The organism is Ruminococcoides bili (assembly GCF_040093295.1).
Classification (GTDB): domain Bacteria; phylum Bacillota; class Clostridia; order Oscillospirales; family Acutalibacteraceae; genus Ruminococcoides; species Ruminococcoides intestinale_A.
In genome coordinates this window covers 1-48,259 of the sequence record NZ_JBBNJY010000015.1, presented here as the reverse complement: position 1 = coordinate 48,259, position 48,259 = coordinate 1, and the positions used below count along the sequence as shown (strand labels likewise).

The window sequence follows — 48,259 nt, the reverse complement described above, 5'->3', positions numbered from 1 at the left end:
GATAAATTGTTGTATCGGAAGATTTTATGGGCGCTGCCCAAACCCGCAATTTTTGAAAAAATTGAGTAAACTTTTTTGTTTTTTGGAGGATAATTTAGCGTTAGCTAAATTTCAATGTCCGACCGACACTCCGCTAAACCATAATTTCCCGAATTTTTATTATAAAACCGAATTTTAAACTTTAACGAATCAAAACACCCGATTACGGCAAAAGTGTAATCGGGTGTTTTATCATATAATCTTATTAAAAATTACTTTTTAAATCCGTCTTTAAGTGACACACTGCGGTTAAATACAAGGTGTTCGGGTGAAGAATCCTTATTGTCTACGCAGAAGTAGCCTATTCTCATAAACTGGAAGCTCTGCGGAGCAACAGCGGTTTCAAGGTTTTTCTCTGCCTTACAGCCTGTAAGAACTTCAAGTGACTTCGGATTAAGGTAGTCAAGGAAGTTTCTGTCGCCTGTATCGGGATCGGGTACTGTAAAGAGGTTATCGTAAAGTCTTACCTCTGCATCTGCGCAGTTGTTTGCGTCAACCCAATGGATTGTACCTCTTACTTTTCTGCCGTCAGGTGTGTTGCCGCCTCTGGTTTCGGGGTCATACTCGGCATAAACCTCTACCACATTGCCGTCCTCGTCCTTTTTACAGCCTGTGCACTTAACAATGTATGTCGATTTAAGTCTTACCTCGTTGCCGGGGTAAAGGCGCTGATACTTTTTGATTGGCTCTTCCATAAAGTCATCAGCTTCTATAAAGCACTCTCTTGAGAATGTTACGGTTCTTGTACCGTCCTCCGGTCGGTTCGGGTTGTTTTCAACCTCAAACTCCTCAACCTTACCCTCCGGATAGTTTGTGATAACGAGCTTTATAGGGTGGAGTACGCACATTGCACGCTTTGCGTTCTCATTTAAATCGTCACGAAGGCAATGCTCAAGAAAACCGTACTCAACGATAGAATTTACCTTTGATACGCCGATCTGCTCCGTAAACGAACGGATAGACTTAGGAGTATATCCTCTTCTTCTAAGTCCGCAGAGTGTAGGCATTCTTGGGTCATCCCAACCGCTTACATAATTCTTTTCAACAAGTTCACGGAGTTTACGCTTTGACATAACTGTGTTGTTAATGCCAAGACGGGCAAACTCAATCTGACGAGGCTTGTTAGGAACGGAAATATTGTTGATAACCCAATCGTAAAGCGGACGGTGAGCCTCAAACTCAAGTGAGCAAAGGCTGTGAGTGATACCCTCGATAGCATCTTCAATCGGGTGCGCAAAATCGTACATAGGGTAGATGCACCACTTGTCGCCTGTACGGTGGTGAGTTAGACGGTTAATTCTGTAAATAACAGGGTCACGCATATTAAAGTTGCCTGACGCAAGGTCAATTTTTGCACGGAGCGTCATTTTGCCGTCCTCAAATTCGCCTGCTTTCATTCTTGCAAAAAGGTCAAGGCTTTCTTCAATCGGTCTGTCACGATACGGGCTCTTTGCCGGTGTTTGTGTATCGCCTCTGTTTTCTCTCATCTGTTCGGGTGTGAGTTCGCATACATATGCAAGTCCCTTTTTGATAAGTTCAACAGCGTAATCGTACATTTGGTCAAAGTATTCCGATGCAAAGTAGAAACGGTCTTCCCAGTCAAAGCCGAGCCACTTGATGTCCTCTTTGATAGCGTCTACATACTCTACATCTTCCTTTGTAGGGTTTGTGTCGTCCATACGAAGATTGCAGATGCCGCCGAATTTCTCGGCTGTGCCAAAGTCAATGCAAATAGCCTTTGCGTGACCTATGTGGAGGTAGCCGTTTGGCTCGGGAGGAAAACGGGTGTGTACCTTTTTGCCCTCAAATCTGCCGCCCTCGGCAATATCTTCTTCTATGAATGTATAAATAAAGTTACCGCTTGGTGTTTCGGTAGCCTCTGTGTTTTTTATCTCGTCTGCCATATATATCCCTCTTTTGCCGATGTATTACTTATTCTGCAAGTATTGCCATACCTTTTTCAAGTCTTGCAAGTGACTCATCTCTGCCGAGAATGTCAAGAATTTCAACAGCACCGCCCGGTGTAACTGTTTTGCCTGCGGCCGCAATTCTTACAGGCCACATTACCGTGCCGTTTTTAAGCTCTTTTTCGACAGCCATATTAATAAGGCAATCGTGAATTGAAGTTTCGTTCCATTCAGGCATAGCCTTTAATCTGTCATAAGCCTCTTTCAAAACTACGGGTGAATTTTCAAGATTTGTCTTGCTCTTTTTATTTACGAAAAGTTCCTTTGTGTAACTCGGCAATTCTGCAAAGAAATCGAGCATTTCAGGAATCTGTGTAAGCTGTGTTGTACGCTTTTGGAGTATTGCCGCAAACTTTTCGTATGGCATCTGTTTGTCGCCAAATACCTTTTTATAGTAAGGCATTGCAACCTCGGTGAATTTTTCAGGGGTCATAGCCTTGATGTATTCGCCGTTAAACCAAGAGAGTTTATCGTAGTCAAATACAGCGGGTGACTTGCTGATGCCGCTTATGTCAAATGCCTTTTCAAGCTCCTTAAGAGTGAAAATTTCCTGATTGTCTTTCGGGCACCAACCGAGAAGTGCAATATAGTTAATGATAGCTTCCGGTAAGTAACCCTCGTCAATCAAATCATAAAAGCCTGTTGCACCGTGACGCTTTGAAAGTTTGGATACATTGCCGTCAGCATCCTTACCCATAATGAGCGGGAGGTGAATATAAGTAGGAATTTCCCAACCGAATGCCTCGTAAAGGAGATTGTACTTAGGTGTTGAGCTAAGGTACTCACAGCCACGGACAACATGAGTAATGCCCATTGTGTGGTCGTCGATAACATTTGCAAAGTTGTATGTCGGGTAGCCGTCTGTTTTAATAAGAATTTGATCCTGCAACTCTGTATTTTCAACAGTGATTTCACCGAATACTGCGTCAGTAAAGGTTGTACTGCCCTCAATCGGCATTTTTTGACGAATTACATAAGGAACGCCCTCGGCAAGGAGTCTGTCGATTTCTTCCTGCGGAAGATCACGGCAATGTCTGTCATAGCCGCCGCCGACTGTTTCGTTCTGGATTTTTTCAAGGCGCTCTTTTGAGCAGAAGCAACGGTAAGCCTTGCCCTCTTTTATAAGCTGTTCGGCGTAAGGAAGATACATATCCTTTCTCTCTGACTGAACATAAGGGCCAAAGTCGCCGCCGAGGTCAGGACCTTCGTCGTGTTGAAGTCCTGCAAGTTTTAAAGTATTATAAATAACATCAACCGCACCGTCAACAAGTCTTTCACGGTCGGTATCTTCGATTCTCAAAATAAATTTGCCGTTTTGGGATTTTGCAACAAGGTACTCGTAAAGAGCGGTACGCAGGTTGCCGACATGCATAAATCCTGTAGGACTTGGAGCATATCTTGTACGAACTGTAAGCTCAGGCATAGTTTTACCCTCTCTCTATAAAAATTAGCTTTATTCTTTATTATATCAATAATGGCGGTACTTTTCAATATTTTTAACCGCTTTTTTTGGTTGATGCATAAAAGTTATGTGTGTGGACAATGCACGCTGACAGTTAAAAATTATACAGCCTTACTTAATATCTCGCAAAAACTCAATATTCTCATACGAATGTTCAACTTCTTTTGAGTACAAGCCGATTATTCTGTGTCTGTCATCAGCAGTCAAGCTGCCCTTTTCGGCAAATTTATACATCTGTAAAATATATGCCGATTTAACCGCAAGTGCCGTTAAATCAAAACATTCCGTAACATCATAGCTGTCTATTGAGTTTAAAAAATATCTGAAAATATAGTAATAAATCAGGTTTTTATACTCGTATTCGTAATTGCGTATGTATTCTCTGAATTTCAGAATATCGTCTTTATTCGGCTTATATTTGCTTGCGCCCGTAAGCAGATGTTTCCATTCGGCGGTCATTATGTCAAGCTGTAACAGCAAATTTACAGTTTGACCGTACTCTTTTATAAAACTATCCTCTGTAATCACAGCGGATTTGTAACAGATTCCGTCAAATTCGGACTGAACCTTTAAGCAAATTTGATATATGCCGTTCAGACAATCGAATATATCGTTATCCGTATTTTTCAGTACCGCAAATATTTTTTGCCTTGCACCCAATAACAATTGCATTACCGAAAAATCATAATCGCACGGCTCGGCATCTTCTCTGTTGTCTGCGGTAATTATTTTATCCATTGCACCGTTTTTCAGCATTAATCTTAGTGCTTCGGGACAGGCAAGCGAGAGTATTTTTTCCTGAAATTGCGAATAATCGAGCGTTATCCTCGGAAATCTTTTGCAGGTTTCGCAAAGTGCGTTTTCGCCCATATTTATATAAATATCGCAGAGCATATCTTTATTCCAGAACGGGCAACGGTTGTTGTTAAGAGTAAAAATCCTGTCGCCGTCAGCGTCAATCGTCATTACACTTCTTAGTTTTTCTCCGAATGCCCCGTCTGCGTTTTTATATTTTATATAGCTGTCATCGTCAACCACAACATCCCATTCTTTGCAGCAGCTGTCGGGACATTTGTCGGCTATACATTTAAAATCTTTGTAAAATTCGTGGTAAGCGGTTTTCATAAATACAACCCCGTTGTAAATTGTCAATTTATTTATAGTTTGGCAGAGTGTTTTATCGGATAATTATAAAAGTTTGGTCAACCTTTTATTATTACTCCTTATAGCACAACTCCCGACTGTAACTTTCGTTAAAGTCGGGAGTAAAAATTACATCTCTGTGATTATCTCATTTACAGTTTTTCCCGGAGGAATCATAGGAAGTACATTCTGGTCCGGACTGATTCTGCAATCAACGAGTACAGGCTTATTAAGAGCAAATGCCTTTTCAAGTACAGGCTTAATATCTTCTTTTGTGTTAATTCTCATACCGTCAATACCAAAGGCATTGGCAAGTGCGACAAAGTCGGTTGCACGGTGCGGGTCGGTCTGTGAGAAACGGTTGCCGTAAAACAACTTCTGCCACTGACGAACCATACCGAGAACTGTGTTGTTCATAACAAGGATTACAACAGGCAAGTCGTATGATTTCATAGTAACAAGCTCGTTTAAGTTCATATGAAAACTTCCGTCGCCCGTAACAAGTACAACTCGCTTGTCGGGATAAGCTGTTTGTGCGCCGATTGCTGCGCCCATACCAAAGCCCATTGTGCCAAGTCCGCCCGAAGTAAGGAGTGTGCGTGGTGTCTGTGCTTTATTGAACTGCGCAACCCACATCTGATGCTGTCCTACATCGGTAGCAACAATGTCATCGTCACTCTTTATTTCATTGAGTGCGCCGAGAATTTCTTTCGGCTGCGGATACTTGTCGTCGGCAGGAATTTTATTATCAAGATAATGTTTCCATTCGCCGAGAGTTTCAAGCCATTCTGCGTGATTCTGCTGTTCCATACCGTCGCAGAGTGCCTCAAGTATATATTCAAGGTCACCGAGCACATACTCGCTTACCTTAACATTTTTATTGATTTCTTTTTCGTCAATTTCAAGCTGTACAATTTCAGCCTGTGCGCCGAATTTATCTCTGTCGCCCGCAACACGGTCAGAAAATCTTGCACCGCACGCAATAATAAGGTCGCACTTGTCGGTAGCCATACCTGTTTCATAGCCGCCGTGCATACCTATATTACCCATACAAAGCGGGTGGTCGGCAGGAATACAGCCAAGTCCCATAAGCGAACAGCAAACGGGAATATCTGTAAGCTCTGCAAATTTTTTGAAAATTTCCGTTGCGTTTGCGCTGATAATACCGCCGCCTGCATATATAATAGGCTGTTTGGCATTTCTTATCATATCCTGAACTTTTTTGATTTTTTCGGGATTTTTAATGCTTACTCTTTCAACTTCTTTAGGCTTTACAACCTCAAATTCGGTTTTGTTTGCGGTAACATCCTTTGGTACATCAACCAAAACAGGACCTTTTCTGCCTGATTGGGCAATTTCAAAAGCCTTACGGAGAGTAGGAGCAAGGTCTTCGACTTTTTCTACAAGGAAACTTGCTTTTGTGATTGGCTTTACAATGTTTACAATATCAACTTCCTGAAAACTGTCCCTGCCAAGTTGGTCGGTAGTAACATTACCTGTGATTGCAACAACAGGTATACTGTCGATATTTGCGGTAGCAATACCTGTAACAATATTAGTGGCACCCGGACCTGAAGTTGTAATTACAACACCTGTTTTGCCTGTAGCTCTTGCGTAACCGTCGGCAGCGTGTGACGCACCCTGCTCGTGAGCGGTAAGAACATGGTTGATTTTGTCGCTGTACTTATAAAGAGCGTCATATGTATTAAGAGCCGCACCGCCCGGATAACCGAATACGGTATCAACTCCTTGCTCTAACAAACACTCACAAATAATTTCTGCACCTGAAAGCTGCATTTAACCTCTCTCCAATCCTCTTTATATGGCTTACAAATCTATTATATCAAAATGCCATCAGATTTAAATTCTTTAAATATACGTTACCTTTTATTTTACATAATAACAGCAAAAAAGTCAATATTTTTATAATTATAAGATGTTTGTTGCAAAAAGTTATAAATGAATATTAATTTATAAAGACAAAAAGTTTGATGTTAAAATTCCGATAAAAATAATAGGCTTTAGGCTTTGCACGGGTTTATAAAATTCGATAATGGTATCAATCGTGTTTGTGTATCTGAGATTCTGTGGCACAGGTTTTTCAAGGTCAATCTTTTTGTCGCAGTCCCATATATTCATTTTCCGGTCATAATAGTCTGTTTCTTTAAACATAAAAGCTCTTTAAAAGTGATAATAAAAAAAGTGTATCATACAAAACAAAATAAAACAAATTAGTTTTTCACGAAAAAACGGGATAATTTGTTATTTTATGTAACAATCATATACTATAAATTGCTTAAAATTAGTAAAAACACCCACAAACAATTTTGTTTAATATTGACATAATGGTAAATATATGAGAAAATATTAATGCAAAATTTTACAAAGGAGTATTTAACAAATGAACAATAAGATGTTAAAAAAAGCAGTATCGGCATTGCTTGCGGTTGTTGCAGTTTCGTCTGTTGCAATCAGTGCGTCTGCGTATGACATAAATAAATACGATTTAAACAGTGACGGAATTCTTGATGTGCGAGATGTCACCTACCTGCAAAACGCCATTGCAAACGGCGATAATATTGACGGCAAAGCCGATTTTGATAAATCGGGCACTATAAATGTAAACGATGTTACCTATGCGCAGAATATTATAAACGGCAGTTTTTATGTAAAACCTGATTTTAAACTTCAGTCAAATTCAAAAAGCAAGCTGAATTTTAAGAGCGTATACAGCGGAGCAGACAGCAAGTATCCGAACAATGCTTACCATCCAAAGGTTGTGGATATGGGCAAAAAATGGAACGGATACCGCTATTGGCTGTCATACACACCGTATCCGAACGGAAACGATAAGTACGAAAATCCGACTGTTGTCGGTTCAAACGACCTTATAAATTATTCGGAAATCAAATTTTGCGAGGGTATTCGAGATGATTACAAGGCAGGGGTAAGGTTTAATTCCGACTCCGAGCTTGTGTATAATCCCGACAAAAACCGTTTGGAACTTTTTTGGCGATATACAGATTACGAAAAAAACTATATGGCTCTTTATATGCGTTACTCATATGACGGCAATAAATGGAGCGGCCGTACACCTGTGTATGAAACCGATAACCGCAAAAAATACGATATGGTAAGTCCTGCAATCGTTTACGAAAACGGGACTTACGAGCTGTGGTATGTAAACGGCTACAAGGTTTGGTACAAGGAGTATAAGGACGGTGTTTGGTCGGACAGTGCGGTGACTGCATTAACTTACCCGACAACGACATATACATGGCATATTGATGTTGAAAAAATTAACGGAAAATACGAACTTCTTGCTTGCTCGACCCAAAATAAATCAGACCGCAAGCATATGAGCCTTTACCACTCAACATCGTCAAACGGCTTTGATTGGAGCGAAGCGCAGGTTGTGCTCAAACCGTCGTCCGATCCGTCAAATTGGGACGGCGGCGGACTGTACCGTTCGGCTTTTATTTATACAAACGGTAACTATATAGTGCTGTACAGCGGAAGAAACGACAACGGCGATTTTGGCACGGGACTTGTATTCGGCGACAGTATGAATAAGTTGCAAGGTACAGACCTTGACTTTATCGGCAATCAGAAAACCTCGGCAGACAAGCTGTGGAAATATATAAATCAATAAAAGTGGGCGAATTTATGAAAAAATCAATTAAGGCGATGTCCGTCTTTATGTCGGCAGTGCTTACCTTAGGCTCACTCGGCGCAGTATCGCTGACAGCAGGCGCTCAAGAAAGCATTGGCACTGTCACAAAAATAACAAGCGGTGACTTTGTTTATACCGTAGAGGACAATGTCGCTACCATTGTGGATTACACAGGCTCGGCAAACGCACTTGTAATTCCGCAGACGATAGACGGCCGCAAAATCGTACGCATTGGCGACTATGCTTTATCTAAAAAAGCAAAATTAAACAGTGTTGTTGTGCCGGAGTCAGTCGAGAGTATCGGCTCAAGTGCTTTTGAGGATTCTGTTGACCTCAAAAAGGTTACTCTGCCCGACGGCGTAACCAAAATCGGACCTTCTGCATTTTACGGCTGTTCAAAATTAACAACGGTAAATATTCCTGCCAAATTAGAGGAAATTGATGATTACACATTCAGCGGCTGTACTCAGCTTACAGATATAAAACTCTCGGAGTCGGTTACTTATGTCGGTGAAAGCGCATTTGAAGGCTGTTCAAACCTAAATTCAGTAACGCTTTCCGAAAATACAGAAACAATCGGCGATTGTGCTTTTTGTGAGTGCGACTCACTTTACAGTATAAATCTTGAAAATGTAAGTCAGATTGGCGCAGGCGCCTTTGTGTATTGTTCAAATCTCGATGATATTGACCTTACGAACTGCTCGCTTATAGGCGAAAATGCGTTTTTCGTATGTCAAAGCCTTATTAATATAAAATTTCCCGACTCTATATACTCAATTCCGCAAACTGCCTTTGAATACACTCTTTGGGAGCAGAGTGCTCCTGACGGTGTGCTTTATGCAGGCGACTTTGCATACAAGATAATCGGTGATTTTACAGACAGCACATTGACATTTAAAGATGGTACATACGCAATTAATGACGATTTCCTTTCTTATAACGAATATGTTAAAAAAATCAATTTGCCCGACAGCCTTACAAGTATCGGTGTGTCCGCTTTTGAGGGGTGTTCCGCACTTAAAACAGTAACAATCCCGGATTCCTGCGGAGTGCAGGCAATGGCATTTTACGGTTGTTCAAGTCTTACAGACATAAATTATAATGAAACTGCGGTATGGACAGCGCCGACTGCATTTGTAGAAACAGCATGGTACAACAGCCAGCCCGACGGTATTGTATATCACGGCAAATCAGCTTGTGCATATAAGGGCGACTTTAAGGCAAACGAAACTATAAAAGACGGTACGGTTGTTGTGGCTGACGGTCTTTTCTACGGTGACGAGGAACTGACAAGCATTGATATAGCCGACAGTGTAGAGTACATAGGTAGTATGGCTTTTGAGGAATGTATAAATCTTAGAGAGGTAAAACTGCCGAAGAGTTTATATACAATTTGTGAAGAAACATTTTACGGCTGCGAAAGTCTTGAAAGTATCACTTTACCCGATGTTGTAAATATCGGTGAGTCGGCTTTTGCACATTGTATAAGCCTTAAGAATATCGTTATTCCGGAAAGCGTGGAATTCGGTATTGACGACAGTGCATTTTTAAACTGCACTTCACTTCAGAAAGTAACCGTTAACGGAAATATTCAACAGATTGGTTCTGCAGTATTTATGAACTGCGAAAATCTTAAATCAATTAACATTCCGAAAAGCGTTGAATCAATCGGCAATGATGTGTTTGAATTTTGCGATAATGTAACAATCAAATGTTACGAAAATTCATATGCTCACGAATACGCAAAAACAAACGGCATTAATTATTCGCTGATTTTTGATGAGAGAGAATTCGGCGACATCAACAATGACGGCAAAGTAGATGTAAACGATGTAACTCATTTGGAGAGATATATTGCAGGCTTTACCGATGAGAGCGGTGCACCGATTATTCCTGACAGCGACCTTGGCTATGCGGATATAACAGATGACGGCACAATTGATTCAAGAGATGTTACAGCTTTGCAGATGATACTTACAAATAAGTAATCGGATAATTTATCCCAGCATTTAACAGAAATCATAAAAATCCCCCGAAATCATTTATACGGATTTCGGGGGATTTGTTTTATTTGATTTTTTTAAGAGTGTTTTTTATGAAATACTTTAGCTTTGGCATACTGTGCAATTTTTTTACGCAGGCACTGTATCCTTTTGAAAGGTATATCTGCCAGAATAAATCGCTTTTTGACGGCTTGTCAAAAGGCTTTTTTAAAGGCGCTTGTGACATTGCAAGGTCAAGCGGAGTTTCTATATAATTGTAAAAATTTTTAATTTTTTCAAAAGTTTCTTTACCTTTTTCCGTATTTACAAGCGTCAGAGAAACACCCTTAAAGTCTTGAAATTGCGGGTACTTTTTTTCCAGTCCCCAAAAGTCGGCAAGTGAAATATCGCCTGTTCTGTCAGGGCAGGAAAATTTACACGAATAACAACACTCACGCAAATCAAAATTTTTGATAAAGAATGAATAATAACTGTCGAGCGGGGCAATGGAACTGTATATTTTTCCGTTTTCAAAGTGAATCAGCATATCCTGCACACGGTTCTTTATGGCTTTGCCTCTAAAATTGACCGAAACTACTTTGCTCTTGTATTTCTTTTCAAGATATGCAATGTAATCCTCAAATACTTTCGGGCTTGGTACGCCGTGACATACAATATCTATGCACAATAAATTTGAATACGGCTTTTTTAAATATTTTCTAAGACCTTCAACCTGACAGGATGTTCCGCTGAACAGTACCGCTTTGCCTGCCTCAAGGTCTTGCTTTACCGATTTAAAGACCGAATTAACATTACTTTGCAGATATTTGGAAGTTTTCAGCCTTTCAAGTTCCTGCATTGTTGTGGCTCTGATATGCTTTACCTTAAAGTTTTCGTCAAAAGCGGCTCCGTAAACCGAACCGCCGTTATTTACGGTCAACTTTGCTATTTCAATAAAAGCGCCGCCGGAAGAACTTGTTTTTCTTTCTTTTTCGTTTGTATGTTTTAACGCATATGCTTTTTGTTCAAACTTAACAGGTTCAAATTTATTTTGAATAGGGCATACGGTTTTGCACATTCCGCATTCTACACATATATTGCCGTCAATTTTAGGATATAAAAAACCTTTTTCGTCGGCAGCCATATTAATTGCATTTTTAGGGCATACGGCAGAACAGGCAGAACAACCGCAGCATTCGCTTTGTGTTTCAAAAAGAGTAATCATATAATCAGACCTTTCTTTTTACCATTCCTTTAATTCTTTTTATTACCGCCATAAATACTTTGCGTTCAAATATAAATCCTGTTATCGCAACTACCAGACAAGCATAAACAAAAACTATTAACGCCCACAAAGCCCATACAAAGAAGTTCGATGCCGACGGAGTAAAGAAGAAGAACGGCAGCATAATAATTCCGAGCTGAACAAACATTCTTATGTATCTTTTTAATGTAAGACTTACAGGAAGATGTGTGACATTCTTCGGAATAAATATCATAAGGTCAATTGTTCTGTAAATATCGGAAATACAAGCGGCAATTAAAATACCCGTAAGTCCCCAAAGATTACCGAGAATGATACCCGGAATAATTATAAGCAAAGCCTGAATAGTTGTCTGAATTCGGGTTTCTTTGTAAAGCCCCGCTGAAATAACAAGCATACCCTGCGGTGTTTTCATATTATAAAGCAATCCGTCAAGGGCAAATAAAAAGCCTATAATAGGAACATTGTAACTTATATCGGTTACGCCTTTTGTGTAGATAAGTACAAAAGGTACTATCATTACGGCGGTTACGGAGTAGGCAACTGTTATCAGCGAATAATACGCAAACGAAAATTCACTGTATGATTTTTGCAGAGTTTTTGTTTCTCCTCTTGCAATTACATCGCCGAAAGAAGCGGAAAGACCTGATATGAATATACTTAATACACCGTTAATTCCCGATATAACCATATTGTATATTGAATATACGGAAACGGATTTAAGAGAAGTAAGCATTGTGGCAAGTACAGTAGGAGCACCTTTTTGAATTGTTCCTAAAATTTGCAGATAAAGTGCGTACCAACGCTTATTGAGTGCGGTTTTGTCAGGTGTTTCCTTATAATTTATATATTTATAGTGATGCTTTACATAAATCTGTAAAATCAATGAGCGCACATACATTGCAAGAATAGCAAGGGCATAAACAAGAACTACATTTACTTTAAAAGTTGAAAGAACAACAATAATTACAGTGTTAAGTATGATATATACCGAAGACGCTATTGAAATAACATAGGTTCTCTGGTCAGCGGTAAGCAAAACTCTGTATTTGGATAAAGTGAAAAAATCAAGAAAGCCTTTTCCGCCCAACGAAAGTACAAGTAATCCAACCATTATAGGGGAAAGCGCCGTAGTCGATACCATAAGCGGATATACAATTGCCAATATGCCGACAAGGGCTACAAATAGATAACCTGCCTGAAAGTAAAACTTACGGGCAGCCGAAACAATGGAGTTTATTCTTTTGTGGTCATTTTCGGCAAGAGGCAAATATAACGAGAACACGGCAGCACCGGAAATACCTGCTTCAACAAGTGTAAAATAGTTGATGAACTGTTGAATTGATGAAACAAGACCGTTAATTTCACTGCCGTAACAGGTCAGCATTACTCGTGGCGTAATAAAACCTGCCACCATAATGATTACCTGATAAAAAGCAGTGGTCAGCGAGTTGTGCATAAATTTTTTGGTTCTGCTTTCTGATTTATTCAAAGTTTTCACATCCGTTTACAAGATTTCATTAAAGTATTTTTCCGAACGATTACGCTCAAGATTAAGTACATTTTCAACCGCATTAAAATCAATCGGCTTTTTGGACTCCTCAAAAACATCTTTACATTGTTCCATGGTTCTCTTCATAAGTCCGCAAGCCTTTAAAAGAGCCTCTGCTCTGTAATTGTAGCGGGATAATGTATTAACTTCCGCAAAGAAGTTCTTATGAAGGTTTACAGAGAAAGCTGTGCCGTGGAATGAATTTGTAAAAACATATTCGGCATTTGCAAGGTAGCTTACAAACTCCATAGGTCCTAAACCTCTTAGATGCTTAATGTCAAGATCTCCGTAAAAATCGCTTAAATACAAAAGCTTACAACCTGTTTTCTTGGCAAGTTCCCGTGCTTGTTTTATGAGATTTATCGGTTTTCCGAGTGTATAGATTGCAATGTACTTTTCTTTTATATTTACAGGCGGCAGCACGTTTTCCCAATCGGATTTTGTGAGCAGCAATGTTGGGTCGCAATGCTTTTCGCAGTCAACGCCAATCAGTTCTTTTACCGCTTTTACGCCTGCGTCTTCTCTTACGGAAATTCTGTTCATTCCGTTTAATCTTCTTACATATTCCTCTTTTGCGTGTTCGGGAATACACTCAAGGTTAAAACTTACCGCATAAGAACATCTTTTGCTTTTATCGGATACAAAGTCGAGAAAATAATATTTGTCAAAATGACCGCAGTGATAGTTCCAAAGCTGGTCACTGCCTGTAATGAACAAATCAAAGTCTTTTTCTGCGTCTGCAAGTTCATTGTATGTATAAGGCTTGGTCATATTATTCGCAAGATAGTCCTTTTTGAATTGTGCATACTTTTGCTTTTTAATTTTGTCGGTTCTGTAGTTAAGCACATTGGCTATCTGCTGTTTTATTCCGCCGGAGTAATTGGGATAATCCGGAACATAATCTATAATTTTAACTTCATTACCTGTTTTTTCAAGCATTTTACAAAGTGCGTACATCTGAAGAGAGGCGCCGTGATTAATTGCACGCTGAAATGTTGTTATTGCTATTTTCATAAATTGCTCCTTTGCTGTTCTTGCTCTCTGTCGAATATACTTTTTACAGGATAAAGAGTATATTTAAGGTAAAGGTACATTCCTATGCTCATAAAATAAATTATAAGGTCTTGTGTATAGTGTCCTACATTACCCGTAAGACCGTATATTAAAAACCAAGCCTGAAAATACAGCGAGAAATGATAAATAATTTTCTGTGCAGAGTCCATAACATCGGTTTTTGATTTCAACATTATTGTTTTGATAAATGAGTAACCGATAGTACCTATAACGAGTACAGTACCGAAAACACCGAGTTCTCCGTAAAATTGATAATAAATGCTGTGTGCCTGTGTAGTCCATATGTCAAATCCCTGCTGTGCGGCAAGGACCTGAATATCTGTCATTTTGTTGGCATAGTTTGTAAAAGTACCCAATCCGGTGCCGAACAGTGGGTTGTGGGTATTTATACTTTTGCAAGCGTTCCACAATACATCTCTGCCCGATAAAGCATCGCCTTTTGAATCAAACAATCTGTCAAAAATAATGCCTGCCTGCGGAATAATCATAATGAAGATATAAAACAAAAGTAACACTATACAGCCTGCAAATAAAATTTTAATGTATTTTCCTTTGATTTTATTTACAAGTACGAAAAGTATTGTAGTGAAAAACGGAATGACAAACAATGTACGCTTACCTGTAAGCATAAGCGAAACAATGCCTATAATGAGGAAAACAATGCTGAATTTATCGGCTTTTTTGCGGGAAAACATTTTGCAAAGTTCAATTGCAACAAGAATGTTCATCGCAAATGCAGCCTCGCCTATTTCACCGAGTAAGCCCGAATAATATCCGCGGCTTAATTCGGCCAAAATCATTTCAATTCTTCTTGCTCTTGTTTCGGCAGGGAAAATAAAGCTGAAATATTTTGTAAACAGAGGCTGTATTATAATTTCAAGCAAAATAGTGAAAGCCAAAACTATAGAAACGACTTCTGCTATTTTTATAAATAAAATATAATCTTCTTTGGTAAATCCGGAAATCATAGCCACAAAGCAGCATATATAAACCAACACATAGGGTATGGCGTCTTGCGAGTAATTGCTGAGGGTTGCTCCTATAAACATATAAGCTATAGAAATCAGCCATAAAAGGCTCACTGCATTAAGTGCTCGAAATTTAGTGTTTGCGGCTATAAAAGAAAGTCCGCAAAAGCAAGCACCCGTAATAAGCAGCGGCTTTCTGAATTGCGCCAAAACAGTTACTCCGCCAAATATTACCAACATAAACAGTATGATTGATATAGTGTTAAGTAACCTGCCGAGATTTATGGTTTTGTTAACTTGATGTGATAAAATTCTTTCGTTTTTTGTGTAGTCCATATTTTTTACCTTTTAAGCAGTTTTGCTGCAAATCCTTTACTTTTGATATATGCCTTGTAGAAAGGGAGTCCGAGCTTAACAAGTTTTAACTCAAGAACCTCTTTTTTGCTTGCGTATTGAGCGAAATAAGCCGGAGTTTTTGATTTCAGCAGCTTTTTCATATCACAGGCAAGCTGCCGCATCTCATTATCTCCGTTTTCAAGTTCAAAAAATCCTCTCATATTTGCAAGGTAAACTTTATACAGATTAACTATTGCGTATTCTTTATATTGAGTATATTTTTCATTTACTGTTTGTAAGGTCTTTTGCGCCAAAAGTATTGATGAAGTGTTTTTCTTTGTGTAAGTTGAGTGTATAGCCGAAGAATCCCACACAAGATAAATATATTCTTTTCCGCTGTCAAAGACAACTTTCTTGCTTTCAAGAAAAGCAAGAAACATAAAGAATTTATCTTCGGCAATAACCATACCTTCGGGAAAACGGATATTTTTTATAATTTCCGTCTTAAACAATGATGTCCATACAGCCGTACCGTGGCCGTCTTTATTTGTCAGTATCCATTTTACCGCCTCATCTTTTGTCAGCGAAGAAACGGTACCGAGCTGATGTTTTACGGTGAAGTCGGCATTTGAGCTGTGCTGTTTGATAAAATCCATATGAACAATATCTGCGTTATTGTCGCTCATTACATTGTACATATGTTCAATCATAGTCGGGCAGGCATAATCGTCGGCGTCAAGAAATGCTGTGTATTTACCTTTTGCGTTGTCAAGTCCGTAGTTTCTTGCCGACGAAACACCGCCGTTTGGCTTATCAATAATATTAATTCTTTTATCTTTATTTGCAAGTTCGTTGCAGAGTTTCAGACTGTTGTCTTTACTGCCGTCATTTACAAGAATAATCTCTATGTTGCCGTATGTCTGATTGGTGAGCGATTCTATTGAGCGCTCAAGGCAGTTTTCTGCATTATATATCGGAACAATTACGGATATAAGAGGTGAATTCATACTTTACTCCTGTGCATTTATTTTTTCAGCTTTTGTGCAAGTGACATAAGACCTGTTGCGTGTAAAAAGCCCTTTGTTTTGCCCATAAGCTTATTTTTTGCTTTAATCGGAATAACTCTCTTTGTTACTTCGTCAATCGGAAGCCCCTCGTTTACAAGGCGGAAGTATTCCTCTCTTTTTGGGGTGTAGTCAATTGATTTTACGGCATATTTTCCGTCGTATTTTATAAGAGTGTCAAGGTCTGCGTCAAAAACTTCAAGACAGGTTGACGCTTGTTTAAAGAATTTTGCACCTTTTTCACTGTGTGTTATAACTGCAGAATATCCTTTGTCATCGTCCTTTTTGTTAGGAACAAAGCGTGTTATGTTCCAGCAGTCAAACACGGTGATGTCACACATTCTGTCAACTGTTTTGAAGTGGCAGTCATAGCAGGACGGACGGCACGATACATTAAAGAAAAAACTTTTAAGAAACATATCGGTATTAAGTCCCATTTTCTGGGATTTGCCGTTTTCCATATCTATTTTTATCGAAGAACAATGGTAGCCGTAAACCTTACTTCTGAAATTTACGCTTTTAATATTTGATTTGTATTTTTTTGTAAGATAATCACGGTATAATTTCCATACTTTAGGCGACGGAACCGCATGACATACAAAATCCACAGTTACAAGATTATCATACGGCTTTCTGAGATAAGACACAAGTCCGGCACACTGACAGGGTGTACCCGAAAAAAGAACTTTGTCACCCTTGTCAAGCTGTTTTTTTATATTTTTAAATGTATCGCCCATATAGCTCTGAACATACTTTGAGCCTCTGAACTTTACTGCTTCTTCATTTGTTTTTGCGCTATCGTGAACAACATCAAAACATTCATTGTATGCGCCGCCGTAAACTGTGTAGCCGTTATTGATTGCAAAACGGCTTAACGCAGTAAAAGCACCGCCGGACGAACTGTTCATAAGAACTTCCTTGTCATTGATTCGTGAAACAAAGGCTTGCTGTATGCTGTCCTGCGATATTTCTTTTTTTACAGGGCAGACTTTTTCGCATAAGCCACAATTTATACAGCTGTTCCCATCTACAACAGGGTAGAAGAAGCCCTCGTTGTCCTCTGTCATTGTTATGCAGCTTTTCGGGCAGACACTGCTACAGGCGGTACAACCGCAACAGTCCTTTTTGCTGTTATTATCAATATTAATCATAATTTACTCCCAATAGAATGCAAGTGCTTTGTCAAGGTAAGCCTGGGATTCGCTGCGGATTTTTTCTATACGGCTGTCAACGCCGTCATAGTCGATTTCGTCTGTGATTGTGTTAAGATTACTGCCGTCAAACATTCTGTGTGTAACGCCGAGGTTCTCGCAGATGCTGTATATTCTTGAGTTCTTTGATGTCTTTGACGAATCGGCATAGCGCTTGAAAATCATAAGTTTTTTGTGATAAATCATAGAGAATACCGAGCCGTGGAAAGAGTCGGTACATACATACTCTGCGCCTCTTATAAGGTTGAGGAATTCTTCCGGACCAACCTCAAACGGAGCATAATCGCCAAATCCGACATCTGCCTTGTTGTAGGTATCCATATGGTGAACGGTAACGATTTTAAGACCTGTAAGCTCGGCAAGTTTTTTTGCCTGCTCTCTGTTTTCTTCGCTTTTGCCGAGAAAATATGCGAATATATACGGCTGATCGTACATTCTCTTAAACTTGATTTCTTCGTCCCACTGTTCTCTGGTGAGCAGCATTACGGGGTCGGCTACAACCTGTGCATCTCTGCCCGTAAGCTCTTTGACGATTTTTTGACCTGCATTTTCTCTTACGCTTATGTAGTTTAAGCGGCTTAAAAATGTTTTGTAAAGCTTTTGCTGTCCCTTTGGAATTTCAGAAACGCCGAAACTTGCGGCATATGAAAACTTTGGAACATTGTCAGGAACAAACATAAGGTTGTGAAAGTTGCCGTTGATTCCGCCCGGACTCCAAAGCTGGTCAGAACCTACAAAAACTCCGTCATATGACGCACCGAGTGCCTCAAGTTCGTCGTGACCTATGCAAGGTTTTGAAAGATTTGTAAAGCGTTCCTTTGAGAACTGCGCAAGTTTTGTGTTGCGCACATCGTTCTGATGCTTTACATCTTTGTGGAACATTAAAATAAAACGCTTTTTGTAGCGTAAAATTCTTTCACTGATAAGAATACGGTTGAAAAACAGCGTCCAGATTTTTGCTTCACGCATAAATTTAAGTGTGAATTTCTTTTTATACTGAATTACCTCGCAGTCAATTCCTCTGTTTTTCATTTCTACGGTAGTTGCATAGCTTTGCAGCTGACTGCCGTAGTTGCGCTGTTTGTAACAGCAGCAAAGTCCGATTTTCTTTTTCATATATATACTCCAAATTTCAATGTTGCTTATATTGCTTTTTCAGTTTTATTATGTTGGGTAACATTAATAAATTATGGTTTATCGCACAAGTTAAGCGAAATAATTAAAAAATTTAGGTCAACCAAACTTTTATTTTTTTAACATATGCTTGATTCTGCCTTTAAGCGAAACAGGAACAAGCGACTTTAATTTTCTTTTTAAACTCGGTTTTACATACAGCTTTTGCATTACATAGCTGTCAAAATCTCCGTCAAAGCCGTCGTAAATTGTATCTCTGCATTCGGGGCGGTGAGATGGAGAGGACAGGTTTTTGTTCATTTGTACTGCCTGCTCAACGGTGGAATCAACGCTTTCAATGCAGTTTTCAAGGGATTTCCAGAGTCTTTTGCCCTTGTCTGTATTTACAAGGACGAGTGAAACTCCGTTTTCCGAATAAAACGACGGATTTATGTATTCAATTCCCCAAAAGTCGGCAAGTGTTATATCACCCTGTCGGTCGCAGTTTGCAAAGCGACAGTTGTAGCAGCCCTCACGATAGGTTTTGCAGTTAAGAAAAGCGTTGTAGTATGGGTCGTCAAATCCGCTTCCGCCTTTGCCGATATTATCGGTTTCAACTTCATAAAACAAACCCCAGCCGTGGCGCTTTTTACTTCTGAAATTGTAGCTTTTTACAGGCTCGCCGAGTTTGTTGCCGAGGTAGCAAAGGTATTTTTCAAAAAGTTTTGGGCTTGGCACACCGTGGCACACAATGTCAACGGTTATGAGATTATCAAAATCCTTGCCGAGGAAAGAACGCAGACCTGCAACCTGACAGCCTGTACCGCTGAAAAGTACATTTCTGCCGCCTTTTAATTCACTTTTTACACGGCTGTAAATGCCGGAAAGGTCGCTCTGAACATATTTTGAACCTTGCAGCTTGTGCAAGTCAGCCTCTTTTTCAACGGCAATGTGTCTTGCAACAAGGTTTTCGTCATATGCACAGCCAAAAACAACTCCGCCCTTTTCAAGAGTGCTCTTTGCAAGCGGAATAAAAATACCGCCAGAAGTGCTTTCTTTGGCCTTTTGCGTGTCACAATATTTTGACGCATAAACATTTTGCACACCGTCAGAGTGGGGAGTGGTCATAACAGGGCAATGCTTAACGCACGCACCGCAGTTTACGCACACGCTCTCATCTACAACGGGATACATAAATCCCTCGTTGTTTTCCTTAAAGGTAATGCATTTTTTGGGGCAAATCTGTTCGCACGCAGTACAACCGCAACAGTCATTGCCGAGTATGCTTATATTGTTCATATTATTCCTCGATTATTTTCTTGAGAATTTCGGCAGAACGGGTGCGTTCCGCATTGATTTTTTGATTAACCGCAGTAAAGTCAATAGGAGTGTCGGCAATTTTAAAATCATCGTAGCTCATAAGTATTCTGTCCTCAAGTCCTGCGGTTGCAAGAATACTTCTGTTGCGTTCGCTGTAAACATTTGGCAGAACATCAACAAATTGAGTGTTCAGACCTATGGCAAACGAAGTGCCGTGGAATGAATCAGTAAGGAAATAGTCGGCATTTTTTATATACCACAAAAATTCTTCAACAGGCGGGCAAAATACAAACTTGCCCGGCTTGAATATATGGTGAAAATAAGGGTTTACCCTTATAAGTTTCATATTTTTTCGTTTTGCAAATTCCTTTGAATATGTCTGAAATTCTTTATTTGGGTGCAGTTGATACACAAGAACATAGCTTTCCTTTTTCTCTTTTTTTGGAAGAGTATCAAGCCAATTCTGCGGTGTCATTAAAAATGTTGGGTCAAGCACCTGCTCGGCATCCACACCGAGAGATTTTGCAAGTTCCACACCGCTTTTTTCACGAATTGTGATGTGGTCATAGCGTTTGAGCCACTTTATAATGTTATCTCTGTCCTCGTCACGCACGGTTTTTGTGCCGAAACAGCCTGCATAAGCAATTTTCTTTTTGTCATCGGGTACAAAAGAAAGAAAATATGCAGGGTCGATAACACCTGTACCCACGGTATTCCACACCTGGTCACTGCCTGTCATATAAATATCAGCCTTTGGCAAATTTTCGGCAAGCTGCTCGGGAGTGTTCCATACCTCGTCTGTGAGTTTCAGCATATTGCTTCTGTAAACATCAAAGCGTTTTGTTGCGGCGTCAAATACAGGCTTTTGCGTTACCTTGTACAAAAGCCTTGTAGCTGCATTTTTATTCCATCTTGAAACGGCAAGGTGGGTTTTAGCCTGATTTTCGGGAAGTTCGTCTGTTCTTATGTAATTTATACACACTGCCTCGTGACCGAGTGCCTCAATTGCCTTTTGTGTGGCAAATGTCTGCAGCACCGAGCCGTAGTTTGACGGTGTGTGTCTTGTAATAAAAGCAACTTTCATTGTTGTTTCCTCAATTATTTTTCTGCTTTGCGTGCCTGTAAGGTTCTTTCAATGTAAAAATTTTGCAGCCAATCGGCTGTTTCCTGAATGTCAAAGCCTGCTTTTACAACCTGACTTTGGCAGTCTGTTCTTTTATATGACGAAAGAATGTCGAGCGCTTTATCCGCCCACTGCTCCGCTGTATTTGCAAGTGAAAATGTAGTTACATTGTCGGTTACGATAGTTTCGGGAGTGATTACATCACTCATAAGTACAGGCAAGCCTGCTGTCTGCGCCTCAATTCCTGTAAGCGGAAGTCCCTCCCACAAAGACGGGAAGAGGAACATATCGTATGCCTGATAAACTCTGTTTGTGTCTTTGCGCACGCCAAGGAAGATTACGCTGTCGTCAATGTTCAGTTCCTTTGCCTTTTGACGGATTTCGTCCTCAAGTCTGCCCTCGCCGCAGAGAGCAAGTACGGTGTTAGGATTCTTTTTGTGAATAACACTAAATATTTCAAGCAGGAAAGTATGGTTCTTCTGCTGCATAAATCTGCCCACATGACCGATTACCGTCTTGTCGCCCACACCGAGTTCTTCACGAACTTCTCTTCTTGTCTTTTCGTCAAATTTAAAGCGGTCGGTTTCAATACCGTTCTTTATAAAACGAACCTTACCGTCTGCAACGGCCTTTTTGCCAAAGCTCCATTCTCCGGCGGGAGTTGAGCACATAAACATATCCGTACAATGCTTTTTAATGAAAAGTTTTTCGTAGCGGAAGAAGAAATATTTTAAATTTACAACCGTCTTAGCGTTGTGGCTGTGGGCAATTCTTGTGGGAATGCCTGCCTTGTGAGCGTATTCGAGCGGCCAGAGGTTCAATTCCTGATGAGCGTGAAGAACCTTGTATTCTGGATGATTTTCAAAAACTTCCATACATTCTCTTTTAAATCCTGCCGTTTTGAGCGGATTAAAAGGCTGTGTGCGGAAAATTTTGCCGCCGTAGCTTTTGATTTCAGGCTCGTAAAAGCCCTCTTGCGGACGGTGAACGAGAAAGTCAAATAAAAGCTGTTCTCTGTCAATGTGTCTGTATAAATTCATTACAAGCGTTTCGATTCCGCCTGTATCCATTAAAACTATGTTATGTAAAACTCTGATTGGCTCCATATTTTACCTCTGCTTTATTTTTGCGTTTGTTTTTCATAGGGATAAGAACTCCGTGCACAAGACCGATTGAGCTTGTCACAAAACTCTCCGGTAAAACCGTAAACATTTTATATGCGGTTTTCTTTACCTTGTTTCGTGGGTCTTTCCAAAGCGGCTCGTCCGCCCATGGCGACTCACTCTTGAAATTAAGGTATTTGTCAAGCATAGGGTGGAAGTTGTTTTCCATCCACGGACGGGTACCGTCCATAAAGCAGGTGGTAAAGTGAACAATACATGGATTTTTGATTGCATGGGCAACCTCGTTTTCGCTGTAGTATGAGGTTACTCTCTTTACCTTTTTAAGGTTTTTGTATTTAACATAATAAACCATTGAATATGCGTTGTATTCAAGGGGTACAATGAGTTTTTCACTGCTCGGAACGCAAGCGTTGAGCACTGCCTGGTCAACAAAAGAAAGTTGAGAATGTGCGGAAATGTATTTCTTAAATTCTTCTTCTGTGCCGTCCTCTCTGATTTTTTTGAGGTTGAGCATAATGTTGCCTGCGTTAATATAGGTGTCTTCGGGTTTAAGACCTATTTCTGTTTTGTAGTTGTCGCCTATGCACTCAAGCGCACCGGCAACAGTTTTGCCTGTCATATCGGTGTTCCACAACGGCTCAAGCGATGACATTATCATTGTATCGCAGTCAACATGGATAACCTTTTCTACCCATTCGGGGAGGAGACTTGCCTCAAAAAGTCTGCCGAAGGTGCTTATATTCCATCTGCCTATGTCAATACTTGTGCCTGTAAGTTTTTCAATGTCTGCAATCGGCACAAAGTACAGCGGTCTGTTAAATTCAGCGCAAAGCGTTGTGAATTTTTCTTTATTTTTTTCACTGATATTGTTGTCAATTATAAAAACACTAAGCTCTTTGCACTGCTTATTGTTTTTTAGCAGTGAGTAAAGCGATACGCCCGCAATCGGTGCATAGCTGTCAGAACTTGAATAAACTATGTTCATTTTACCCTCCGTAAAAATATTTTTAAGTCATTATTTAAGATACTTTTCTTCAAATTCCTTAAACGACTGGAGATTTTTGTCTTTATCGGCAAGAATAAGATTTTCAATACCGCCGATTTCGTCAAACGGCCACTCAACGCCAAAGTCTGGGTCGTTATACATAATGCCGTCATCATACTCGCCGTAGAACTTTTCGCCGCATTTGTAAGAAACAACAGACGGCTCAAGCACAAGGTAGCCATGAGCAAAATGTTCGGGAACATAAAGTTCGTTCATATTTTCTTCGGAAAGGTAGAAACCCTGCCACTTTTTAAAGGTAGGGGAGTCGGGACGAAGGTCAACGATAACATCAAAAACCTTGCCTTTAATGCATCTTACAAGCTTTGCCTGCTCGTGTACACGCTGAAAATGGAGAGCACGGATAACACCCTTGTGAGATACTGTGTAGAAAACCTCTGCAAGGTTGTGCTCAAGACCGTTAGCCTCGAAAACCTCTTTTGAGTAATCCTTAATAAATGCGCCTCTTACATCTGTTGCGCAAAACGGTTTAATAAGATATGCACCCTCAAAATCGGTATTACAAAAATCAAACTTCTGAATCATATAAATAATCTCCTTAAAATGTTTCTATTCTGAAAATTAACCCATAATTTTCAGAAAAACGCAGTTTGCATTACGAATATAAAGGGCGAAAGATAATTTTCGCCCTGATTTTTAGTCTACGGACTTAATCCACTCCATAGTAAGCCTTGTGCCCTCTGCAAAGGAAATCTCAGGTTTGAAGTGGCAGTCTGTTTCTATGTCGGTTGTATCAAATGCCTCAAGCGGCATATTTACACCTGTAAACGGCACATCACCGAAAATCGGTTTTGCTTCAGGTGCAAGCTCGTTCTGCATTTCAAGAATGAACTCCTTGAGTGGTCTTGCGTTGCCACTGCCTATTGTGTACTCTTTGTTTGCAATGCCGTATTCGCCGATTGCCTCAAAGGCTCTTGCAACATCGTCTATATAAATGAAATCGTAATTTTGTGTAGCGGCTGTAAACTGTAAAGGCTCGCCTGCAATAATTTTGCGAATTGTTGAATTAACAAATCTCGGCGAAAACTCGCCTGCGCCGTAAGCGTTGGTAATTACCGCCCAGCAAAGGTCTATGTCAAGGCTGTTTGCAATCGGCTTGCAGATAGAACGGGCAATGAGCTTGCCTGCACCGTAAATGTACGGCAAGCCGGGTTTGCTTTTCTGAGTGTAAACCGCTGTATAGGTTTCCTTTTCCATAATAGAACCTGCGTTTACAAACTTTTTGCACTGCATTTTGTCAGCTGTTCTGAGCGTACGGGCTGTCCAAAGCGCATTCTGCAACTGAATGTTCTCGTCGCATCTTAACGGGCCTGCCGAGCCTACCCACGCAAAGTGGTAGAAAACATCAACATCTCTGTCCGAAATCTTGTCAAAGAGAGTTTCAATTTTATCAAGCTCGCAATATACAATTTCAATACCGTCAAGTTTTTCTATGTTGTCGATTTTTTCGTTTTCGTCTTTTACAACGGCAAAAACTTTTACTCCGTCAGCGCAAAGTCTTTTGCATACATTTGAGCCGACAAAGCCGTTTGAGCCTGTTACAATCGCCTTTTTCATCACTAAACCTCTTTTGTTGATGATATATTTAAATTCTGCTTGCTAAAAAATCCTCAATCTGTTTGTCCATACATTTTCTAACATCGCCTTTTTCCATATAACAGCGTGACCATTCAACAGTTTTTTCAACGGCCTCTGTTACATGCCAATGCGGTTTCCAGTCAAATACAGCCTTGAGTTTTGAGCAGTCGAGTTTTAAGAAATTCGCTTCGTGTACGGCATTTTTCTCGCTTTTGTTTATCCAATTGATTTTGCCGTCGGCGTACTTTACAAACAAGTCAACAAGCTCGCCTGTAGTAACGCAGTCACATTCGTCGGGACCTACATTGTAGTAGTCCGCAAATTTAATATCTCCGTATTGTGCTTTTGCAATCATAAGGTATGCAAACAACGGCTCAAGCACATGCTGATACGGTCTTGTTGAATGAGGATTACGAACGATTATATCTTCGCCCTTTTCAAGTGCACGAACGCAGTCCGGAATAATTCTGTCGTTTGCAAAATCGCCGCCGCCGATTACATTGCCGGCTCTTGCAGTCGAAATCGCAACTCTGCCGTCGGCAAAGAATGAGTTTTTATAGCTGTGAGTTACAAGCTCCGAACAGCTTTTGCTGTTTGAATACGGGTCAAAGCCGTCGAGCGGCTCGTTTTCACGGTAGCCCCATTGCCACTCCTTATTTTCGTAAACCTTGTCTGTTGTTACATTGAGGAATGACTTTACGCAGTCCGACTGTCTTACGCACTCAAGAATATTTACAGTGCCCATAACATTTGTTTCGTATGTATAAGCAGGCATTTTGTAGCTGTCACGCACAATCGGCTGAGCCGCAAGGTGAAGTACAATTTCGGGCTGTGCCTCGTCAAATGCCTTTTTTAGCAAATCAAAATCACGAATATCGCCGATAACGGACTTAATGTCGCCCTCGATATTTGCAATTTCAAATAAATTCGGGTTTGTAGGTGGGTTAAGAGAGTAGCCGGTAACCTGTGCGCCCGCATTTGCAAGGATTTTGCAGAGCCAACTGCCCTTAAATCCTGTGTGACCTGTTACAAATACTCTTTTACCTTTATAAAAATTAAGCATTAATCTTTCCATACCTTCCACGGCGCTTTGTTTGTGCTCCAGAGTTTTTCGAGCTTTTCTTTGTCACGAAGAGTGTCCATACACTGCCAGAAACCATTGTGTTTCCAGCACACAATCTGACCTTCTTTTGCAAGCTGTTCCATAGGCTCACGCTCAAACATAATTGTATCGTCTTTTACATAGTCGAGCACCTTTGGTTCGAGCACCATAAAGCCTGCGTTTATCCAACCTGAGTCAATGTCGCTCTTTTCACGAAATGCCTTTACCTCGTTGTCGCTTGAAAGGTCAAGCACGCCGAAACGGCTCTCGGGTTTTACCGCCGACATAGTTGCAAGTCTGCCGTTCTTCTTGTGAAATTCATAAAGAGCATTAATATCGACATCAGACACACCGTCACCGTATGTCATAAAGAAAGGCTCGCTGCCTATAAAGTCACGCACTCTCTTAAGTCGACCGCCTGTCATTGTGTTAAGTCCCGTATCAACAACCGTGACCTTCCACTGTTCGGCCCTTTTGTTATGTACGATTATTTTATCGTCCTGTGTAAAATCAAATGTTATGTCCGAAGTATGCAGAAAATAATCCGCAAACCATTCTTTAATTACATGCTGTTTGTATCCTGCGCATATAATAAATTCGTTTACTCCGTAATATGAATAAAGTTTCATAATATGCCACAAAATCGGCATACCGCCTATTTCAACCATAGGCTTTGGCTTGAACTGCGATTCTTCGGAAATTCTTGTTCCAAAGCCACCTGCAAGTAATACAGCTTTCATTGCTTTTCCTCCTTAAACCGCACCTACACGCTTAAATACAGAAATAAATGTTTTGAAAATTATTTTTAAATCAAGTAATACGGAACGGTTCTTTACATAGTAAATTTCCATAGCTCTTCTGCGTGTGTATGTAGTGGCGCTTCTGCCGTTTGCCGCCCAAAAGCCTGTAAGACCCGGCTTTACGCTGAGCAGCATATTGCGGTAGTTACCGTATATCTGAGTTTCAACATCCATTACGGGGCGAGGGCCTACAACAGAAATATCGCCCTTAAGAATGTTAATAAGCTGTGGAAGTTCGTCAAGACTTGTTTTTCTCATAAATTTTCCTACTTTTGTAACTCGAGGGTCGTTTTCAAGCTTAAAGTTTTTTTCGTATTCGGCTTTTTGCTCGGGTGTGAACTGCTTTATAAGTTCTTCCGCATTTGTTACCATACTTCTGAACTTATAGATTTTTATTGTTTTGCCGCCTTTGCCGACACGCTTGTGCGCAAAGAAAGCAGGACCTTCGCTTGTGGTTTTTATAAGTATGGAAAGAATGATAAAAACAGGTGAAAGAACAATCAAACCGATGAGTGAACATACAATATCGAAAACACGCTTTACAAAATCGTAAATCGGCTTCGGTTTAACTGAATGTGTGTTTGATGCTGCCGCTTTCGATGTGTCGGTAATATTTGCTTTTCCCATAATTGCTTCCGTTTTCTCCTCCGTAAATTTTTATCATACCCAATTAATTACCTGTGTAATTAAATAAAATTGCTCTGAAGTATAAAGCTTAGTATTTGGTTGAATTGCTGTAATATCCGCCGTATCTTGAGTAGTAACCCTTGCTTTTTCTTGTTTCCTGCGGCTTAACTCTGTTAAGAATAACTCCGAGGATTTTTGCGTCTGTACGCTCAACTGTTTCTACGGTTTTTGCAAGCTCCGGATATGTTGTTGAGTTGCTTCTTGCAACAATTACAACACCGTCCGCTGCCTTAAGAATCGGAACTGCATCGATTACGATACCTACAGGAGGTGTGTCAAAAGTTATGTAATCGAACTGCTTTTCAACGGTTTTGATAAGTTCCGACATTGCCTCGCTCGCAAGAAGTTCCGAGGGGTTTGGCGGAATTGCGCCGTAAGTGATAGCCTTAAGATTTTCAATTTTTGTATCTTTTATAATGTCTTCAAGCGCACATTCTTCGTTAAGATAGTTTGTAAGTCCCGGTGTAGGCTCAATTTTGAGAGCGGTATTTACTCTCGGACGACGTAGGTCGCATTCTATAACAAGTACCTTTGTGCCAACCTGCTGAGCAAGTGCGGAGGCTACATTTATTGAAGTTACGGTTTTGCCTTCGCTTTTTGTTGATGATGTAAAAGCTATTTTCTTACATCCTTTTTTAAATATAGAATATGCAATATTTGTTCTTGCGGCTTTATATGATTCACGAACCTGAAAGCCAAGAACATCGGTATCTATTGAACGCTCAATTGCTTTGTTTTTCTTCATCTTTTGTTACTCCTTTAAATTATTTGCCGTATCCGTAACTGTCTGCTTTGCTTGCTTTTTTCGGATTTGAAAAATATTCAAAATCAGGAATTGCGGCAAGTATAGGAAGTCCGAGAATTGTAGTCATTTCTTCGTTGTATTTGATTTTAACATCAAGGAAGTCACGAACAAACGAAATAATAAGTGAAATTATAAGACCTGCGGCAAATGCAATAAGAACATTTTTTATTACATTAGGTGATGTGGGCTCCTTCGGAACAGTTGCCTCATCAACAATTTTGAGTTTTGCATTGTCCTTAACATTTGCGATTGTATCAGGTGCGGTCTTAGCAATGGCATCGCCTATATTTTTCGCCTCATACGGACTTGAAGATGTAACAATTGCTTTGAATACCTCTGTGTTTTCAATGCTTTCAAATTTAATCATAGATTTAAGCTGAGAGGCTGTGTATTTTTCGTTGAGAGTTTTTGAAACTTCGCTGTAGAATGTATTGGAATCGAGAAGTTCGATATATGTAAGTACAAGGTTTTTAGCGTAGTTTATACTCTGATAGTCCTCTGCGGCGGTTGAGGTTTTGTAGTTTGTTTCAACATAAAGCTTAAGGTTTGATGTGTATGTTTTCGGAATAAAAAATGTTGTTATAAAAAACGATACAGTTGCGAACAAAAGAGATACAACTATGATGAAAACTATATTTTTCTTGATAATTCTTGTTATGTCCTTAAACGATATTTCCATTAAAATAATTCTCCTCCCAGCTTTTACGGCGAACGCAAATGCATTTTCGCAGTTGCAATAATCAATATAAAAGCCGATAATTCTTCAAAATATAACATTACTATTATATTTGAAAACAACTTAAAAATCAATACTGCTAAAAGCGGTAAATTTGACGATTTTATATGCGAATAAGAGGATTTTGTACAAATATAACAAAACCTTTGTTATATTTGTTAAATTGAAAAATGCAAAATTTTATTATTTGGTAATTATGTATATATTTTTGAAATAAAAAACAAATAACCGCCACACTAATAAATAAAATTATACAAAAACAAAAATGTTTATCAGCAAAATTTCTACACATACAAAATTGTATGTGTTTAACGAGTTTGCTTTTTTAGTAAAAATGATGTGAACATCATATACAAATTTATAAAAGGAATAATAAAAACACCCTTTTGATGCAATAATTCAAAAGGGTGCACAAACAGATATGCAGTTTAAAACAAAATTGTATATTATTGAAAATCGAATAATTACAGATTCTTTTCGTATATAAGTCTTAATCCCTCGAGTACAAGGTCGTCGTTTACGGTAATGTCTTTTTTGCAGAACTTTACAATGTGCGGTGCAAATCCGCCTGTTGCAACAAGAGTGCATTTCTGACCCGTTTCCGCTTCAAAGCGGTCGATTACGCCGTCAATCATTGCGGCATTGCCGTAAATTATGCCGCTGCGTATACAGTCGGCAGTATTTGTTCCGATTGCCTTTTGCGGCGCAGAAAAACTGACCGACGGCAAAAGTGCGCATTTTGCGGTAAGTGCGTCAAGTGAAATCTGCACACCCGGCAAAATAACTCCGCCGCAATAAGCCTTGTGCTCGTTCATATAAAGAATGGTTGTGGCAGTGCCCATTCCGATTACGATTACCGGGCAGGGGTACTGTTCTTTTAAAGCAACGCACATACATACAATGTCCGAGCCTACGGCGCCGGGGTTGTCAAGGCGAATGTCAAGACCTGTTTTAATGCCTGGTCCGACAACCAAACTTTCTACATTTGCCACAGTAAAAATAGCTTTTCCGAGCAGATCGGTTACTATGGGCACTACGCTTGAGATTATTGAGCCGTTAATTTCGTTTACATCAACATTGTTTATTCTGAATATAGTATAAAGGTCAACTGCGTAATCGTCGGCGGTTTTACTGCGATTAGTGGAAAATCTTAACTTCATAAGCAGTTTTTCACCTTTGTAAAGTGCAAATTTTATATTTGTATTGCCCACATCCGTGCAAAGCAACATAAATATCACCTCATTGTAATTGCTTGGAAAAAAACATCCTGCAACTCTAAATTATATCGTATTTTTCCTTTTGTTTCAACTCTATTTTTAAATCTGTTTTGCTTATGGATGTAAATATTTGCCGCATTTGCGGATTTACTCGAAAAATGAAAAATTGTATTGTTTTTAGACTAAAGATGTTGTATAATAAAATATGCTTTAATTAATATAATGATATAATGAGGAAACAGCGTTTAATTATCTGTTGCTTTTTTAAGACGGGAGAGTGTATATATGGCAGATAAATACAACTTAGACTATTTTGATGACGACAGAGTTGCGGCTCAACGCAGTCAATACAGGAGAGAATACCGTCAGCCGATGAACAGACCACCGCAAAACGGCAGAGGGCCTGTACCTAATAATCGAAATAATGTGCATCGCAAGCCGCCTAAAAGAAAAAGATTCAGCAGAAGACTTAGAAACCGCATTATTATTGTAAGTGTTGGAATACTTATATTAATACTTATAATCACAATGATTTCTTCAATGTTCAGAGCCTGTACCGGTTCGGACAAAAAAGTTGACAATAATTCCGATAAAACAATACCTCCTACACAGGCAGCAACCACTCAACCCGCAACACAAGCAGCAAACGCAGCGGCACTTAATTTTGTTACGCCTAATATTCAGGACAATAACACAACAGGATATATGGGTACAAACGCTTACATCTGGAATGGCGCCGCATATGAGCTTTTCGGCGGCGATGAATACAGAGCACAGCTTTATGCCGATTCAATCAACAGCTATCAGCAGAAGTTAAGCGGAATTAAGGTTTACAATATGGTTGTTCCCAACCATACGGAAATGGGACTTCCGCAAAGACTTAAAAACAGCTCCGCTCCGTCGGATTCACAGGCAGAGAACATCAAGCAGATTTATTCAAAGCTAAACAGCTCTGTAACACCGATAAATGCTTACAACAAAATTGCCGAGCACTGCAACGAATATGTTTATTACAATTCCGACCACCACTGGACAGGACTTGGCGCATATTACGCATATACAGCGTTTGCGGAGGCAACAAATCAGGCTGTTCTTGATTTAAGCACTTGCACGGAAAATAAAATTGAGGGCTTTACGGGTTCGTTTGCAAACACAAATGACGGACTTTCAACTGATACTGTAAGCTATTGGACATTCCCTTATAATGTTACAATGGATATTACGGATTCAAACGGCACTGTATCAAACTACGATTCGCCTTATTATCAGTATGCGGAGGCGGGTTCAAATACATACAGTTTATTTATTATGGGCGACAATCCGCTCACGGTTTTACATTCCGATTCCGAAAACGGTACGGGCAAGAAGATTGCCGTTGTCAAAGAAAGCTACGGCAACGCATTCTCACCGTATCTTACAAATAACTATTCCGAAGTTCATATTATAGATTTCAGATATTTCGGACAGAATCTTGCAGACTACTGCAAGCAGAACGGCATTACAGAGGTTCTTTACCTCAACGGCATTATGAGTGCAAATACTCAGGTACAGCTCGACAGTATGGACGGCTTACTGAATTAATTGTTGATTTTTATTTGAATTAAGAAAGGAGGCAGCGGCAATGCTTGCGGAAAATGTAAGAGTAAATGTGTTTGGCAAGGTCGGAAAAGGTTTTTTCTCCGCCTATGTTTCGGGCAATTCCTTTTCAAACAAAAGCGCTTATCTTGTTACACGCAAGGACAGAGTTGAAGAATACTTTGACGGTGTGGTTATTGCCGTTGCCAAATTTGAGGGACTCAAGGGCGATAAATTCATAGTCGCTCCGTACGGAGAGATTTATTACGAGCCGGAGCTTAAAAAAATACTTGCCCGCTTGCGTAATGTAAAAGTGGAGAGTATAAGCTGTCTTTACGAAAAATCCTGCGGTGCGGTGATTTTTTACCGCAACAAGCAGAATACAAAGGTATTGCTTGTGAAGAACAGCAACGGCAGATATTGGAGTTTTCCGAAAGGTCATATAGAAAACGACGAAAACGAGCAGGAAACCGCTTTGAGAGAAATCAAAGAGGAAACAGGGCTTGATGTTACCCTTGCAAAGGGATTTAGAGAAATCAGCGAGTATTGCCCGTTCGGCAAAATTCGCAAGCGGGTAGTGTTCTTCCTTGCACAGGCGTTTACCGACAGCGTAAAAATTCAGGAGGAAGAAATCGACAGTTACATCTGGGTTGACCTCCAGCAGGCACGAAAACTTTGCACATATGACAACGATTTAAGAATTATAGAAAAAGCCGAAACCGCAATACATTTAATGAGAAATTAATTTGAAATCCGTTTCATATATATAATCGGGTGATTATATATGAAACGGATTATTTTATTGCTTATTTCTGCTTTTGTGCTTGCCTGTTCGGTTATGACGATTGTCGGCGGAAAGGAAACCGATAATTTTATAAAGTATGCGGAATTTAATGTTACGGCAGACGCTCTGCAAAAAGCCGTCAGTTACGATGTTTCTTCACAGTCGGAAGATACCAAACTGAATTATATAGAAATTTTATCGTACCTCGGCGCAAAATACGGCGGAGATTTTGCAAAATACAAGCAAAGCGATATGGATAACCTCTGCGAAAAGCTGAAAGACGGCAAAACAATAGCCGAGCTTACCAAGGATATGAAATACTATACATATTATTATAATGTGTACACGGCAGTGCTGAACGGTATGGTTGGAAATTTTGAGGAAGAACAGTCTGACGGCAGTATAAAGCAGGACTACGGAGTGCGGTGGTTTTCGCCGATTGCAAAGACTTTTCCGTATTCGCATTACGATGACTTCGGTGCAAAGCGGACATTCGGCTACACAAGACCGCATCTGGGGCACGACCTGATGTCGGCAGTCGGTACTCCTGTTATAGCCGTTGAATCGGGCAAGGTCGAGTGCCTCGGCTGGAACAGATACGGCGGTTGGCGAATCGGCATACGCTCGCTTGACAATAAAAGGTATTGGTATTATGCGCATTTGCGGCAAAACCGCCCGTATGCCGAGAACCTCAAGGAGGGCGATAAGGTTACGGCAGGCGATGTTATAGGCTATGTGGGCAGAACAGGATACAGTGATACCGAAAACATAAACGGAATTACCGAAAGCCATCTTCATATAGGGCTTGAGCTTGTTTTTGACGAAAGCCAAAAGGAAAGCGACAACGAAATATGGGTGGATATGTACGCACTCATAAGTACCCTTGAACAGCATAAAAGCTCAACCGTCAGAAACAGTGAAACAAAAGAGTTTAAAAGAGAGTTTTCTTTTAAAGAAATTAGTTGATAATGCCAAAAATTCCGAAAAGCAATTATATTTGCGCTGTTTTCATTGACTGTATTCTCAAAATAATGTAAAATAAACTGTAATCGCCCTCACCAAAAGCGGTGAGGGTATTTTATGGTGTGCAAATCCCGACAATTATTATATTGCGTTCAGAGCAATGAATTGTCAGGTTAAAAAGGATATATAACGCTTGATTTTGCACTTATTTTATAGAATATTTGGGGGTATACAGATTGGTTTTTTCAAGCCTTGTATTTATGTTTGCGTACCTGCCGCTTACTCTGCTTATATATTATATAGTGCCGAGAAAGGGCAGAAACATCTTTCTATTCTTTATAAACCTTTTGTTTTACGGCTGGGGCGAGCCAAAGCTCATTGTGCTTATGCTCATAAACATTGCCGTAAACTACATAGGCGGTTACCTTGTCGATAAATTTAAAGATGATCAAAAAAAGCGTAAACTTGTGCTTATACTCACCTGTGTTATCGACATCGGCACACTCGCTGTGTTTAAATATACGGGAATGATTGTAGAAACCGTAAATATGCTGCCGTTCTTAAATCTGCCTACTCCGCAGATTTCTTTGCCGATCGGTATCAGCTTCTATACATTCCAGACAATGAGTTATGTAATTGATGTTTACAGAGGCGATGCGCCCGTATCCAAAAATCCGATTAACTTCGGTACATATGTAGCGCTTTTTCCGCAGTTGATTGCAGGCCCTATCGTTCGTTACCGTGATGTTGCCGAACAGCTCACAAACAGAAAAGAAACCTTGGACGAGTTTACAAAGGGTGTAAATCTGTTTATAATCGGTCTTGGCAAGAAAGTTTTGATTGCAAATCAGATGGGTAATCTTAGCACGGCAATGTTTGCCACAACCGATGAAAACGGCGTTGTCGGCACTTGGGTAGGAATTATAGCCTACAGCTTTCAGCTTTATTTTGACTTTTCGGGCTATTCCGATATGGCTTGCGGTCTTGGCAATATGCTCGGCTTTGAGTTTCTTAAGAACTTTAACTACCCGTACATTTCTAAATCCGTTACGGAATTTTGGAGAAGATGGCATATTTCACTTTCAACATGGTTTAAGGAATATGTTTATATTCCGCTCGGCGGCAACAGAAAAGGTGCGAAAAGACAGATACTTAACCTTATTATCGTATGGGGACTTACGGGTATTTGGCACGGTGCGTCATGGAACTTTGTGTTGTGGGGACTTTACTACGGCGTTTTGCTTATTTTTGAAAAGTTTGTTTTCAAAAAGGTTCTCGACAAACTGCCGTCGGCAATTCAGCATATATACACAATGTTTATTGTAGTTATCGGCTGGGGACTTTTCTACTTTACAGATATGAGCAAGCTCGGTACATTCCTCGGAGATTTGTTTAACTTCGGCAACGGTATCTGCGGCGAGCAGGCTTTAAATCTTATACTTTCGTACCTGCCGCTTATCATTGCAGCGGCTGTTGCAAGCACACCGCTTGCGGCAAAGCTTTATGCAAAGGTACAGAATACAAAGTATATCGGTTTTGCGCAGACTGCGTTTGTGGCAGCAGTGCTTGTACTTTGCACAGCCTCACTTGTAAATCAGAGCTATAACCCATTCCTATATTTCAGATTTTAACGGTAGGAAAGGAGAGTCTTTATGAAATATGCAGCGAAACATTCAGCAAAACATATGGAATCCTCAAAGCCTGTCTGCCGACATTTGCCGAGCTTTGTGTTTATACTTTTTATATTCGGCTTTGCAATTTGGTTTTTGATAAATCCAAAAGCGGATTACAGCTCAAGCGAAAAGAGATATTTGCAGAAATTTCCGACAGTGTCGGTAAATTCTGTGCTTGACGGCAAATTCGGCACTGATTTTGAAAAATACTTTGCCGACCATTTTCCGTTGCGTACGCAGTGGGTAGGCGCAAACGCTTACTTTAATCTCTCTGTCGGCAACAACGGCGCAGATGGTGTTTACAATTGCAAGAACGGCTACCTTATAAATAAGCCGATACTTGATACCGACACACTTGAGAGCAATGTGCAGACAATCGCAGATTTTGCGAAATCAGTCGATGTTCCCGTAACGGTAACACTTGTGCCGTCAACAGGCTACATCGCAAATGATGTTCTTCCTGCGGTTCACGATACATATACAGATGACGAAAAAATCGAGAACGCACAGAAAGTGCTTATCGAAAGCGGTGCGGATTTTGTGGATTTGCGTTCCGCATTCAAAAATGCCTATGCAAACGGCACGCAGCTTTACTACGAAACCGACCATCATTGGACAACGGCAGGTGCATATACGGGTTATACGGAAATATGCAAGTCGCTCGGAATAACCCCTGCCGACAAGAGCCTGTTTACGGTCGAAAAGTACAACGATTTCTACGGCACAACCTACTCAACAAGCGGTTTTTGGCTCACACAGCCGGATACCATTGAAATTTGGAACAATAAAAATAACACCGAAAAGAATATCAGCGTAGAGATTATTGAGGGCGACGAAAAACAGGATTACCACTCAATGTATTTCTACAATCATCTTGAAGAGGACGATAAATACCCTGTATTCATAGACGGAAACCATGCAATGACAAGAATTAAGAATACAAATGCCGCAGGAGGAAAAATTCTCCTTGTAAAGGACAGCTTTTCGCACTGCCTTGCGCCGTTCCTTGCAGAAAATTACAGTGAGGTAATACTCGTCGATATGCGTTATTACAAAAACAGCATTTCAGAACTTGCACAGCAGGAAAAACCCGATAATATCCTGGTGCTCTACGGCATAGATAACCTTGCAACCGATACCGACATTGCGTGGCTGTCGTAAAATGATTAATAGCGATAAAATTGACACTCGGCTTTTTAGTCGGGTGTTTATTTTTTGCGTGGATAAATTTTAATATTTTCAGTATAAATTTGTTGTTTTATGAAATATTTATGCTATAATGATTTCAGTGAAATATAAGAACTAAAGGCGGTGAGGGTAATTAACAGCATAGGAAGAAATATATTTAAAGCTATTCATGAGGGCAAGTGGCTTTATATAGAGTATAAAAACAAAAGTGATACAATAAGTAACGAGATTTTGCTAAGCTATCATTATCGCTGTAATAAAGCTATAATAGATTTCAGCAATAAAAAATATTATAATAATAAACTGAAAATTAAAACAGTATCTCAAAGCACACAGCCCCTGACATTTGTTGATATTCAACCAGAAAATCCAGCGAACCCAGAAAATCCTGATTCGGGAAAAGATAATAATACAGGTAACAATTCTGGTTCGGAAACAAATGAAAATGGAGGAGAAAAGATAGAATCTGTTTCAACAGGAGACGAATCTGCAGTTGGATTTTGGAGCCTAATGGCTGTAATCATGGTAAGTATAGTGATGTGTATGGCATTTACAAAAATAAGACGTAAAAAGCAGAGAAATTAAGGAGCCACATAAGTGTTCAGAAAAAAGTATAAAGTAGTATTAAAAGTAGTAGTATTAGCAATTGTTCTTGGAGTTCTATTAAATGCTTGTAGTAAAAGACAAACAGTAACCGAGGAATATAATACAATAAGTGATTTGGCGTATTCTGAAAAATGTAAAATTGAACCAATCATATATATTGAAGAAAAAACAGGATTTGTTCCATATATTGTATTAACTAATGATTATAATGGTAAAACACTTTTGTTAAGAAAAGAAATTCTTCCAGAGAATAGAAGAGTTAGTGATTATTCGGCTTACTATGAAGAAAGCGAAATTGATAATTACTTAATGGGAGAGTTTTTTGATAATTTACCTATTCAAACTCGTTGCTTAATTCAAGATTCGGAAATAGAGATTTTAGATGAACGATGCTTGAATCAAATAGATGATAGCGTGATAACTATTGTAAGAAAAGTGTTTTTGTTGTCTTTTACTGAACTTGGATATAAAAAAAATGGGCATGTCGGAGTTGAAAGGGTGCCATTGTTGTATTTTAAAGATAATAAGAATCGTTTTGCTACTACGAATAATGGAAAGTTTACTGTAAGTTGGTGGTTAAGAAGTGCGGATTCTACATATGATTCTTGTGTATATGCAGTAGGACCGGAAGGTGAAATTGGAAGCACGAATGCATGCGATATGAATGGTATCAGGCCAGCATTTTGTGTTGACGGTAAGCAAGAAATATATAAAGAAGAGGGCAGATATATTTTAAAATAACATAACTTATTTATATTAAAGTGATTATGTTATTTTGAAAGAATTATTGAAATTCATTTACCTGTGCTTATCTAAACGTTAATTGGCTACATTTTATTACTTAGTTTGATAAGTCATAATTTATAAATATTACCAATAATTAGGATGCAACAAAAAATCCGACAATAGTTTTTACTACTGTCGGATTTTTGATTGTTAAACTTATTCTTCTGTAATATCTTCGGATTTTTTCGGGATAAAGTTATTTAGGAAACTTGCTTTTTTGCCTCTGTTTTTAAGGTAGATAAATCCCAAACCGTTAAACACAACTGCGCCGACAAAGTTTACCATCAAATCTTTCATTGTATCAATAAGACCGATGTCGAGGTAGCCGTTGATGCCGAGGTCTTTGCCGCTTACGGTTGTAGATGTTATTCCGCTTATATGGGTAACGGCATTTGTATCGTTGCCCGAAAGCAGGGTAGAGTTGATTGTTGTGACGATTGTGTCTTTCTGCATATCTTTGCCGAGAAAAGTGTCAACGCCAAACTCGAAAAATTCCCAAACTGTACCTGCCGTCATTGAAAAGCAGAACGAGAACAGGCATACAAAGATAGGGGAAAGGTTAAATTTAACCTTTTTACTGCGGTTCAAAATATCGGTAAGTCCGAATCCCACGCCTGCGCAGATAAAACCGTTCAGCGTATGAAGAATTGTGTCGAGAAAAGGTATTTTTTCATAGAATGAACCGATTTCACCGAGAATATTTGCCGAGAATACAAACAGTATCATAAAGGTTTCAAGCACGCTCGGCAATTCTATGTGAAGACTGCGGTCAATGAACGACGGAATCAACATAAGTATAAATGTAAGTCCGCAAGTCATTGCGCTTTCGTACTTGCCACGGATGATGTTGAGAACAAATATAAATATAATTACAAGCCTTAGTATAAAGTAAAGTGCGGTAAGCTCCTTGTTTTGCTTAACACTGATAAGCAAAGTGTGCGGCTTTTTTGCCTTTTGTGCCTTGTTTTTATTTTTTTTCACTCGTTTCACCTCTTAAAATTTTGTCATACATTATTATATGTAAGTGTTGATGTTTATTTTCTAAAAAGATTCTGTTTTAAATTTTGGGTATTATTCAGCAAACTGTTTTGCCAAGCAATTATAAAGGTTTGACCTAAATTTTTAAATCATTTCGCTTAACTCGTGCGCTAAATCAAATTTACTCCGACTTTTGATAAAGAACCTAAAAATAAGTCAGTCCGATTTATTTATTCTCGGACTGCTTTTTGTTAAGATTTTTGCTCTGCGTCCTGTTTTTCGGCAAGCTCTTTATTAAGCTCCTCTTTTGCTACAGCAAGCATAAGCTTGATTCTGTTTTCCTGGTTTACCTTTGGCGCACCCGGGTCGTAGTCTATTGTAACAATGTTTGCTTTCGGGTTTACTTCCTTGATTCTGCGGATAGCGCCCTTGCCGTTGATGTGGTTCGGCAGACAGCCGAAGGGCTGTGTGCAAACAATGTTTTCGTAGCCTGTTTCGGCAAGCTCAAGCATTTCTGCGGTAAGTAACCAACCCTCGCCCATTTTGCTGCCGTATCCGATAATGCCCTTTACAAGCTGTTTTGTATGAGCGTATTCGTGCGGCGGAACGAAGTTATATTTCTTTGCCGATTCAATCATAAGTGCTTCGAGTTTTGTGAGGTAGTCAAGCAGCATTTTACAAAATGTGGATTTAATCTTTGCACCGCCGTAAAGTTTGGCGTCCTCAATTCGGTTGTCAACCTTAAATGAAGCAAAGCCCATAAGACCCGGCACACAAACCTCGCAGTCCTGTGAAGCCAAAAAATCCTCAAGTCCGTTATTCGCCATTTTGGAATATTTTACATAAATTTCGCCTACGATGCCGACTTTAACCTTTGGCACTTTATTAAGCTTAATTTCCGAAAAAGATTTTGTGATTTTATCAAGATTTTCGTCAATTTCTTCAAGCGTATAGCCGTTGCCCTCGATAAGCATTTTAGAAATCTTATCGCTCCAATCGGCAACAAGCGCCATACTTTCGCCTTTATTTACCTCATAAGGCTTTGTCTGGTTAGAAAGGAGCATAAGCTGATCGCCGTAAACAAGACCGCCGACAAATCTTCTGATAAGCGGAAGTGTGAGCGAAAAACCGCTGTTCTTTTCCATACCGAAAGAAAGCGAGATTACGGGTACAAATTCAAAACCTGCTTTTTTAAGCGCTTTTCTTAACAGGAAGATATAGTTTGAGGCACGACAGCCGCCGCCTGTTTGGGTAATCATAAGCGCTGTTTTATGCACATCGTATTTGCCGCTCTGTAAAGCGTGTATAAACTGTCCGATTACAAGGAGCGCAGGGTAGCAGGTGTCGTTATGAACATATTTAAGACCTGTCTGTGCAATTTCAGGGCCGCAAGTGTCGAGAAGTTCCGACTTGTAGCCGTAGTAGTTAAAAACATTCTGAAGTATATTGAAATGAATAGGTGCCATATTCGGCATAAGGATTGTGTATTCCTTTTTCATTTCTTTTGTAAAAAGCAAACGACCTGTTTTGCTGTCATATTTAAGTTCAGCCATTTAAAGCACAACCTTTCAAACGGTGGTTAATCGTTGTCAATAGCAGCAAGCAAGCTGCGGATACGAATTTTAACTGCACCAAGATTTGTGATTTCGTCAATTTTAATCTGTGTGTAAATTTTGCCCTCTTTTTCAAGAATTTCTCTTACCTCGTCGGTAGTAATGGCATCTACGCCGCAGCCAAAGGAAACAAGCTGTATAAGCTCCATATCCTTTCTTGTTGTAACATACTTAGCGGCAGCGTACAGTCTTGAATGATATGTCCACTGGTTAAGTACATTGGTGTGGAATTTCTCAACCCTCGGAGATACAACATCTTCGCTGACGATTGCTACATTAAAACTCGAAATAAGTTTATCAATGCCGTGGTTGATTTCGGGGTCTACATGGTAAGGTCTGCCGGCAAGCACCATTATCTTTTTGCCCTCTTTTTCGGCTTTTTCAATAATCTCGTTGCCCTTTGCGATTACCTTTTTTCTGTACTTATCCTGTTCGTCATAAGCAAGTTTTGCGGCCTTTCTTACCTCGTTAAGTGTAAGATCGGGGAAATATTTTGAAAGTGCCTCATATGCCTTTTGTGGGAAATGCTTTGGCATATGTACGCCGAAGTATTCCTTTATAAAGCAGATTTTCTGCACATCTTTCATATTGTTGTTGATAACTTCCGGATAATATGCAACAACAGGACAGTTGTAGTGGTTATCGCCGAGGTGTTCGTCAAAGTTGTATGACATACAAGGGTAGAAAATAGTTTCTGCTCCCTCGTCAATCAAAGTCTGAATGTGTCCGTGCACAAGTTTTGCAGGGAAACAAATTGTATCACTCGGAATTGTCTGCTGTCCGCGCTGATATATCTTTCTTGTCGAGAACGGTGAGTGGAATACTTCAAACTTAAGTTCTGTAAAGAATCTGTACCAGAACGGGTACATTTCAAACATATTGAGCGCCATAGGCATACCGAGCTTGCCACGAAGTCCCTCAACAGGCTTGTATTCCTCAAGCATTTTCAGCTTGACAGCGTACATATTAAGCTCGTTTGACTGCGATTTCTTTGTAATCGGACGCTCACAACGGTTGCCTGCAATAAATCTTCTGCCGCCGCCAAAGCTGTTGATTGTAAGTCGGCAGTTGTTGCTGCACATACCGCAGTTTGTTACCTTTATATCGTGAACAAAGTTTTTGAGAGTCTCTTTATTTGCAAGTTTACTCTTGCCGTTGCCTTTTGATTTATTTTTTGAATATAGCGCCGCACCGTATGCGCCCATAAGCCCCGCAATGTTAGGTCGAACAACCTCAACGCCCATTTCCTGCTCAAATGCACGGAGTACGGCGTCGTTAAGGAATGTGCCGCCCTGTACAACAACTCTTTTGCCGAGTTCGTCAGGACTTGACGCTCTGATAACTTTGTAGAGTGCATTCTTTACAACGCTTAAGGAAAGACCTGCGGAAATATCCTCGATTGTTGCGCCGTCCTTTTGAGCCTGTTTAACACTTGAGTTCATAAATACCGTACATCTCGAACCGAGGTCAACAGGGCGCTTTGCAAAAAGTCCGAGCTTTGCAAAGTCGGCAATTTCGTAACCGAGAGCGTTTGCGAATGTCTGCAAGAAACTGCCGCATCCGGAAGAACAAGCCTCGTTAAGGAATATGTTGTCGATTGCGCCGTTGTGAATTTTAAAGCATTTGATGTCCTGACCGCCGATGTCGATGATAAATTCAACATCGGGCATAAAATATTTTGCGGCAGTGAAATGCGCAATTGTTTCTACTATGCCGTAGTCAACATCAAAAGCGTTCTTTATAATCTCTTCGCCGTAACCTGTAACGGCAGAAGAAACTATGTTGATTTCGGGGTTGATTGCATAGACTTCCTCAAGAAAGCCTTTGATAATCTCTACGGGATTTCCTTTTGACGGAAGATATTTTGAATAAAGAAGTTCGCCGTCGTCGTTGAGAACAACGCCCTTAACGGTGGTAGAGCCTGCGTCCATACCCACATAAGCCTTGCCTTTGTAGCCTTTAAGTTCCTTTTGCAGAACGGTTGCTTTTGCGTGACGGTCAGAGAATTTTTTGTAATCTTCTTCGTCTTTGAAAAGCGGAGGGTTAAAGGCAAAGTTGCCGCTTCCACGGTAATTTTTTACTTCTTCGATTACCTTGTCAAAGTCAATTGTTTTTTCGGCGCAAAGTGCCGCACCGCAGGCAACAAAGTAAAGTGAATTTTCAGGGCATATACCCTTTGTGTTTAAAGTTCTGTCAAAGCAGTTTCTAAGCTCGCTCATAAAGGTGAGAGGACCGCCGAGGTACACAACCTGCCCCTCAATTTCTCGTCCCTGTGCAAGACCTGCGACAGTCTGGCTTACAACGGCGTTGAAGATACTTTCGGCTATATCGCTCTTTCTTGCGCCTTGGTTTAAAAGAGGCTGAATATCCGTCTTTGCAAATACGCCGCAGCGTGATGCGATAGTGTATGTTTTTTCGTACTGCTTTGCAAGTTCGTCAAGATCTTCAAGCGGAACATTGAGCAGTGTTGCCATCTGGTCGATGAATGCACCCGTACCGCCGGCACAGGTACCGTTCATACGCACTTCAAGACCGTTTGTGAGGAACAGAATTTTTGCGTCCTCACCGCCGAGTTCAATGACAACATCTGTGCCCGGAATAAATGTATTTGTAGCAACTCTTGTTGCGTAAACCTCCTGCACAAAGTCAATGTTGCTTGACTCCGCAACGCCCATACCGGCAGAACCGGAAAGCGCAACGGCTGCGTTTTCAACACCCTTTACCTTACTGCGTACAGTTGCGAGAATTTCTGCAATTTTCTCGGTTATCTGAGAATAATGTCGTTCGTAGGTGCTGTATATAATTTTATTTTCTTCGTCCAAAACAACGCATTTTATTGTAGTTGAGCCAATGTCAAGTCCTAATTTCAACATACTGCCTCCGTGCCTTATAAAGTTATATAAAGTCATATTATGTCAATTGATTATCCAAACTATTATACGCTTTTTTTATTTAATTTTAATTCTTTAATCGCAATATAATTTCTTTAATAAAAATGACTATTATTTACAAAAATATCAGCCGTTAAGTTGTATGTTTTCTTGCCAAAATAATACAATTTTCGCATAATGTATGTATAACAATTTTTTGCGTATAAAAATTATTGACGAATTTTACGGTTTTATGGCAATTAACAAACTTTTGTTTTGTCTAAAAATCACCTGAATCGGCGAAAAACTCGGTTTTATGCGGAAATTTAAAATATTTGGTAAAGTTTTAGAAAAATCGGGTGAAAACATATGAGTTATTGTTGAAAACCTCTTTACAAATTAACATTTAAGTGTTAAAATTTATTATGATACAGTATGTATCTTTAAAAATTGTATTAAATGCGGCAAACGGTGTTGTCGCTGACATACTTTAAGGAGGACAATTCCAATGGCAAGAAAAATGAAAACTATGGACGGTAACAGCGCTGTTGCTCATGTTTCTTATGCGTTTACAGATGTTGCTGCTATCTATCCTATCACACCTTCTTCCGTAATGGCTGACCTTACCGACAAGTTCTCGGCAATGGGCACTAAAAACCTTTTCGGCAGAGAAGTACAGGTTACGGAAATGCAGTCGGAAGGCGGTGCTTCCGGTGCGGTTCACGGTTCGCTTGCAGCCGGTGCTTTAACCACAACTTACACAGCTTCACAGGGCTTGCTTCTTATGATTCCGAATATGTACAAGATGGCAGGCGAGCTTTTACCGGGCGTAATTCATGTATCTGCCCGTGCTCTTACAAGCCACGCTCTTTCAATTTTCGGTGACCATTCAGATATTTATGCTTGCCGTCAGACAGGCTATGCAATGCTCTGTTCAAACAACCCACAGGAATGTATGGACCTTGCTGCCGTTGCACATCTTTCGGCTATCAAGGGCAGAGTTCCTTTCCTCCACTTCTTTGACGGTTTCAGAACCTCTCACGAGATTCAGAAGATTGAAGAGTGGGATTATGCGGATCTCGCAGATATGCTTGATTGGGACGCAGTAGAAGCGTTCCGCAGAAGAGCACTTAACCCTGAGCACCCTGTAACAAGAGGTACAGCTCAGAACGACGACATCTTCTTCCAGGCAAGAGAGGCCTGCAACAAGTACTACGATGCAGTACCCGAAGTTGTTGTTGAATATATGAACAAAGTAAACGAGAAGATCGGCACAAACTACAAGCCATTTAACTACTATGGCGCAGAGGACGCAGAGCACATTATCGTTGCTATGGGTTCTGTATGTGATTGTGCAGAAGAGGTTGTAGACTTCCTCAACGCAGCAGGCGAAAAGGTTGGCCTTTTAAAGGTTCACCTTTACAGACCGTTCGTTGCAGATTACCTTTTAAGCGAGCTTCCTAAGACAGTTAAGACTATCTCTGTTCTCGACAGAACAAAAGAGCCCGGTTCAATCGGTGAGCCTCTTTATCTTGATGTTCTTGCTGCTATCAACGGTTCTGACTTTGCCGGCGTAAAGGTTTACACAGGCAGATACGGTCTTGGTTCTAAGGATACAACTCCTGCCGACATCATTGCCGTTTACAGAAACGCAGAGAGCGACGCTCCTAAGAGAAGATTTACAATCGGCATCGTTGATGATGTTACAAATCTTTCACTCCCGATTGTTGAAAACCCTGACACAACTCCAAAGGGTACACATTCATGTAAATTCTGGGGTCTTGGTGCTGACGGTACTGTTGGTGCAAACAAGAACTCAATTAAGATTATCGGCGATAACACCGATATGTACGCTCAGGGCTACTTTGCTTATGACTCAAAGAAGTCGGGCGGTCTTACAGTTTCTCACCTCCGTTTCGGTAATCAGCCTATCAAATCAACTTATTACATTTCTAAGGCTGACTTCGTTGCTTGTCATAACCCATCATATGTTGACAAGTATGACATCGTAGACGACCTCAAGGAAGGCGGTTCATTCCTCCTCAACTGTCCTTGGGATGTTGACGAGCTTTCAGAAAGACTCCCAGGCAAGATGAAGAGAATTCTTGCTACAAGAAATATCAATTTCTACACAATCGACGGTATCAAGATCGGTAAAGAAATCGGACTTGGCGGCAGAATCAACACTGTTCTTCAGTCAGCATTCTTTAAGATTGCTGACATTATCCCGGCTGAAAAGGCTAAGGAGCTTATGAAGGCAGCCGCTAAGAAGTCATATATGAAGAAAGGTCAGGCTATCGTAGATATGAACTACGCTGCCATTGACCGTGGTATGGAAGACCTCAAGAAGGTTGAAATCCCTGCCGATTGGGCAAACGCTACAGACGATAAGGCTGCCGATGTTGTCCCGGGCGAGGGCGCACTCGTTGAGTATGTAAACGGTATCCTCAAGCCTGTAAATGAGTACAAGGGCAACAAGCTCCCTGTATCTGCATTTATGGATCATGTTGACGGTACTGCTCCTAACGGTTCAGCCGCTTATGAAAAGCGTGGTATCGCAGTTGATGTTCCTGAGTGGAATTCAGACAACTGTATTCAGTGTAACAAGTGTGCTATCGTATGTCCTCACGCTGTAATCCGTCCTGTTGCTATGACAGAGGACGAGCTTGCAGCCGCTCCGCAGGGCACAAAGAGCATTCCAATGATCGGTCTTAAGGAACTTAAGTTTGTTATGACTGTATCTACACTTGACTGTACAGGCTGCGGCGCTTGCGCTAATGTATGTCCGGGCAAGAAGGGCGAAAAGGCTCTTACAATGAAGTCAATCGACAGCCAGCGTGCAGAGCAAGCTGTATTTGATTATGCGGTAACTCTTGACGAAAAGCCTGAAGTAGCCGCTAAGTTTAAGTTCTCTACAGTTAAGGGCAGCCAGTTTAAGCAGCCGCTCCTTGAGTTCTCAGGCGCTTGCGCAGGTTGTGGTGAAACACCTTATGCTAAGCTCGTTACACAGCTCTTCGGTGACAGAATGTTCATTGCCAATGCAACAGGCTGTTCATCAATTTGGGGTGCATCTGCTCCGGCAACACCTTACACAAAGAACAAGAAAGGCTTTGGCCCTGCTTGGCAGAACTCACTCTTTGAGGATAACGCCGAGTTTGGTCTTGGTATGGCTCTCGGTCAGAAAGCTATCCGTAACAGACTTGTAGAGTATGTTCAGAATATTCAGAAAGACACAGACAGCGACGAGTTAAAGACAGCTTGTCAGAACTACCTTGACACAGTTTGCGATTCAACCGCAAGCCGTCCTGCAACAGACGCTCTTATTGCAGAGCTTGAAAAGAATGTTGATGACGCTAAGGTTGGCGAGCTTGCCAAGAAGACACTTATCGACAAAGACGAACTTGCTAAGAAGTCAATGTGGATCTTCGGCGGTGACGGTTGGGCTTACGATATCGGTTTCGGCGGTCTTGACCATGTTATCGCATCAGGCGAAAATGTAAATATCCTCGTATTCGATACAGAGGTTTACTCAAATACAGGCGGACAGGCTTCTAAGGCTACTCCTGTAGGTTCTGTTGCACAGTTTGCCGCTGCAGGTAAGTCTGTTAAGAAGAAAGACCTTGCCGCTATCGCTATGAGCTACGGCTATGTATATGTAGCACAGTGTGCAATGGGTGCTGACAATAATCAGGTTCTCAAGGCTATGGTAGAGGCAGAAAGCTACAACGGCCCGTCACTTGTTATCTGCTACGCTCCATGTATCAACCACGGTATTAAGGGCGGTATGAGCATTGCTCAGCAGGAAGAGAAGAAGGCTGTTGAGGCAGGTTATTGGAATATCTTCCGTTATGACCCACGCCGTGCCGATGAGGGCAAGAATCCGTTTATGCTCGATTGCAAGGCTCCAAGCGCTTCTTATCGTGACTTTATTATGGGTGAGGTTCGTTATAATTCACTTACCCGTTCATTCCCTGAAAGAGCAGAACAGCTCTTTGCTAAGGCTGAAAAGGTTGCAGAAGAGAAGTACGCTCACCTTGAAAAACTTGCAAGTCTTCCTGATGCAGAGTAATTTTATAAAGTAATAAATAAAATTTAATAAATTTGCGTTGCTCCCTGCTTTAAAAGTAGGGGGCAACCGCACTGATTTTATTTTTAAGAATAAAAATTATTTATCGGCTAACAATAAAAACAGCGTAAAGATATGTATTAAAACGACAGCAACCGTTGCTTTCTGTGTTTTTCTTCACGAAAAAAGCAGTAAAATACAGATGCTTTTAAGTTTTTTGAAAAAAATTAAAAAAATTCAAAAAACTTTTAAAAAACCCTTGACAAATCTGGACTGTTATATTATAATCTATCTTGCTGATTTGATGTTGGCGAACAGATGGCGGAATAGCTCAGCTGGCTAGAGCACTCGGTTCATACCCGAGGTGTCGTAGGTTCAAGTCCTATTTCCGCTACCATACGGCCCGGTGGTCAAGCGGTTAAGACACCGCCCTTTCACGGCGGTAACACGAGTTCGATTCTCGTCCGGGTCACCAAACAATTAGCCGGTGTGGTGGAATAGGCAGACACAAGGGACTTAAAATCCCTCGGTCATTGCGACCGTACCGGTTCAAGTCCGGTCACCGGCACCATGAAAAGGTCTATTGTCGTAAGACAATAGACCTTTTCGCTTTTATAAAAATTAAGTTAAGATACGGCTTGTTAAAGTGGCTTTATTTGTTCTGTCTTAAATGTTGAGATAACATTAATAAATTAAGGCTTAGCAAATTTATTTGCCAATCAATTATAAAAGTTTGGTCAACCTTTTTAAATCG

General features: G+C 40.3%; 37 protein-coding genes and 3 tRNA genes. 13 read left to right on the top strand and 27 right to left on the bottom strand.

Annotation, left to right across the window (positions count from 1 at the left end):
- Positions 1–251: 251 nt before the first annotated feature.
- The 5 genes from AAAY30_RS06535 to AAAY30_RS06515 all read right to left on the bottom strand — a co-directional run bounded on the left by AAAY30_RS06535 (position 252) and on the right by AAAY30_RS06515 (position 6,783).
- Complete coding sequence (locus AAAY30_RS06535) at positions 252–1,943, bottom strand: glutamine--tRNA ligase/YqeY domain fusion protein (RefSeq protein WP_484307856.1); 1,692 nt, start codon at positions 1,941–1,943, stop codon at positions 252–254.
- A gap of 28 nt (positions 1,944–1,971) precedes the next feature.
- Positions 1,972–3,429, bottom strand: a complete 1,458-nt coding sequence (gene gltX, locus AAAY30_RS06530; protein ID WP_022234303.1) for a glutamate--tRNA ligase — start codon at positions 3,427–3,429, stop codon at positions 1,972–1,974.
- 150 nt (positions 3,430–3,579) lie between these two features.
- A complete protein-coding gene (gene fliB, locus AAAY30_RS06525) occupies positions 3,580–4,593 on the bottom strand; it encodes a flagellin lysine-N-methylase (RefSeq protein ID WP_186935595.1) in 1,014 nt (337 codons plus the stop codon).
- Positions 4,594–4,740: 147 nt separating this feature from the next.
- Positions 4,741–6,408 carry a biosynthetic-type acetolactate synthase large subunit gene (gene ilvB / locus AAAY30_RS06520; protein WP_295057661.1) on the bottom strand — a complete coding sequence of 556 codons (1,668 nt, stop codon included), beginning with the start codon at positions 6,406–6,408 and terminating at the stop codon, positions 4,741–4,743.
- Between the two features lie 174 nt (positions 6,409–6,582).
- Positions 6,583–6,783: a hypothetical protein gene (locus AAAY30_RS06515; RefSeq protein WP_301954985.1), complete on the bottom strand. Its 201-nt coding sequence runs from the start codon at positions 6,781–6,783 to the stop codon at positions 6,583–6,585.
- Positions 6,784–7,012: 229 nt separating this feature from the next.
- Here AAAY30_RS06515 and AAAY30_RS06510 point away from each other — a divergent pair, with 229 nt between their 5' ends.
- Together AAAY30_RS06510 and AAAY30_RS06505 are read left to right on the top strand one after the other, a co-directional pair.
- The gene (locus AAAY30_RS06510; protein WP_302704159.1) at positions 7,013–8,263 is read left to right on the top strand and encodes a dockerin type I repeat-containing protein; all 1,251 of its coding nucleotides are present in this window, start codon (positions 7,013–7,015) and stop codon (positions 8,261–8,263) included.
- 14 nt (positions 8,264–8,277) lie between these two features.
- Positions 8,278–10,272, top strand: a complete 1,995-nt coding sequence (locus tag AAAY30_RS06505) for a leucine-rich repeat protein (protein ID WP_449074313.1) — start codon at positions 8,278–8,280, stop codon at positions 10,270–10,272.
- Positions 10,273–10,351: 79 nt separating this feature from the next.
- On the opposite strand, the gene AAAY30_RS06500 is transcribed toward AAAY30_RS06505, so the two are convergent.
- The 19 genes from AAAY30_RS06500 to AAAY30_RS06410 form a co-directional block, all read right to left on the bottom strand.
- Positions 10,352–11,491 (bottom strand): Coenzyme F420 hydrogenase/dehydrogenase, beta subunit C-terminal domain, encoded by a 1,140-nt coding sequence (locus tag AAAY30_RS06500; protein ID WP_337782100.1) that lies wholly within the window; start codon positions 11,489–11,491, stop codon positions 10,352–10,354.
- Between the two features lie 4 nt (positions 11,492–11,495).
- A complete protein-coding gene (locus tag AAAY30_RS06495) occupies positions 11,496–13,022 on the bottom strand; it encodes a lipopolysaccharide biosynthesis protein (RefSeq protein WP_337782099.1) in 1,527 nt (508 codons plus the stop codon).
- Positions 13,023–13,037: 15 nt separating this feature from the next.
- Positions 13,038–14,096 carry a polysaccharide pyruvyl transferase family protein gene (locus AAAY30_RS06490; RefSeq protein WP_295025792.1) on the bottom strand — a complete coding sequence of 353 codons (1,059 nt, stop codon included), beginning with the start codon at positions 14,094–14,096 and terminating at the stop codon, positions 13,038–13,040.
- Positions 14,093–15,460 carry an O-antigen ligase family protein gene (locus AAAY30_RS06485; protein WP_295025793.1) on the bottom strand — a complete coding sequence of 456 codons (1,368 nt, stop codon included), beginning with the start codon at positions 15,458–15,460 and terminating at the stop codon, positions 14,093–14,095. The genes AAAY30_RS06490 and AAAY30_RS06485 overlap by 4 nt, the downstream gene beginning before the upstream one ends.
- 5 nt (positions 15,461–15,465) lie before the next feature.
- Complete coding sequence (locus AAAY30_RS06480) at positions 15,466–16,467, bottom strand: glycosyltransferase family 2 protein (RefSeq protein WP_295025794.1); 1,002 nt, start codon at positions 16,465–16,467, stop codon at positions 15,466–15,468.
- Between the two features lie 17 nt (positions 16,468–16,484).
- On the bottom strand, positions 16,485–17,675 hold the full coding sequence (locus AAAY30_RS06475; protein WP_499215748.1) for a Coenzyme F420 hydrogenase/dehydrogenase, beta subunit C-terminal domain: 1,191 nt from the start codon (positions 17,673–17,675) through the stop codon (positions 16,485–16,487).
- Between the two features lie 3 nt (positions 17,676–17,678).
- Positions 17,679–18,851, bottom strand: coding sequence for a polysaccharide pyruvyl transferase family protein (locus AAAY30_RS06470; RefSeq protein ID WP_499215749.1), 1,173 nt, complete (start codon positions 18,849–18,851; stop codon positions 17,679–17,681).
- A gap of 129 nt (positions 18,852–18,980) precedes the next feature.
- Positions 18,981–20,147, bottom strand: coding sequence for a Coenzyme F420 hydrogenase/dehydrogenase, beta subunit C-terminal domain (locus AAAY30_RS06465; protein ID WP_186935579.1), 1,167 nt, complete (start codon positions 20,145–20,147; stop codon positions 18,981–18,983).
- A gap of 1 nt (position 20,148) precedes the next feature.
- Positions 20,149–21,252, bottom strand: coding sequence for a polysaccharide pyruvyl transferase family protein (locus AAAY30_RS06460; protein WP_186935578.1), 1,104 nt, complete (start codon positions 21,250–21,252; stop codon positions 20,149–20,151).
- Between the two features lie 14 nt (positions 21,253–21,266).
- Positions 21,267–22,397, bottom strand: a complete 1,131-nt coding sequence (locus AAAY30_RS06455) for a glycosyltransferase family 1 protein (RefSeq protein ID WP_186935576.1) — start codon at positions 22,395–22,397, stop codon at positions 21,267–21,269.
- On the bottom strand, positions 22,372–23,400 hold the full coding sequence (locus tag AAAY30_RS06450) for a glycosyltransferase family 8 protein (protein WP_337782097.1): 1,029 nt from the start codon (positions 23,398–23,400) through the stop codon (positions 22,372–22,374). Before AAAY30_RS06450 ends, AAAY30_RS06455 begins: the two co-directional genes overlap by 26 nt.
- Positions 23,401–23,430: 30 nt before the next feature.
- Positions 23,431–24,003 (bottom strand): dTDP-4-dehydrorhamnose 3,5-epimerase, encoded by a 573-nt coding sequence (gene rfbC, locus AAAY30_RS06445; protein ID WP_302196796.1) that lies wholly within the window; start codon positions 24,001–24,003, stop codon positions 23,431–23,433.
- Between the two features lie 111 nt (positions 24,004–24,114).
- Entirely contained in the window at positions 24,115–25,035 is a 921-nt protein-coding gene (locus AAAY30_RS06440) for an NAD-dependent epimerase/dehydratase family protein (protein ID WP_302196797.1), read from the bottom strand.
- Between the two features lie 28 nt (positions 25,036–25,063).
- Positions 25,064–26,131 carry a CDP-glucose 4,6-dehydratase gene (gene rfbG, locus AAAY30_RS06435; protein ID WP_302196798.1) on the bottom strand — a complete coding sequence of 356 codons (1,068 nt, stop codon included), beginning with the start codon at positions 26,129–26,131 and terminating at the stop codon, positions 25,064–25,066.
- Positions 26,119–26,898, bottom strand: coding sequence for a glucose-1-phosphate cytidylyltransferase (rfbF, locus tag AAAY30_RS06430; protein WP_302196799.1), 780 nt, complete (start codon positions 26,896–26,898; stop codon positions 26,119–26,121). The genes rfbG and rfbF overlap by 13 nt, the downstream gene beginning before the upstream one ends.
- A 12-nt stretch (positions 26,899–26,910) precedes the next feature.
- Positions 26,911–27,585 (bottom strand): sugar transferase, encoded by a 675-nt coding sequence (locus tag AAAY30_RS06425; RefSeq protein ID WP_302191038.1) that lies wholly within the window; start codon positions 27,583–27,585, stop codon positions 26,911–26,913.
- 88 nt (positions 27,586–27,673) lie between these two features.
- Complete coding sequence (locus tag AAAY30_RS06420; protein ID WP_499215750.1) at positions 27,674–28,390, bottom strand: CpsD/CapB family tyrosine-protein kinase; 717 nt, start codon at positions 28,388–28,390, stop codon at positions 27,674–27,676.
- 19 nt (positions 28,391–28,409) lie between these two features.
- Positions 28,410–29,129, bottom strand: coding sequence for a YveK family protein (locus tag AAAY30_RS06415; RefSeq protein ID WP_295025803.1), 720 nt, complete (start codon positions 29,127–29,129; stop codon positions 28,410–28,412).
- 521 nt (positions 29,130–29,650) lie between these two features.
- Positions 29,651–30,415, bottom strand: a complete 765-nt coding sequence (locus tag AAAY30_RS06410) for a type III pantothenate kinase (protein ID WP_249377050.1) — start codon at positions 30,413–30,415, stop codon at positions 29,651–29,653.
- Positions 30,416–30,688: 273 nt separating this feature from the next.
- Here AAAY30_RS06410 and AAAY30_RS06405 point away from each other — a divergent pair, with 273 nt between their 5' ends.
- The 7 genes from AAAY30_RS06405 to AAAY30_RS06375 all read left to right on the top strand — a co-directional run bounded on the left by AAAY30_RS06405 (position 30,689) and on the right by AAAY30_RS06375 (position 37,933).
- Complete coding sequence (locus tag AAAY30_RS06405) at positions 30,689–31,984, top strand: DHHW family protein (protein ID WP_449074309.1); 1,296 nt, start codon at positions 30,689–30,691, stop codon at positions 31,982–31,984.
- A gap of 40 nt (positions 31,985–32,024) precedes the next feature.
- Entirely contained in the window at positions 32,025–32,723 is a 699-nt protein-coding gene (locus AAAY30_RS06400; RefSeq protein ID WP_022234695.1) for a bis(5'-nucleosyl)-tetraphosphatase, read from the top strand.
- A gap of 39 nt (positions 32,724–32,762) precedes the next feature.
- Positions 32,763–33,728, top strand: a complete 966-nt coding sequence (locus AAAY30_RS06395; protein ID WP_449074308.1) for a M23 family metallopeptidase — start codon at positions 32,763–32,765, stop codon at positions 33,726–33,728.
- Between the two features lie 233 nt (positions 33,729–33,961).
- Entirely contained in the window at positions 33,962–35,356 is a 1,395-nt protein-coding gene (locus AAAY30_RS06390; RefSeq protein WP_301965421.1) for an MBOAT family O-acyltransferase, read from the top strand.
- Positions 35,357–35,377: 21 nt separating this feature from the next.
- The gene (locus AAAY30_RS06385; RefSeq protein ID WP_499215751.1) at positions 35,378–36,559 is read left to right on the top strand and encodes a DHHW family protein; all 1,182 of its coding nucleotides are present in this window, start codon (positions 35,378–35,380) and stop codon (positions 36,557–36,559) included.
- 150 nt (positions 36,560–36,709) lie between these two features.
- Positions 36,710–37,171, top strand: coding sequence for a hypothetical protein (locus AAAY30_RS06380; protein WP_337781789.1), 462 nt, complete (start codon positions 36,710–36,712; stop codon positions 37,169–37,171).
- A gap of 12 nt (positions 37,172–37,183) precedes the next feature.
- Complete coding sequence (locus AAAY30_RS06375) at positions 37,184–37,933, top strand: DUF6273 domain-containing protein (protein WP_499215752.1); 750 nt, start codon at positions 37,184–37,186, stop codon at positions 37,931–37,933.
- Between the two features lie 201 nt (positions 37,934–38,134).
- Here AAAY30_RS06375 and AAAY30_RS06370 read toward each other — a convergent pair whose 3' ends face one another.
- The 3 genes from AAAY30_RS06370 to AAAY30_RS06360 all read right to left on the bottom strand — a co-directional run bounded on the left by AAAY30_RS06370 (position 38,135) and on the right by AAAY30_RS06360 (position 43,442).
- Positions 38,135–38,959 carry a DUF2238 domain-containing protein gene (locus tag AAAY30_RS06370; RefSeq protein WP_337781790.1) on the bottom strand — a complete coding sequence of 275 codons (825 nt, stop codon included), beginning with the start codon at positions 38,957–38,959 and terminating at the stop codon, positions 38,135–38,137.
- Positions 38,960–39,207: 248 nt separating this feature from the next.
- Positions 39,208–40,509, bottom strand: a complete 1,302-nt coding sequence (locus AAAY30_RS06365) for a 2-hydroxyacyl-CoA dehydratase (protein WP_186935550.1) — start codon at positions 40,507–40,509, stop codon at positions 39,208–39,210.
- Between the two features lie 26 nt (positions 40,510–40,535).
- Complete coding sequence (locus tag AAAY30_RS06360; RefSeq protein ID WP_279310052.1) at positions 40,536–43,442, bottom strand: acyl-CoA dehydratase activase; 2,907 nt, start codon at positions 43,440–43,442, stop codon at positions 40,536–40,538.
- Between the two features lie 505 nt (positions 43,443–43,947).
- On the opposite strand from AAAY30_RS06360, the gene nifJ reads away from it, so the two are divergent.
- From nifJ to AAAY30_RS06340, 4 genes are all read left to right on the top strand, one after another.
- Positions 43,948–47,508: a pyruvate:ferredoxin (flavodoxin) oxidoreductase gene (gene nifJ / locus AAAY30_RS06355; protein WP_499215753.1), complete on the top strand. Its 3,561-nt coding sequence runs from the start codon at positions 43,948–43,950 to the stop codon at positions 47,506–47,508.
- Positions 47,509–47,825: 317 nt separating this feature from the next.
- Positions 47,826–47,902, top strand: a tRNA-Met gene (locus AAAY30_RS06350).
- A 3-nt stretch (positions 47,903–47,905) separates the two neighbouring features.
- Positions 47,906–47,980: transfer RNA gene (locus tag AAAY30_RS06345), tRNA-Glu, on the top strand.
- A gap of 8 nt (positions 47,981–47,988) precedes the next feature.
- Positions 47,989–48,076 (top strand) — tRNA-Leu (locus AAAY30_RS06340).
- The last annotated feature ends 183 nt before the right edge of the window (positions 48,077–48,259 follow it).

What these genes read in the sequence shown, in the direction of transcription:
- AAAY30_RS06535 (WP_484307856.1), bottom strand. Translation starts at nt 1,943, where the DNA reads ATGGCAGACGAGATAAAAAACACAGAGGCTACCGAAACACCAAGCGGT.
- gltX (WP_022234303.1), bottom strand. Translation starts at nt 3,429, where the DNA reads ATGCCTGAGCTTACAGTTCGTACAAGATATGCTCCAAGTCCTACAGGA.
- fliB (WP_186935595.1), bottom strand. Translation starts at nt 4,593, where the DNA reads ATGAAAACCGCTTACCACGAATTTTACAAAGATTTTAAATGTATAGCC.
- ilvB (WP_295057661.1), bottom strand. Translation starts at nt 6,408, where the DNA reads ATGCAGCTTTCAGGTGCAGAAATTATTTGTGAGTGTTTGTTAGAGCAA.
- AAAY30_RS06515 (WP_301954985.1), bottom strand. Translation starts at nt 6,783, where the DNA reads ATGTTTAAAGAAACAGACTATTATGACCGGAAAATGAATATATGGGAC.
- AAAY30_RS06510 (WP_302704159.1), top strand. Translation starts at nt 7,013, where the DNA reads ATGAACAATAAGATGTTAAAAAAAGCAGTATCGGCATTGCTTGCGGTT.
- AAAY30_RS06505 (WP_449074313.1), top strand. Translation starts at nt 8,278, where the DNA reads ATGAAAAAATCAATTAAGGCGATGTCCGTCTTTATGTCGGCAGTGCTT.
- AAAY30_RS06500 (WP_337782100.1), bottom strand. Translation starts at nt 11,491, where the DNA reads ATGATTACTCTTTTTGAAACACAAAGCGAATGCTGCGGTTGTTCTGCC.
- AAAY30_RS06490 (WP_295025792.1), bottom strand. Translation starts at nt 14,096, where the DNA reads ATGAAAATAGCAATAACAACATTTCAGCGTGCAATTAATCACGGCGCC.
- AAAY30_RS06485 (WP_295025793.1), bottom strand. Translation starts at nt 15,460, where the DNA reads ATGGACTACACAAAAAACGAAAGAATTTTATCACATCAAGTTAACAAA.
- AAAY30_RS06480 (WP_295025794.1), bottom strand. Translation starts at nt 16,467, where the DNA reads ATGAATTCACCTCTTATATCCGTAATTGTTCCGATATATAATGCAGAA.
- AAAY30_RS06475 (WP_499215748.1), bottom strand. Translation starts at nt 17,675, where the DNA reads ATGATTAATATTGATAATAACAGCAAAAAGGACTGTTGCGGTTGTACC.
- AAAY30_RS06470 (WP_499215749.1), bottom strand. Translation starts at nt 18,851, where the DNA reads ATGAAAAAGAAAATCGGACTTTGCTGCTGTTACAAACAGCGCAACTAC.
- AAAY30_RS06465 (WP_186935579.1), bottom strand. Translation starts at nt 20,147, where the DNA reads ATGAACAATATAAGCATACTCGGCAATGACTGTTGCGGTTGTACTGCG.
- AAAY30_RS06460 (WP_186935578.1), bottom strand. Translation starts at nt 21,252, where the DNA reads ATGAAAGTTGCTTTTATTACAAGACACACACCGTCAAACTACGGCTCG.
- AAAY30_RS06455 (WP_186935576.1), bottom strand. Translation starts at nt 22,397, where the DNA reads ATGGAGCCAATCAGAGTTTTACATAACATAGTTTTAATGGATACAGGC.
- AAAY30_RS06450 (WP_337782097.1), bottom strand. Translation starts at nt 23,400, where the DNA reads ATGAACATAGTTTATTCAAGTTCTGACAGCTATGCACCGATTGCGGGC.
- rfbC (WP_302196796.1), bottom strand. Translation starts at nt 24,003, where the DNA reads ATGATTCAGAAGTTTGATTTTTGTAATACCGATTTTGAGGGTGCATAT.
- AAAY30_RS06440 (WP_302196797.1), bottom strand. Translation starts at nt 25,035, where the DNA reads ATGAAAAAGGCGATTGTAACAGGCTCAAACGGCTTTGTCGGCTCAAAT.
- rfbG (WP_302196798.1), bottom strand. Translation starts at nt 26,131, where the DNA reads ATGGAAAGATTAATGCTTAATTTTTATAAAGGTAAAAGAGTATTTGTA.
- rfbF (WP_302196799.1), bottom strand. Translation starts at nt 26,898, where the DNA reads ATGAAAGCTGTATTACTTGCAGGTGGCTTTGGAACAAGAATTTCCGAA.
- AAAY30_RS06425 (WP_302191038.1), bottom strand. Translation starts at nt 27,585, where the DNA reads ATGGGAAAAGCAAATATTACCGACACATCGAAAGCGGCAGCATCAAAC.
- AAAY30_RS06420 (WP_499215750.1), bottom strand. Translation starts at nt 28,390, where the DNA reads ATGAAGAAAAACAAAGCAATTGAGCGTTCAATAGATACCGATGTTCTT.
- AAAY30_RS06415 (WP_295025803.1), bottom strand. Translation starts at nt 29,129, where the DNA reads ATGGAAATATCGTTTAAGGACATAACAAGAATTATCAAGAAAAATATA.
- AAAY30_RS06410 (WP_249377050.1), bottom strand. Translation starts at nt 30,415, where the DNA reads ATGTTGCTTTGCACGGATGTGGGCAATACAAATATAAAATTTGCACTT.
- AAAY30_RS06405 (WP_449074309.1), top strand. Translation starts at nt 30,689, where the DNA reads ATGGCAGATAAATACAACTTAGACTATTTTGATGACGACAGAGTTGCG.
- AAAY30_RS06400 (WP_022234695.1), top strand. Translation starts at nt 32,025, where the DNA reads ATGCTTGCGGAAAATGTAAGAGTAAATGTGTTTGGCAAGGTCGGAAAA.
- AAAY30_RS06395 (WP_449074308.1), top strand. Translation starts at nt 32,763, where the DNA reads ATGAAACGGATTATTTTATTGCTTATTTCTGCTTTTGTGCTTGCCTGT.
- AAAY30_RS06385 (WP_499215751.1), top strand. Translation starts at nt 35,378, where the DNA reads ATGAAATATGCAGCGAAACATTCAGCAAAACATATGGAATCCTCAAAG.
- AAAY30_RS06365 (WP_186935550.1), bottom strand. Translation starts at nt 40,509, where the DNA reads ATGGCTGAACTTAAATATGACAGCAAAACAGGTCGTTTGCTTTTTACA.
- AAAY30_RS06360 (WP_279310052.1), bottom strand. Translation starts at nt 43,442, where the DNA reads ATGTTGAAATTAGGACTTGACATTGGCTCAACTACAATAAAATGCGTT.
- nifJ (WP_499215753.1), top strand. Translation starts at nt 43,948, where the DNA reads ATGGCAAGAAAAATGAAAACTATGGACGGTAACAGCGCTGTTGCTCAT.